Source organism: Paraburkholderia largidicola (assembly GCF_013426895.1).
Taxonomy (GTDB): Bacteria; Pseudomonadota; Gammaproteobacteria; order Burkholderiales; family Burkholderiaceae; genus Paraburkholderia; species Paraburkholderia largidicola.
In genome coordinates this window covers 743689-801359 of the sequence record NZ_AP023175.1, presented here as the reverse complement: position 1 = coordinate 801359, position 57671 = coordinate 743689, and the positions used below count along the sequence as shown (strand labels likewise).

General features: G+C 61.0%; 50 protein-coding genes (2 of these 50 only partly in view). 30 read left to right on the top strand and 20 right to left on the bottom strand.

Translation table 11 applies throughout. The features are described 5' to 3' along the window. The 3 genes from PPGU16_RS20245 to PPGU16_RS20235 all read left to right on the top strand — a co-directional run. Positions 1–287, top strand: partial view of a hydroxymethylglutaryl-CoA lyase gene (locus PPGU16_RS20245; RefSeq protein WP_180724556.1) — the 3' end only. Its footprint begins 664 nt before the window's first position; the window shows 287 of its 951 coding nt (coding positions 665–951); its start codon lies off the left edge, out of view; its stop codon occupies positions 285–287. Beyond that, on the top strand, positions 284–670 hold the full coding sequence (locus PPGU16_RS20240) for a PaaI family thioesterase (protein ID WP_180724555.1): 387 nt from the start codon (positions 284–286) through the stop codon (positions 668–670). The genes PPGU16_RS20245 and PPGU16_RS20240 overlap by 4 nt, the downstream gene beginning before the upstream one ends. Before the next feature lie 148 nt (positions 671–818). Further along, positions 819–1370 (top strand): MarR family winged helix-turn-helix transcriptional regulator, encoded by a 552-nt coding sequence (locus PPGU16_RS20235; RefSeq protein ID WP_180724554.1) that lies wholly within the window; start codon positions 819–821, stop codon positions 1368–1370. A gap of 52 nt (positions 1371–1422) precedes the next feature. Here PPGU16_RS20235 and PPGU16_RS20230 read toward each other — a convergent pair whose 3' ends face one another. Beyond that, entirely contained in the window at positions 1423–2913 is a 1491-nt protein-coding gene (locus PPGU16_RS20230) for an MmgE/PrpD family protein (RefSeq protein ID WP_180724553.1), read from the bottom strand. 281 nt (positions 2914–3194) lie between these two features. Here PPGU16_RS20230 and PPGU16_RS20225 point away from each other — a divergent pair, with 281 nt between their 5' ends. Next, positions 3195–3911: a GntR family transcriptional regulator gene (locus PPGU16_RS20225; protein WP_180724552.1), complete on the top strand. Its 717-nt coding sequence runs from the start codon at positions 3195–3197 to the stop codon at positions 3909–3911. A 178-nt stretch (positions 3912–4089) separates the two neighbouring features. After that, a complete protein-coding gene (acnB, locus tag PPGU16_RS20220) occupies positions 4090–6675 on the top strand; it encodes a bifunctional aconitate hydratase 2/2-methylisocitrate dehydratase (protein ID WP_180724551.1) in 2586 nt (861 codons plus the stop codon). A gap of 152 nt (positions 6676–6827) precedes the next feature. Here the strand turns inward: acnB and PPGU16_RS20215 are convergent, their stop codons facing one another. The 3 genes from PPGU16_RS20215 to PPGU16_RS20205 all read right to left on the bottom strand — a co-directional run bounded on the left by PPGU16_RS20215 (position 6828) and on the right by PPGU16_RS20205 (position 14067). Beyond that, positions 6828–12416 carry a trifunctional serine/threonine-protein kinase/ATP-binding protein/sensor histidine kinase gene (locus PPGU16_RS20215; protein WP_345961188.1) on the bottom strand — a complete coding sequence of 1863 codons (5589 nt, stop codon included), beginning with the start codon at positions 12414–12416 and terminating at the stop codon, positions 6828–6830. Positions 12417–12551: 135 nt separating this feature from the next. Next, positions 12552–13112 (bottom strand): response regulator, encoded by a 561-nt coding sequence (locus PPGU16_RS20210; protein WP_180724550.1) that lies wholly within the window; start codon positions 13110–13112, stop codon positions 12552–12554. A gap of 13 nt (positions 13113–13125) precedes the next feature. Next, positions 13126–14067 carry a LysR family transcriptional regulator gene (locus PPGU16_RS20205; protein ID WP_180724549.1) on the bottom strand — a complete coding sequence of 314 codons (942 nt, stop codon included), beginning with the start codon at positions 14065–14067 and terminating at the stop codon, positions 13126–13128. Between the two features lie 190 nt (positions 14068–14257). Between PPGU16_RS20205 and PPGU16_RS20200 the strand changes: the two genes are divergently transcribed. The 5 genes from PPGU16_RS20200 to PPGU16_RS20180 all read left to right on the top strand — a co-directional run bounded on the left by PPGU16_RS20200 (position 14258) and on the right by PPGU16_RS20180 (position 20578). Beyond that, positions 14258–15394 carry a 4-hydroxybutyrate dehydrogenase gene (locus tag PPGU16_RS20200; RefSeq protein ID WP_180724548.1) on the top strand — a complete coding sequence of 379 codons (1137 nt, stop codon included), beginning with the start codon at positions 14258–14260 and terminating at the stop codon, positions 15392–15394. Positions 15395–15510: 116 nt separating this feature from the next. Beyond that, the gene (locus PPGU16_RS20195) at positions 15511–16833 is read left to right on the top strand and encodes an MFS transporter (RefSeq protein WP_180724547.1); all 1323 of its coding nucleotides are present in this window, start codon (positions 15511–15513) and stop codon (positions 16831–16833) included. A 48-nt stretch (positions 16834–16881) separates the two neighbouring features. Next, positions 16882–18084: an alpha-hydroxy acid oxidase gene (locus PPGU16_RS20190; RefSeq protein WP_180724546.1), complete on the top strand. Its 1203-nt coding sequence runs from the start codon at positions 16882–16884 to the stop codon at positions 18082–18084. 15 nt (positions 18085–18099) lie between these two features. After that, positions 18100–18888, top strand: a complete 789-nt coding sequence (locus PPGU16_RS20185; protein WP_180724545.1) for an SDR family oxidoreductase — start codon at positions 18100–18102, stop codon at positions 18886–18888. A gap of 103 nt (positions 18889–18991) precedes the next feature. Beyond that, positions 18992–20578: an aldehyde dehydrogenase (NADP(+)) gene (locus PPGU16_RS20180; RefSeq protein WP_180724544.1), complete on the top strand. Its 1587-nt coding sequence runs from the start codon at positions 18992–18994 to the stop codon at positions 20576–20578. A gap of 76 nt (positions 20579–20654) precedes the next feature. On the opposite strand, the gene PPGU16_RS20175 is transcribed toward PPGU16_RS20180, so the two are convergent. From PPGU16_RS20175 to PPGU16_RS20165, 3 genes are all read right to left on the bottom strand, one after another. Beyond that, a complete protein-coding gene (locus PPGU16_RS20175) occupies positions 20655–20993 on the bottom strand; it encodes a BON domain-containing protein (RefSeq protein ID WP_180724543.1) in 339 nt (112 codons plus the stop codon). Between the two features lie 113 nt (positions 20994–21106). Next, complete coding sequence (locus PPGU16_RS20170) at positions 21107–21793, bottom strand: type 1 glutamine amidotransferase domain-containing protein (protein WP_180724542.1); 687 nt, start codon at positions 21791–21793, stop codon at positions 21107–21109. 80 nt (positions 21794–21873) lie between these two features. After that, positions 21874–22884 carry an SDR family NAD(P)-dependent oxidoreductase gene (locus tag PPGU16_RS20165; protein ID WP_197986848.1) on the bottom strand — a complete coding sequence of 337 codons (1011 nt, stop codon included), beginning with the start codon at positions 22882–22884 and terminating at the stop codon, positions 21874–21876. Between the two features lie 156 nt (positions 22885–23040). On the opposite strand from PPGU16_RS20165, the gene PPGU16_RS20160 reads away from it, so the two are divergent. The 5 genes from PPGU16_RS20160 (at position 23041) to PPGU16_RS20140 (ending at position 28246) form a co-directional block, all read left to right on the top strand. After that, positions 23041–23460 (top strand): GlcG/HbpS family heme-binding protein, encoded by a 420-nt coding sequence (locus tag PPGU16_RS20160; protein WP_180724541.1) that lies wholly within the window; start codon positions 23041–23043, stop codon positions 23458–23460. A gap of 120 nt (positions 23461–23580) precedes the next feature. After that, the gene (locus tag PPGU16_RS20155; RefSeq protein WP_180724540.1) at positions 23581–24636 is read left to right on the top strand and encodes an NAD(P)-dependent alcohol dehydrogenase; all 1056 of its coding nucleotides are present in this window, start codon (positions 23581–23583) and stop codon (positions 24634–24636) included. 218 nt (positions 24637–24854) lie between these two features. Further along, the gene (locus PPGU16_RS20150; RefSeq protein WP_180724539.1) at positions 24855–26594 is read left to right on the top strand and encodes an FAD-dependent oxidoreductase; all 1740 of its coding nucleotides are present in this window, start codon (positions 24855–24857) and stop codon (positions 26592–26594) included. A gap of 70 nt (positions 26595–26664) precedes the next feature. Then, positions 26665–26964, top strand: coding sequence for a putative quinol monooxygenase (locus PPGU16_RS20145; RefSeq protein ID WP_180724538.1), 300 nt, complete (start codon positions 26665–26667; stop codon positions 26962–26964). A 268-nt stretch (positions 26965–27232) separates the two neighbouring features. Then, positions 27233–28246: a helix-turn-helix transcriptional regulator gene (locus PPGU16_RS20140; protein ID WP_180724537.1), complete on the top strand. Its 1014-nt coding sequence runs from the start codon at positions 27233–27235 to the stop codon at positions 28244–28246. Between the two features lie 72 nt (positions 28247–28318). On the opposite strand, the gene PPGU16_RS20135 is transcribed toward PPGU16_RS20140, so the two are convergent. The 4 genes from PPGU16_RS20135 to PPGU16_RS20120 all read right to left on the bottom strand — a co-directional run bounded on the left by PPGU16_RS20135 (position 28319) and on the right by PPGU16_RS20120 (position 31735). After that, positions 28319–28462 carry a hypothetical protein gene (locus PPGU16_RS20135; RefSeq protein ID WP_180722662.1) on the bottom strand — a complete coding sequence of 48 codons (144 nt, stop codon included), beginning with the start codon at positions 28460–28462 and terminating at the stop codon, positions 28319–28321. 14 nt (positions 28463–28476) lie between these two features. Continuing rightward, on the bottom strand, positions 28477–29475 hold the full coding sequence (gene cydB / locus PPGU16_RS20130) for a cytochrome d ubiquinol oxidase subunit II (protein WP_180724536.1): 999 nt from the start codon (positions 29473–29475) through the stop codon (positions 28477–28479). Positions 29476–29519: 44 nt separating this feature from the next. Then, positions 29520–30914, bottom strand: a complete 1395-nt coding sequence (locus PPGU16_RS20125; protein ID WP_180724535.1) for a cytochrome ubiquinol oxidase subunit I — start codon at positions 30912–30914, stop codon at positions 29520–29522. 287 nt (positions 30915–31201) lie between these two features. Then, positions 31202–31735, bottom strand: coding sequence for a response regulator transcription factor (locus PPGU16_RS20120; RefSeq protein ID WP_243460641.1), 534 nt, complete (start codon positions 31733–31735; stop codon positions 31202–31204). Positions 31736–31870: 135 nt separating this feature from the next. Here PPGU16_RS20120 and PPGU16_RS20115 point away from each other — a divergent pair, with 135 nt between their 5' ends. The 5 genes from PPGU16_RS20115 (at position 31871) to PPGU16_RS20095 (ending at position 35795) form a co-directional block, all read left to right on the top strand. After that, a complete protein-coding gene (locus PPGU16_RS20115) occupies positions 31871–32548 on the top strand; it encodes a response regulator transcription factor (protein ID WP_180724534.1) in 678 nt (225 codons plus the stop codon). Between the two features lie 343 nt (positions 32549–32891). Continuing rightward, the gene (locus PPGU16_RS20110) at positions 32892–33383 is read left to right on the top strand and encodes a DUF3331 domain-containing protein (RefSeq protein ID WP_180724533.1); all 492 of its coding nucleotides are present in this window, start codon (positions 32892–32894) and stop codon (positions 33381–33383) included. Positions 33384–33428: 45 nt separating this feature from the next. Then, positions 33429–34445, top strand: coding sequence for an aldo/keto reductase (locus PPGU16_RS20105; protein WP_180724532.1), 1017 nt, complete (start codon positions 33429–33431; stop codon positions 34443–34445). 8 nt (positions 34446–34453) lie between these two features. After that, complete coding sequence (locus PPGU16_RS20100) at positions 34454–34873, top strand: SRPBCC family protein (protein ID WP_180724531.1); 420 nt, start codon at positions 34454–34456, stop codon at positions 34871–34873. A 136-nt stretch (positions 34874–35009) separates the two neighbouring features. Continuing rightward, complete coding sequence (locus PPGU16_RS20095) at positions 35010–35795, top strand: response regulator transcription factor (protein ID WP_180724530.1); 786 nt, start codon at positions 35010–35012, stop codon at positions 35793–35795. Positions 35796–35847: 52 nt separating this feature from the next. On the opposite strand, the gene PPGU16_RS20090 is transcribed toward PPGU16_RS20095, so the two are convergent. The 5 genes from PPGU16_RS20090 to PPGU16_RS20070 form a co-directional block, all read right to left on the bottom strand. Further along, positions 35848–37149, bottom strand: a complete 1302-nt coding sequence (locus PPGU16_RS20090; RefSeq protein ID WP_180724529.1) for a sensor histidine kinase — start codon at positions 37147–37149, stop codon at positions 35848–35850. 425 nt (positions 37150–37574) lie between these two features. Continuing rightward, positions 37575–37877, bottom strand: a complete 303-nt coding sequence (locus PPGU16_RS20085; protein WP_180724528.1) for a hypothetical protein — start codon at positions 37875–37877, stop codon at positions 37575–37577. A gap of 31 nt (positions 37878–37908) precedes the next feature. Further along, positions 37909–38265: a BON domain-containing protein gene (locus tag PPGU16_RS20080; protein ID WP_180724527.1), complete on the bottom strand. Its 357-nt coding sequence runs from the start codon at positions 38263–38265 to the stop codon at positions 37909–37911. A 125-nt stretch (positions 38266–38390) separates the two neighbouring features. Beyond that, the gene (locus tag PPGU16_RS20075) at positions 38391–38717 is read right to left on the bottom strand and encodes a DUF4148 domain-containing protein (RefSeq protein WP_180724526.1); all 327 of its coding nucleotides are present in this window, start codon (positions 38715–38717) and stop codon (positions 38391–38393) included. A 69-nt stretch (positions 38718–38786) separates the two neighbouring features. Further along, the gene (locus PPGU16_RS20070) at positions 38787–39083 is read right to left on the bottom strand and encodes a DUF4148 domain-containing protein (RefSeq protein ID WP_180724525.1); all 297 of its coding nucleotides are present in this window, start codon (positions 39081–39083) and stop codon (positions 38787–38789) included. A gap of 329 nt (positions 39084–39412) precedes the next feature. Here PPGU16_RS20070 and PPGU16_RS20065 point away from each other — a divergent pair, with 329 nt between their 5' ends. The 6 genes from PPGU16_RS20065 (at position 39413) to PPGU16_RS20040 (ending at position 51731) form a co-directional block, all read left to right on the top strand. After that, positions 39413–41563 (top strand): FUSC family protein, encoded by a 2151-nt coding sequence (locus PPGU16_RS20065; RefSeq protein ID WP_180724524.1) that lies wholly within the window; start codon positions 39413–39415, stop codon positions 41561–41563. After that, a complete protein-coding gene (locus PPGU16_RS20060; protein WP_180724523.1) occupies positions 41560–43056 on the top strand; it encodes an efflux transporter outer membrane subunit in 1497 nt (498 codons plus the stop codon). The genes PPGU16_RS20065 and PPGU16_RS20060 overlap by 4 nt, the downstream gene beginning before the upstream one ends. Beyond that, the gene (locus PPGU16_RS20055; protein ID WP_180724522.1) at positions 43046–43249 is read left to right on the top strand and encodes a DUF1656 domain-containing protein; all 204 of its coding nucleotides are present in this window, start codon (positions 43046–43048) and stop codon (positions 43247–43249) included. Before PPGU16_RS20060 ends, PPGU16_RS20055 begins: the two co-directional genes overlap by 11 nt. Before the next feature lie 46 nt (positions 43250–43295). Continuing rightward, the gene (locus PPGU16_RS20050) at positions 43296–44258 is read left to right on the top strand and encodes an HlyD family secretion protein (protein WP_180724521.1); all 963 of its coding nucleotides are present in this window, start codon (positions 43296–43298) and stop codon (positions 44256–44258) included. Between the two features lie 177 nt (positions 44259–44435). Next, entirely contained in the window at positions 44436–45869 is a 1434-nt protein-coding gene (locus PPGU16_RS20045; protein ID WP_180724520.1) for an aldehyde dehydrogenase family protein, read from the top strand. A gap of 324 nt (positions 45870–46193) precedes the next feature. Then, positions 46194–51731 (top strand): trifunctional serine/threonine-protein kinase/ATP-binding protein/sensor histidine kinase, encoded by a 5538-nt coding sequence (locus tag PPGU16_RS20040; protein WP_180724519.1) that lies wholly within the window; start codon positions 46194–46196, stop codon positions 51729–51731. A gap of 62 nt (positions 51732–51793) precedes the next feature. Here the strand turns inward: PPGU16_RS20040 and PPGU16_RS20035 are convergent, their stop codons facing one another. The 3 genes from PPGU16_RS20035 to PPGU16_RS20025 form a co-directional block, all read right to left on the bottom strand. Next, complete coding sequence (locus PPGU16_RS20035; RefSeq protein WP_180724518.1) at positions 51794–52900, bottom strand: NADH:flavin oxidoreductase/NADH oxidase; 1107 nt, start codon at positions 52898–52900, stop codon at positions 51794–51796. Between the two features lie 65 nt (positions 52901–52965). Further along, a complete protein-coding gene (locus PPGU16_RS20030) occupies positions 52966–53184 on the bottom strand; it encodes a hypothetical protein (protein ID WP_180724517.1) in 219 nt (72 codons plus the stop codon). Between the two features lie 240 nt (positions 53185–53424). Then, a complete protein-coding gene (locus tag PPGU16_RS20025; RefSeq protein ID WP_180724516.1) occupies positions 53425–54372 on the bottom strand; it encodes a LysR family transcriptional regulator in 948 nt (315 codons plus the stop codon). A gap of 100 nt (positions 54373–54472) precedes the next feature. Between PPGU16_RS20025 and PPGU16_RS20020 the strand changes: the two genes are divergently transcribed. Next, positions 54473–55495: an aldo/keto reductase gene (locus PPGU16_RS20020; RefSeq protein WP_180724515.1), complete on the top strand. Its 1023-nt coding sequence runs from the start codon at positions 54473–54475 to the stop codon at positions 55493–55495. 9 nt (positions 55496–55504) lie between these two features. Further along, positions 55505–55924: an SRPBCC family protein gene (locus tag PPGU16_RS20015; protein ID WP_180724514.1), complete on the top strand. Its 420-nt coding sequence runs from the start codon at positions 55505–55507 to the stop codon at positions 55922–55924. 145 nt (positions 55925–56069) lie between these two features. On the opposite strand, the gene PPGU16_RS20010 is transcribed toward PPGU16_RS20015, so the two are convergent. Next, positions 56070–56393, bottom strand: a complete 324-nt coding sequence (locus PPGU16_RS20010; protein WP_180724513.1) for a hypothetical protein — start codon at positions 56391–56393, stop codon at positions 56070–56072. Between the two features lie 26 nt (positions 56394–56419). Between PPGU16_RS20010 and PPGU16_RS20005 the strand changes: the two genes are divergently transcribed. Further along, positions 56420–57649, top strand: a complete 1230-nt coding sequence (locus PPGU16_RS20005) for an MFS transporter (protein WP_180724512.1) — start codon at positions 56420–56422, stop codon at positions 57647–57649. Next, on the top strand, positions 57646–57671 hold the 5' end (the start) of the coding sequence (locus PPGU16_RS20000) for a LysR family transcriptional regulator (RefSeq protein ID WP_180724511.1). The gene runs 919 nt beyond the window's last position; 26 of the gene's 945 nt are visible here — the first part of the coding sequence; its start codon is at positions 57646–57648; its stop codon lies beyond the right edge, outside the window. The genes PPGU16_RS20005 and PPGU16_RS20000 overlap by 4 nt, the downstream gene beginning before the upstream one ends.

Sequence of the window (57671 nt, the reverse complement as noted above, 5' to 3'; positions counted from 1 at the left end):
CCGCGTTCGAGGCAGGCGTGCGTCATTACGACGTGGCGTTCGGCGGCGTGGGCGGTCACCCCGCCAAGGTCAAGTACGGCGGTGGCGTGACGGGCAACGTGTGCACCGAAGATTTCGTGAACGTGCTGGAAACCATGGGTGTGGACACGGGCATCGACCTCGCCGCGATGATGGAAGCCTCCGGGGCTTGCGAAAACGCGCTGGGCCGCACGCTCGCGAGCCGGGTCGCGCGTACGGGTCTGAATCCGTTACTCACGCGCAGCGTCGCGCAGGCGAGCGCCACATGAGCACGCTCGCAATCGAATCGGAGTTTTGCCTCGATCAGGGTTTCGAACTGGTCGATCACGGCGAAGGCTGGACAACGCTCGCCTGCTACGTTCGGGCGCGTCATGCGAACCGCCATGGCAACGCGCACGGCGGCCTGCTCGCCGCGCTGCTCGATACGTCGATGGGAATGGCCGTGCGCACGAGTGGCCGCGTCGACAATCTCGGCACCGCCAGCCTCACCGTCAACTACCTGAAGCCCGCGCGCGGCCGCATTGCCGTGCATGCGCGGGTGCGCCGCTGCGGCCGTACGCTCGCGTTCTGCGAAGCCGAAGCGCGTAACGGCGATGACGACGTGGTCGCGACAGCGAGCGCGGTTTTTGCCGTTGCGCCTGGTGCCGTTTAACAACCGCGTGAGTCCGTCGATCTCCGAATCCCTCCGCGTCGTATCGGCCTCACACGGACGCGGACCAGGCAGGCCCTTCTGCTAAAATGCGTGACGTTGTCATGTAAGTTGCGCACAGCCGCGTTGAGCGAAGTCCGGCGGAGGAAATGTGGGAACGACGATTAAAAAAGGAAGAGGGCAGCCAGGTGAGAGCGCGGGCTCGCATGCCGAGAGTCAGGCTGCGTTGGGTGATTTGCGCGACCTGGTCTCGTTTCAGTTGCGCCAACTCTCGAACATCTACACCAAGGGTTCGTCGAGTGCGTATGAACTCCGGTTCGGTCTCACGATGAACGAATGGCGCTGTATCGCTCTGCTGCACGGCAAGCGAGGCATGTCGATGAACCGCCTCGCCGAACATGCGCAGTTCGATCGAGGGCTGGCGAGCCGCACGGTGCGCAGCCTCGAAGAGCGCGGCCTGCTCGCACGGGAAGCCGATGCGTCCGATGGCCGTGGCGTCATCATCACGCTGACCAAAAGCGGAAAGGCGCTCGTTTCGCAGGTGTTCCCGGTTGCCGAGGAGCGCAACGCACGCCTGCTTTCATGCCTGACGCGGGCGGAGCGGGACCTGTTGCCGGGCATACTGGAAAAGCTGACGCACCAGGCCCGCGCGATGCTCGATCAGGAGCGCGAGGAAGCGGAACTGCGATCCGCGAAGGATTGATTTCAGGCAAGGCGACGAACGCCCTGTTTCAGGCGTTCGACGTGTCGATCAGCTACTGCGGCAGCGCGGCCAATGCGATATCTCCCGCGCTGGCCAGTTGCTCGACGTGCCAGCACTTGTCGATCAAGGCGCGAGTTTGCGTTGGCGACAGAATGCCATCAGCGAGATCGGCAAACTTCTTTTCGAGTTGCTGATCGGTCATCGGCACCTCGGTGCTGCCGATCGCATGCTGAATGAACTTGTGCAGCTTGCGGCCATCCTTGAGCGTGATGGTCATGTCGACCTGCTCCGGCTTGATCGCGGGGTCGATGATTGCGTTCACCTTGTCGCGCAAGGCAACCGTCACCGGGTCGCGCACTTTCGCGTCGCTGAACTGCTTTTCGCCGCCCGCGCCGTCGATCACGGCAATCGCGACCGCATGATAGATGCTGAACTTGCCTTCGAGCCCGATCTGCGGCGTCTTCTTGCCCGTCAGTTCGATGACGAGCGGATGCACGCGAAGGTCGATATGGTCGATCTGGTCGGCCGTCAGATGATATTGATTGCGAAGCTGGATTGCCGCGTCGATGGAAGGATGAATGACGATGCCGCAGGCAAACGGCTTGTAGGTGTTCAGCGTCGATTCGTAATGCGTGCCCAGCCCTTCGGTGATTTCGCGGTAGTCCTGTTTGGTGCTGATGGTGTTCGCCCAACCCCGTTTCGCTTCGATCATGCCATCCGAACTGGTGTAGTCCTTTGCGGCCAGCAGGGCCGCGAAGATGCCGTTCGCAGCGGCGCGCCCCGGGTTGAAGCTCTTGTTCATCGAGCCAAACGATTCGCGCAAGCCGACCGGCTGCGACGCCGCGAGACCCAACGCCCACACCATCTGCTGAACGCTTAGCCCCATCAGCTTGCCCGTTGCCGCCGCCGAGCCGAATACGCCGCAGGTGCCCGTGATGTGCCAGCCGACATCGTAGTGATTGGGATACACCGCATTGCCGATCCGCAATTCCGTTTCGACGCCGAGCACGAGCGCATTCAGAAAGTCCTTGCCCGACACGGGATGGTATTGCGCGTACGCCAGAATGGCGGAGGCGACGGGCCCCGCCGGGTGAATGATCGTCTTCAGATGCGTGTCGTCGTAGTCGAAGATATGGCTGCTGACGCCGTTGATGAACGCCGCGTTCATGATGTCGAAGCGCTCGCTGCGGCCCAGCAGGTTGGCCTGCGGCGGCCCCGAGAACGGCGTGAGCGCGGCGACCGCGCGGTTCACCGTCTCGTCGTGCGAACCGCCGACAGCCACGCCGACCCAGTTCATCAAGGTTCGCACGCCTTCTTTGCGGGCGGCCGCGGGCAGATCCTGGTAGTCCGTCTTGACGATGTACTCCGCGAGGATGCGTGTGACTTTCGGCGGGCGTGCATTCGTGCTGCTGGCGGGCATAGGCGCGGAAGCCGTGTTGGCTGTATCGGGCGAGTCGGCGAATACTGCCTTGCTGGCGGCCGCCGATGCCAAAGCTCCAACGGCACTGGTTTTCAGAAAGCGTCGTCGGTCGATGACGGACATCGGATTGTCTCCTTCAGGTTTGTTATTCGGTGCGGCTGGCTACCGGGACATGCGTGTCTCTCCGGTCGTCGTGCCATGATCTGAAACGGGTAAAGTGTCGACACTTTGACTATTTTAATGACGGAAGACACGTTTTCGCAAGGTGCATAACACGTAGTGTGCACACTTTGAGGGTGGGCCGAGGCAAGCGCGGCAGCTTGCGGCACGCCGTCGAAACAAGGGCCGTTTGCTAGAATCGGCCGGAAACCGGGCCGGCGATCCCGGACGTAAGGGGAACTGCGGTGAATCAGAATGTCGACAGAAGCAAGCTCGAGGAAGAGGGTGAATCGTCGCGTGTCGGTGAGATCGTCGACTGGGTGGCGCGCGGCATCATCGAAGGGCGTCTTTCGCCGGGCGACGATCTGAACTCCGTCGATCTCGCGAAACGGTTCAACGTCAGCCGCACGCCGGTGCGCGAAGCGCTGTTCGCGTTGAGTCGCGAAGGACTGGTCGACTGGTCGCCGCGCAGACGTCCACGGGTGTCGGCTCTCAAGCTGGTGGACGTGCGCGAGATCTATCAGTTGCGCGCGATTCTTTACGCGCAGGTATCGACGGCCATCGCCGAACGCGCCACCGACGCGGACATCGAAGCGCTATGGCGTGCCCATGGCCATCTTGCAGAGGCCGCCTCGCAAGGCGACGTCGACGGCTATTTCTGGGCAAATGTCGCATTCCGCGACGAAGAACTTCGGGTGTGCGGCAACGGCATCTTCAAGGAAGTGCTGGATTCGATGCGCATGCGGACCAACCGTCTGCGCCGTTTGAGTACGTCGTTGCCGGGGCGTTTGCAGCGTTCGTGCTCCGACCATCAGCGCCTGTGCGAAGCCTATGCCGAGCGAGACGGCGTGCTGGCCGCGGCGCTGAACCGGTCGATCGTGTTCAGCGCGCTTCAGGCGATCGAACAGGCGTGGGAGTCGATGCCCGTCGGCGTAGATAGCAGCGCGGCTGAAGAGCGGTAGTCAACGTTCTTTCAAGTGCCGGGTTTTTCAGGGTTTTTGTCTCTCAACTCTTATATAAGACATAAGACATTTGACCTCATCAGGCATTGCAATTAAAATCGCGATCAAAGCAGTGCCCGGAACAGCTTCGACGCGCCTGACAAGTCCTCCCCTGAAACGCAATACCAGCAGGTCTCCCATGCTTGAAAACTTTCGTGCTCATGTAGCCGCGCGCGCCGCGCTCGGCATTCCTCCCCTGCCGCTGACGGCTCAGCAGACCGCCGAGCTGGTGGAACTGCTGACCAATCCGCCCGCCGGCGAAGAGCAGACCCTGCTCGAGCTGATCACCCACCGCGTGCCCGCGGGCGTGGACGAAGCGGCCCGCGTGAAGGCAGGCTTCCTGGCTGCCGTGGCCAAGGGCGAGACCGCCTGCGCGCTGATCTCGCGCGCTCGCGCCACCGAACTGCTCGGCACGATGCTGGGCGGCTACAACATCGCCCCGCTGATCGAACTGCTGTCCGACGCCGAAGTGGGCACCGTGGCCGCCGACGCGCTGAAGAAAACCCTGCTGATGTTCGACCAGTTCCACGACGTCAAGGAACTGGCCGACAAGGGCAATGCCAACGCGCGCGCCGTGCTGCAAAGCTGGGCCGACGCCGAATGGTTCACGAGCCGTCCGGAAGTGCCGGAAAGCCTGACCATCACCGTGTTCAAGGTGACGGGCGAAACCAACACCGACGACCTGTCGCCCGCTCCGGACGCCACCACCCGCCCGGACATCCCGATGCACGCGCTGGCGATGCTGAAGAACGCGCGCCCCGGCATCACGCCGGAAGAAGATGGCAAGCGCGGTCCCGTCAAGTTCATCGAGTCGCTGAAAGAAAAGGGCCACCTGGTCGCCTACGTCGGCGACGTGGTCGGCACGGGCTCGTCGCGCAAGTCGGCCACCAACTCGGTGCTGTGGTTCACGGGCGAAGACATCCCCTTCATCCCGAACAAGCGCTTCGGCGGCGTGTGCCTGGGCAGCAAGATCGCCCCGATCTTCTACAACACGATGGAAGACGCCGGCGCGCTGCCGATCGAACTCGACGTGTCGAAGATGGATATGGGCGACGTGGTCGAACTGCGTCCCTACGAAGGCAAGGCCCTGAAGAACGGCGAAGTGATCGCCGAGTTCCAGGTCAAGTCCGACGTGCTGTTCGACGAAGTGCGCGCCGGCGGCCGCATTCCGCTGATCATCGGTCGCGGACTGACGGCCAAGGCACGTGAAGCGCTGGGTCTGGCGCCGTCGACGCTGTTCCGCCTGCCGCAACAGCCGGCCGACAGCGGCAAGGGCTTCTCGCTCGCGCAGAAGATGGTCGGCCGCGCCTGCGGCCTGCCGGAAGGCCAGGGCGTCCGTCCGGGCGCCTACTGCGAACCGCGCATGACCTCGGTCGGCTCGCAGGACACCACCGGACCGATGACCCGCGACGAACTGAAGGACCTGGCGTGCCTCGGCTTCTCGGCCGACCTCGTCATGCAGTCGTTCTGCCACACGGCTGCGTATCCGAAGCCGGTGGACGTCAAGACGCACCAGACCCTGCCGAACTTCATCAGCAACCGTGGCGGCATCGCGCTGCGTCCGGGCGACGGCGTGATCCACTCGTGGCTGAACCGCATGCTGCTGCCCGACACCGTGGGCACGGGCGGCGACTCGCACACTCGTTTCCCGATCGGCATCAGCTTCCCGGCCGGTTCGGGCCTGGTGGCCTTCGCGGCTGCCACGGGCACGATGCCGCTGGACATGCCGGAATCGGTGCTGGTCCGCTTCAAGGGCAAGATGCAGCCGGGCGTGACGCTGCGTGATCTCGTCAACGCGATCCCGCTGTACGCCATCAAGCAAGGCATGCTGACGGTTGCGAAGCAGGGCAAGAAGAACATCTTCTCGGGCCGCATTCTCGAAATCGAAGGTCTGCCCGATCTGAAGGTCGAGCAGGCGTTCGAACTGTCGGATGCGTCCGCCGAGCGCTCGGCCGCTGGCTGCACGGTCCACCTGAACAAGGAACCGATCATCGAATACCTCAACAGCAACATCACGCTGCTGAAGTGGATGATCGCTCAGGGCTACCAGGACCCGCGCAGCCTGCAACGCCGTATCAAGGCGATGGAAGCGTGGCTGGCCGACCCGCAGCTGCTGCAACCGGATGCCGACGCCGAATACGCAGCCGTCATCGAGATCGACCTGGCCGACATCCACGAACCCATCGTGGCCTGCCCGAATGATCCGGACGACGTGAAGACGCTGTCGGACGTGGCAGGCGCCAAGATCGACGAAGTGTTCATCGGCTCGTGCATGACCAACATCGGTCACTTCCGTGCCGCGTCGAAGCTGCTGGAAGGCAAGCGCGACATCCCCGTCAAGCTGTGGGTGGCGCCGCCGACCAAGATGGACCAGAAGCAGCTGACGGAAGAAGGCCATTACGGCGTGTTCGGCACAGCCGGTGCCCGTACCGAAATGCCGGGCTGCTCGCTGTGCATGGGCAATCAGGCACAGGTGCGCGAAGGCGCGACGGTCATGTCGACGTCGACGCGTAACTTCCCGAACCGCCTGGGCAAGAACACGAACGTGTATCTCGGCTCGGCGGAACTGGCGGCGATCTGCTCGCGCCTGGGCAAGATCCCGAGCAAGGAAGAGTACATGGCCGACATGGGCGTGCTGAACGCCAACGGCGACGCGATCTACCAGTACATGAACTTCGACCAGATCGAAGACTTCAAGGAAGTCGCCGACACGGTGCAGATGTAAAAACATGCTGGCAGGCTGCGGCGTGATGTTCTCGTCGTAGCGCCACGGAATGGCGTCGCGGGCTGAGCCCGGCGGCGCCATTTTTTTTGCGGCGCCGGGTCGTTGCGGTGATAAAGGCCGCTATCGCGCGAGCGCGTCGTTAGCCGGGTCCGCTAGTCAGGTCCGCTAGCCGCCGGAAGCGTAAAGTGAAAACGCGCGCCGCCATGGATGGACGCGTTGTCCGCCGATATGCGTCCGCCGTGGGCCTCGATGATGGACCGGCAGATGGGCAGGCCCATCCCCATCCCGTTCTCCTTGGTCGTAAAGAAGCTCTCGAACAGGCTCCTGAGATAGGCGGGGATGATGCCGGGTCCGCTGTCTTCGATCGCGCAGTGCAATGTGGCCGCGTCTTGCGTGGCCACGCGGATCGTGATTTCACGCCGCTCGCTGTGCGCCTGCTCCATGGCCTGCATCGCGTTGACGGTGAGATTGACGATGACTTGCTGCAACTGGATGCGGTCAGCGAGAACCTGTGGCGGTCCGGCTGCGAACTGGCGTGTCACGGTGACACGCCGCGAGTGCGCTTCATAGCGCAAGAACACCAGCGCCTCGTCGATGAGTTCGTCGAGCGACACCAGCGTGCGCTCGGGCGCGCGACGCACCGCCATGCCACGAATGCGGCCAATGATGTCGATCGCATGCCGCGCATCGGCGATGATGCGCGTGCTCGTGGCGCGCGCTTCTTCCAGATTGGGCTCCGGCCGGTTGAGCCAGCCGAGACTCGCCTGACCGTTCATTACGATGGAAGCGAGCGGCTGTTTCAACTCGTGCGCGATCGACGCGGTCAGCTCGCCGAGCATCGAGATCCGCGCGGCGTGCGCAAAGTCCGCCTGCACGCGCTGAAGCATTTCCTGCGCGCGAATCCGCTCGGTCAGATCGACCAGACTGACCACGGTGATGCCTGGATCGTCATCACGCTGGGGCCGTGCAACCGTAAAGAGCACATCGATGACGCGTCCATCGAGCGTTGGAAACTTCGTTGTTTCCTGAAACAACTCTTCGCCGTTGAACCTGCTTTCCAGCGCATGATGGAATGTCGACGGATTCTCTCGCCATACCCACGTCATCGGCCCAAGCAACTCGCTGCGGTCGCGTGCGCCGAACATTTGCACGGCATGTTTGTTCGCGTCTTCGAGGATCAGTGAATCGGACACGCGTGCGAGCCATTCGGGGTGCTCATGGATATACGCCGAAATATCCTGCACGCCTTGCGCCCGCACTTGCGCCAGCATGTCATTCACTACCCGCGACTCAGTCCGCCAGAGGCCAACGGGCGTTTCGCTGAACAGGTCGCGATAGCGGTGCTCGCTGCGCTGAAGGTCCGCATAGAGCCGCGCGTTCTCCAGCGAAATCGCGGCTTGCGACGCGAGCAGCCGCAGCACGGCAATACGCGCCGGCGTGAACACATGCGGCGTCATCGTGTTTTCCACGTACAGCACGCCGATCAGCTGTGCCTGCTTGATCAGCGGCAGACAGAGAATCGATCTGCATTCGCGGCGCCGGATGTACTCATCCGTCGAGAACGGACTCTGGTGCGTGGCATCGTCCAGCAGCAGACTTTCCCCCGTGCGGACGACGTATCTCAGGATCGATTCGGGAAGTTCCGCGGGCGCGACACGCGTGTGCGGAATGCGAACCTCGACCTTGTCGCGCAGCGTCGTGGCTTCAGCCTCGATCCACAGGTCGTCGCCTTGCGGCAGAACCAGCACGCCCCGGTCCGCGCCGGCGTGCTCGAGCGCGAGCACCATCAGCGCGTGAATCAGTTCGCTCAGGCCGATCTCACTGAACATCGCCTGCGACACCTTGACGACCGTGGCGAGATCCAGTTGCTCGACGGAAGTTGCGATGGTGCTCTCGGAGCGCGACGAGACGTCCTGGCGCAACTGCGCGTAGGTCTGGTCCAGTTGCCGGACCTTGCCATCGGCGCCCCAGCTTGCATAGCAGGACCGCGCGTTTCGCAGGTAGGTGTCGGCGATGGTCTCGAAGCCGCGCTCCGCATAGAACCGCGCCGCGAGTTCGTTGGCGAGAGCCTGATTGTGGATGAAACCGTGCTCGCGGCTGGACCGGATGGCTTCCTCGTAGAGGTACATCGCGTCGGCGTGGCGGCCGTCGATACGCGCGACCTCTGCCAGCACCAGCGCCTGGCGGTTGCGAAAGTTCTCGGGGCAGTTGCTGGTCCATAGCTCGAACTTGCTGAATTTCGATTCGAGGATTTGCCTGTATTCCTGCTGTTCGACAGCGGATGCCGTCGGATAGAGCGCCGTCAGCGTGAGCGCGTGGATGAAATGGCAGGTCGCCTCGATCGGCATGCTCATGGCGGCAGGCAGCACGGGCTCTGCGCGCGCTGCACAGGCGAATGCCTCCGCGTACTCGCCGTTCAGGAAGGCGAGGATCTGCTTCATGATGTGATAGAAGACGATGCCGCAACCGAATGTCGCCGCCGTGATGATGGCGAAACTGGCCGCTTCGTCGAACGTGCTGTCGCCGAGTTCGAGCAGATGCTTCGAGCGGCCCTGCAGACTGGCGACGAACTGTTGTTCGAGCCGTATCGTTTCGTACACCGCGTCGTTGTGGCTCTGTCGTGCGAACGCCGCGTATTTCGCCGATAGCGCCTGCACCTCGTCGAGGACGTCGCCTTTCTCGATGATCTGCCAGACCGTTTCGAAGGCGAGAAAGCCGCCATAGACGAAGTCGCCCACTTCGAGGCACGCAACGAAGGCGCGTTCGAGAATCGGCATGCCCGTCGCGAAGTGATGGCGCCAGAAGTTGACGTGATCGCCGTGCAAATGAAGCAGCGTTCCGCGCAGACGCGGGTTATCGAGTTTGTCGTTCAGCCGCAGCGAGAGTTCGGAGAACTGGAACGCGGATTCGATATCCTTCACGACGGAGACCAGCATCAGCGAGTAGACGCCGTACGCAAAACTCGATTGATCGGTGTTGCCGTGGCGCATCGACAGATTGACGGCCATCAGCGTGACGAGCGGATAGAACACGGGACGGCCGATATACGCGCACGGCACGGCGTCGACGAGCAGGTTGATGATGGCCTGCATCGTGGGATCGGCGGCCATCGGTGCATCGATCAACTCGATGATGGCGCGGCCCGCCAGATTGACGGGCACGGCGCGCAGCTCGGTCTCGACAGCGATCTGCACTTCTTCATCGGACTCTGGAAGCGTGAGGCCGAAGTCGCGCAGCGCGCCGAGCGCGACGGCGAAGCCCTCGTAGTACTTGCTCGCTACCTGATACAGCTTGATGCGCAGGCTGTACACCTTGGCCCGATCGAGTTTGCAATGTGCGCGCTGCAGGATCATGTCGAACAGCGCGTCCGCGTCGGCGAAGTTCCCCATCAGATATTCGCACTCGGAGAGTTCGAGATAGAGATCGAAGGTCGGCTGGTAACGAAGCTGCCATGCTTCCGGTGACAGCAGCGCAGCCGCTTGCGCAAAGTGGTTGCGAGCGGCGGAATAGGCGGTTGAATGCTTGGCGCGCTTGCCCGCCGTCACGTTCAGTTCGACCACCCGCTGTCGCTCGTCGTCCATCGTGATGAGCGGGATACCGCGATTGAGGTGGTTCACGATGTCGAAGATGGTTTCCTCGACCTGATCGGCTGGCGTGCGTGAAGCGAGCAGGCGGCCGATCCTCAGGTGTGCGGCGGCGCGCTCGCCTTCGGGGATCAGTGCGTAGGCAGCCTCGTGCACGCGGTCATGGGCGAACTTATAGGCGCTATCCACGCGGAACACGAGTCCCGCCCGCACGGCGTCCCACAATTGCGCGTGGATTGTCTCCTCAGGCTCGCCCTGAACCAGCGTGAGCGTCGCGATCCCGGCGACATTGCCGAGACAGGCCAATTGCCGCATCGCGTCCTGCGTCGTCCCGGACTGACGGCCGAGTTTCGCGGCCATCAGATCGGCGACGTTCTCGGTAAAGCCTTTGGCGCGAATGCGCGGCAGGTCCCAGGTCCAGCTGGCTGTACTGCCGTCGAAGGCGAGCAGCTTCTCGTCCGTCAGCGCTGTCAGAAACTGAATCGCAAAGAAGGGATTGCCGCCCGTCTTCTGATGCACGAGTTGCGCAAGCGGTTGAGCCGTCGCGCGGTCGCAGTGCAGCGAATCGGCAACCAGCTCACCGATGTTCTCAGGCATGAGCGGTGCGAGCACCGTTTCTTCGATACGCCCGCCGGCGTTGCGGATCAGCCCTAGCATTCGTGTGAGCGGATGCGTGGGACCGACTTCGTTGTCGCGATACGCTCCGACCAGCAACAGATGCTGCACCTCGGGATGCGTCACGAGGTGCTCGATCAATTCGAGCGTCGCGATGTCCAGCCACTGCAAGTCGTCGACGAACAATGCGAGAGGATGCTCCCGCCTGGCGAACACGCCGAGGAAGCGTCGGAACACGAGCTGAAAGCGGCTTTGCGCATCGCGCGGCAGAAGCGCGGGCACGGCTGGCTGCTCGCCGATGATGAGCGCCAGCTCGGGAATGAGGTTGACCATCAGCTCGCCATTCGTGCCCAGCGCGTCCATCAACTCACGCCGCCACTGGCCGACCTCTTCGTCGCTCTTGCCGAGCAGTTCGCGCACGAGCGACTGAAAGGCTTGCGCCAACGTCATATAGGGTATGTCGCGCTTGTACTGATCCACCTTGCCGGCCGCGAACAGACCGCGCGGCGGTACCAGCACCTTGTGCAACTCGTTGACGACGGACGACTTGCCGATGCCCGCATACCCCGAGACGAGCACGACTTCCGTCGTGCCGCTCGCTACGACGCGATCGAAGGCTTCGACGAGCGCCGTAATCTGGTCTTCGCGCCCGTAGAGTTTTTCGGGGATCAGGAGCCGATCGGACGCGTCGTGCGCACCGGGCGAAAACGGTTCGATCCGGTGGTTCGCCTGCCACGCATCGAGGCACGCCCTGAGGTCGGCTTCGACACCTGCGGCCGTCTGGTAGCGATTCTCGGCCGTTTTCGACAGCAGCTTCAGCACGATGCTCCCAACGGGCCGAGGGATGCCGCCGACCCGCTCACCCGGCGGCGGCGGGCGTCGTGCGATATGACAATGGATCCATTCCATCGGGTCCGATGCCGTGAATGGCAGCGTCCCGGTGAGCATCTCGTACAGCGTGACGCCAAGCGAATAGAGATCGCTGCGCGCGTCGATCGACCGGTTCATCCGGCCCGTCTGCTCGGGCGCCATATAGGCAAACGTACCCGCGATGATTTCCGGCGGCGCGGGCGGTTGACGTTCCTGTGGTAACTGCGACGCGATGCCGAACCCCGTCAGCCGCACGTTGTCGTGAATGTCGACGAGCACATTGGCAGGTTTGATGTCTTTGTGAATGAGGCCGCGCCGGTGAACCTGGCCGACTGCGCTCGCGAGATTGAGGGCGAGACGCAGAAAGCGCGTCATTTCGAGCGGCCTTCCCAGTGCGCGATCGAGGGGCTCGTAGCCGTTATCGTCGAGCACCAGCGTGGGCAGCGCATTGTGGCGGCCGAGCGCGAGCGGTTGAGCGGCCCAGCGGGAATCGAGCAGCGCCGCCAGTTCATATTCATGTTCGAGGCGCGTAATGCTGCGAAAGGCAGGGCGCGCGGCGACCAGCGTGAGCACCGAGACAGGATTGCCCGGTTGCCTGGCACGGTACAACGAGAAATCTTCATCGTCGCGCAGCCACTCCAGCTCGTATCCGGTGAGATCCATGTAATCCATGTTGTCTCGCTGCGAACCTGGTTCCACGGTGATGTTGCGTGATGCTGACTTCGCGATCATGTCGCCATGAAGCTGCGCCGTGCGTTTTCGCAAATCGATGCTTGTGACTACCGGGCGACGCATTGCACACGCGGCTCAAGGTGTGCCGATCAATTTCTGGACCCAGTTCAATATGACTTGCGATTCAACCGGCTTCTCCAGATAGGCGAGGGCGCCGTTGGCCAGCACCAGGGCTTCGTCTCGTGCGTTCGGAAAGCCAGTAATGAACAGGGTAGGCGGCGCGCATCCCTGCGAGATCAGATGCGCGTGCATCTCGATGCCCGTCATCTCCGACATGGTCACATCTGAAATCAGGCACCCCGTTCGGGACACGGCGCCGGACGAAAGATAGGCGGCGGCGGATTCGAAAGACAGCACCGACCATCCCAGCGACCGTATGAGATTTTCGGTGGCCTTGCGGACCGATTCGTCGTCTTCGACTATGGAAACGAGCGCGCCAGGAGTCACGTGATCCCCCTGAGTCACCTCACGGGCGAATACGCGGCACCCTTGTGAGTTATCAATTGGCTTTCGATACTCAGGGTAATCCGTGCGGAAAGCACGCGACAACCATACCTTGGTATAAAAACCATTGTGCGAGGCGACGAAGCGCGAGTCAGAAAGGTGAGGAGCGGCAAGCGTGCGCGGTTGCCGCATGCAGATGGCCGTGTCATCCGGCCGCCGTCGTGCTTCTGGAAATCATTAGCTGATCCATGAGCAGGCGCGCGCCGGGCGAGAGGGGCGCGCCTTTTCGTGTCACCAGTTCATAGGGTTCGCTGCGCGAAGCGAGCTTGAGTGGAAGACTGCGCGTCATGCCGTGACGCGAGAAGAACTGCGCGACATCGATCGAGACCAGCGCGACAAGCGAAGGATTGTTCTGCAGCAGCGTCAGCGTGGCGAAAATCGAAGTCGTTTCCAGCAGGTGAAGCGGAAAGCGAATTTCAGCGTCGCGGAACTCGCGTTCCAGTAGCAGCCGCATCGGCATGTTCGCGCGATACACCACCCACCGATATTCGGCGAGTTCCTTCAACGTGACTTTCTTCGCGCGGCCAACGGGATGATGGATATTCGCAATCACGGCCAGCGTCTCGTCCTGCAACTGAACGCTTTCGTACAACTGCGGCGTCTGACTGATCGTGGTGCGGCAGATGGCGAGATCGAGTCTGCCCGCATCGATCTGGCTCAACAGCGTAGCGCTCGTGTCTTCGACGATCTCCACGGACATTTCCGGATGCCGCTCGACGAGCGCGGAGATCGCGTCGGTCAATAACGGCACGGCGCCCATGATCACGCCGACCGCGACACGGCCTCCATGCCCCCTCAGGATGCCGACGATCTCCTCGCGCAGATGAGCGAGATCCGTGTGAATGAGCCTTGCGTACCGGATCACGCAGTGACCGACCTCGTTCGGTTCGAGCCCCCGGTTCGTGCGATTGAACAATGCCGTGCCAAAGGTGGTTTCGATTTCCTGCAGCGCCTTGCTCGCGCCCGGCTGCGTCAGCGCCACCTGTTTGGCCGCTTGCAGCAGCGAGCCGTGATCGCCTAGCGCAATCAGCAGCCGCAATTGCTTGAGATGCAGCCGCGAAACGATGGAGTTCAGTGATGGCGTCATCTGGGTTGAGGAAAAGTTATATCAGTATCAAATGTTCTCAATTTCGCCATGTCGCCTGGCTACCTATACTGAGCCTCAACAGAACTGTTAATTCAGGCGAAAACAGGGTAAATGCGGATAGGCAAACCGGCGTCCCGCAGTACCGATTCGTTCCTCGCAACCGTTTCAACTATAACTGAAGCTCATTTCCATGTCTCTGATCAACTACATCACGCAGATTCAGTTCGAGTCTGGCGCTGTTCGCTTGCTGAAAGAGGAATGCGAACGCATCGGTATTCGTCGTCCTCTCGTCGTGACGGACAAAGGCGTCGCAGCGGCGGGCATCGTCGATATCGTTCTCGATGCGCTGGCCGATACGCCCGTTACCGTGTTCGACGGGACGCCGCCCAATCCCAATGAGGCTGCCGTGCGCGAGGCGGTCGCAGCGTACCGGCAGGGCGCATGCGACGGCATTGTCGCGGTTGGCGGCGGTTCGTCGATCGATCTTGCAAAGGGTGTCGCCGTCTGTGCGACGCATGATGGTCCGCTGCAAAGCTTTGCCGTGATCGAAGGCGGTGCCGCGCGCATCACGGCGAAGACGGCACCCGTCATCGCCGTGCCGACGACAGCGGGCACGGGCAGCGAAGTGGGCCGTGGCGCGATCCTCATTCTTGACGACGGGCGCAAGGTCGGGGTGATTTCGCCTTATGTGGTGCCGAAGGTGGCGATCTGCGATCCCGAACTGACACTGGGTTTGCCGCCTGTATTGACGGCCGCCACGGGCATGGACGCCATTGCGCATTGCCTCGAAACCTTCATGGCGCCCGCGTTCAATCCACCTGCGGACGGCATTGCCCTCGACGGCTTGTGGCGAGGATGGCAGCACATCGAACGCGCGACGCGTCACCCCGACGACCGGGTTGCGCGCATGAACATGATGAGCGCGTCGATGCAAGGGGCACTGGCTTTCCAGAAAGGTCTGGGCTGCGTGCACAGCCTGAGCCATTCGCTTGGCGGCATCAACCCGCGCCTGCATCACGGCACGCTGAACGCGATCTTCCTGCCCGCCGTCATCGAGTTCAACAAGGAGTCGGCTTCGGTGCGCGACGAGAACAAGCTGGAGCGGATGGCGAAAGCGATGGGCGTGGGCAGTGGCTCGGAAGTCGCCTACGCGTTGCGCGCGATGACGAAACGTCTCGGCTTGCCGACGGGCCTCGCGGAACTGGGCGTCACTCGCGAGATGTTCCCGCAGATCATCAAGGGCGCGCTCAAGGACCACAGCCACAAGACGAACCCGCGCGTGGCATCCGAGGACGACTACCACGCGATGCTGGAGGCGTCGCTGTAACGCGTCAAGAACCCTGCACGAGGGCTTGATGGCAACGCATGACCTCGCGCGTGGCGGATTTCAGTAACGGATATGCCGCACAGACGGCAACCAGCAAAACTAACGGAGACATGTCCATGCAGGCAAGCAAAAAGCTTCGGCGGATTCAACGCATATCAATCCTTTTCCTCACGCTAGCCGGTTGCATCAACTACCTCGATCGAAGTGCGCTGTCGGTGGCGAACAGCATGATTCGCGGCGAGATGGGACTGACGGCATCGCAAATGGGTCTGCTGCTTTCGGCGTTTTCGCTCGCCTACGCGTTTTGCCAGTTGCCCGTCGGCGTCTTGCTCGACAGGCTCGGTGCGCGCCTGATGCTCGGCGCAGGCATGCTGGCGTGGTCGATCGCGCAATTGTGCGCGGGCTTCGTCGGCAACATCCAGCAATTCTTCGTGGCGCGCGTGTGTCTGGGTATCGGTGAAGCGCCGCAATTTCCCGCTGGCGCGAAAGTGATCGGCGAGTGGTTCGCCGTGCGCGATCGCGGCACGCCGACGGGCATCTTCGTGGCATCGAGCACGATCGGGCCGGCGCTCGCGCCACCCATATTGACGGGCCTGATGCTGGCCCTGGGCTGGCGCAACATGTTCATCGCGACGGGCGTGCTGGGCGTGCTGGTTGCGCTTGGCTGGTATGTCGCGTACCGCAATCGTAACGACGTCCAGCTGACGCGCGAAGAAGACGCATACCTGGATCAGGACAGCGCCGGACAGGCAAATGCGAAGCCGCTCAGCGGCGTGCAGTGGCGCAATCTGTTCAGCCAGCGCACGACGTGGGGCATGCTGTTCGGATTCATGGGCGTGATCTACATGGTGTGGCTGTATCTGACCTGGCTGCCTGCGTACCTCGAACACGAGCGCGGCATGAGCGTTGCGCGCACTGGCTGGGTCGTGTCGATTCCGTACTTCGTGGGGACGATCGGTATGCTGGGCAGCGGCTATATCGCCGACAAGCTTTATCGTCGGGGCATGGCGCCGATCACCAGCCGCAAGTGGCCGATTATTGTCGGGCTGGTTGGTGCTGCCGTGTTTACGGTTCCGGCTGCGTTGACGCCTTCCGCCTGGCTCGCGATCGTCTACATCTCGCTCGCCATGTTCTTCATCAACCTGGCTTCCGGCGGCGCCTGGTCGCTCGTCAGCATCGCGGCGCCGAGGCATGTTGTCGCGTCGCTGGGCGGCATTCAGAACTTTGGCGGCTTTCTCGCGGGGTCGGCTGCGCCCGTCATCACGGGCGTCGTGGTGGATCGCACGCATTCTTTCGTGAATGCCCTGATTGTCAGCGCCGTTGTCGCGCTGTTCTCCGCGTTTGCTTATCTTTTGATGGTGCGTCGTCCCATCGTGGTCGAGGAAAGCTCGCAGGGTCTTCCCTCCGCGACGCTCGCTTCGGCTCACCACGCCGAATGATGCGTGCGTTCGGGCCGATTTCGTTCATTGCCAGTATCCGGAATTCACATGCCGCACATCACCTGCGTTGAAGATTTGCGCCTGCTTGCAAAAAGGCGCGTGCCCAAGGCGTTCTACGATTATGTCGACAGCGGTTCGTATTCGGAGTCCACGTACCGTGACAACACCGCTGCATTCCAGCACCTGAAGTTGCAGCAGCGCGTTGCGGTCAATGTCGAGCGCCGCAGTACCGCCAGCACGATGATCGGCCAGCCGGTCGCGATGCCAGTCGCGATTGCGCCGACCGGTCTCGCCGGCATGCAATGGGCCAACGGCGAAGTGCTTGGTGCGCGCGCGGCGGAGCGCTTTGGTGTGCCGTTCACGCTGTCCACGGTCAGCATCTGTTCGATCGAAGAGGTCGCGCGCAACACGACCGCGCCATTCTGGTTCCAGCTTTACGTGATGCGCGACCGTGGCTTCAACGCGTCGCTCATCGAGCGCGCGAAGCTGGCGGGATGCTCGGCGCTGGTCGTCACACTGGACTTGCAGATCAATGGTCAACGGCACAAGGACATCAAGAACGGTATGACCGTTCCGCCGCGCCTGACGATGAGCAACATTCTCGACTTTGCGTCGAAGCCGGGTTGGATGCTGCGCGCCCTGTCCGGTGCGAAGACCTTCGGCAACCTCGCCGGGCATATCAAAGGCGGTAACGATGTGATTGCGATCAGCAAATGGGTCGCTTCGCAATTCGACCCGACGCTCAGTTGGGACGACATCGCCGAGATCAAGCGTTTGTGGGGCGGCAAGCTGATCCTGAAAGGCATTCTGAACGCGGAGGATGCGCGCATTGCGGCCTCCGTCGGTGCGGACGCAATCGTCGTGAGCAATCACGGCGGGCGCCAGCTGGATGGCGCGCCCTCCACCGTCGATGCGTTGCCCGCCATCGTCGACGCTACAGGCGACGCAGTGGAAGTCTGGATGGACGGCGGCATTCGCAGCGGCCAGGACGTCATGAAGGCGCTTGCATCAGGCGCAAAAGGCACGATGGTGGGCCGCGCGTTCATGTATGCGCTGGGCGCAATGGGCGAGGCGGGCGTCGAGCGGATGCTGCAGATACTGCACAGCGAACTGGACGTGAGCATGGCGCTCTGCGGCGTGCGCGAAGTGAGTGAAATTGGCCCTCACACGCTTTTTCAGCGCGCTTCGAACCGGCCGGCGACAACGCATGCGCGTGAGTCGTTCGAACACGCTATTCCCGAAATGATCTGATTGGAGAGCACAAGAATGGATCTGGATATTCAAGGCCGCTGGGCGCTTGTTTGCGCAGCGAGCAAAGGCCTCGGCAAAGGATGTGCGCAGGCGCTCGTGCGTGAAGGCGCGAACGTGGTGATTACGGCTCGCGGCCGCGAAGCGCTGGAAGCGACCGCGCAGGAGTTGCGGCAAATCAATCCCGGCGTGCAGGTGATTCCCGTTGCGGGCGATATCACCACACACGACGGGCGTGCGCAGGCGCTGGCCGCCGCGCCGCGCTTCGATATCCTCGTGAACAATGCGGGCGGGCCGCCCCCGGGCGACTTCCGTTCGTGGTCGCGCGACGACTGGATCGCGGCATTGGACGCGAACATGCTGACGGCTATCGAGCTGATCAAGGCGACCGTCGACGGGATGGCGGAGCAGGGCTTTGGACGGATCGTGAACATCACGTCGGGCGCAGTGAAAGCACCCATCGACGTTCTCGGTTTGTCGAACGGCGCGCGCTCGGGGCTCACGGGCTTCATTGCCGGCATCGCGAGACAGAAGCGCATTGCCGAACGCAACGTGACGATCAATAACATGCTGCCGGGGCTGTTCGAAACGGACCGGTTGCGTCAATCGACGGATGCTGCCGCGAAAGCGCAAGGCAAACGCTACGACGATGCGCTGGAGGCCAAGCGCCTGACCATTCCCGCAGGACGCTTCGGTACGGCGGAGGAATTCGGCGCATTCTGCGCATTCATCTGCAGCGCAAAGGCGGGCTATCTGACCGGCCAGAACATCCTGCTGGACGGTGGCGCGTACCCGGGCACGATGTGAGCCTGCGACGCTTCGTCAGAGCCGGACGCGTCGTGACGGTGTCGCGGCGCGCTCATTCACATTCCGGCGTGTGAAAGTCCGCACGCTAATTCAAGGAACCGACATGAATATCGCAGGCAATCTTCTGATTGGTCACTCGATGGTGCGTGGCAATCAAGGCACGTCGTACGCCATCGATGCCGCTACGGGCGAGCAAATGGAGCCCGCATTCGGCGGCGCTAGCCAGCAACATCTGGATGCCACTTGCGCACTGGCGTGGCAAGCGTTCGATATCTACCGTGAGACGTCGCTCGAACCGCGGGCACAGTTTCTCGAAAGGATCGCCAGCAACATTCTCGATCTCGGCGATGAACTGATCGAGCGATGCGTGCGGGAGTCGGGTCTGCCGCGGGCGCGCATCGAAGGCGAACGTGCCCGCACAGTTGGCCAGTTGCGGATGTTCGCCGACGTCGTGCGGGACGGCGATTTCGTCGGCGCACGCATCGATCCGCCGCAACCCGACAGGAAGCCGCTGCCTCGTGTCGATTTGCGGCTGCGCCATATCGCGCTCGGACCGGTTGCCGTGTTCGGCGCGAGCAATTTCCCGTTGGCGTTTTCGGTTGCCGGCGGCGACACGGCTTCGGCACTCGCAGCCGGTTGTCCCGTGATCGTCAAGGCGCATTCGGCGCATCCCGGCACGTCGGAACTCGTCGGCATGGCGGTCCAGCAGGCCGTCAAGGACTGCGGCATGCCCGAAGGCACGTTCTCCCTGCTGTTCGGCAGCGGCCGCGAGATCGGCCAGGGGCTCGTGCGCGATGCGCGTATCAAGGCGGTGGGCTTCACAGGGTCGCGAGGCGCGGGAACCGAACTGATCGCCATCGCGGCCGAGCGGCCCGAGCCGATCCCTGTATACGCGGAAATGAGCAGCATCAACCCTGTCCTGCTGTTTCCTCACGCAATGCAAAGTCGCGGCGATGCGATTGCACGTGCGTTCGTGCAGTCGCTCACATTGGGCGCCGGGCAATTCTGCACCAACCCTGGCCTCGTGCTCGCCGTGGACGGCCCCGCGCTCGACGGGTTCATTCGTGCAGCAGCGGCGGCGCTCGGCGACGTGCAGGCCGCAACCATGCTGACGCCGGGCATTCACATGACGTTCGAACGGGCTGTCGCCACGTTCGCCGGGCATCCGGATGTCGTCACCGAGGCTCGGGGCGCTGCGCCGACATCGCAAAGCCAGGGTCAAGGCGCGCTTTTCTCGACCACGGACGTTGCGTTCCGTGAACACGAAGCATTGAAGGAAGAAATCTTCGGATCGTCTTCGCTGGTCGTTCGCTGCCGCGATCTGCAATCGATGCTGGAACTGGTCGAGTCGCTGGAGGGGCAGCTCACGTCGGCTTTACATATCGACGAGGAAGATCATGAAGCGGTGCGCCGCTTCTTGCCCGCTCTCGAACGACGTACGGGCCGGATACTGGTGAATGGTTTCGGCACAGGCGTGGAGGTCGGACATGCGATGGTGCACGGCGGCCCGTATCCGGCCACAGCAGATGGGCGTTCGACTTCCGTCGGCAGCCTGGCGATTCAACGCTTCTTGCGGCCCGTCAGTTACCAGGACTTGCCGGAATCGTTGTTGCCGGAGGCCCTGAAAACGTCGAATCCGCTTGCGATCAACCGGCGCATCGACGGCAAGATTTCGCTGGCGCAGCGATAAACGCGGCGCGCGATCGACCGCGCATCGCATGTGCCGATGCGCGGTCGGTTTCTACCGTCGTTTTCAGGCTGGCAGCCTAGCCGTTGCCACCATGAAAGAGCGAGAGCTTGTTATTCACGGATGTCACGCCTTGCACGGTCTTCGTGACCTCTTCGGCCTGCTGGATCTGCTCACCGGTTTTCACCGTGCCGCTCAATGTCACGGCGCCGCCTCGCGCACGGACGAATACGCCCGACACGTCGAAACCTTGCGCCTTGGCGAGCGCGCGGCGCACTGCCTTGCCGAGTGCGCGATCGGCCGGTGTCGCCTTCTTCGATGCATGCGTGGCTTGCGAGTCATCCGTTTGTGCATGGGATGCGACGGGTACGCTCATCGCAATGCCTACCAATAATGCACACAGCAGTCGCTTGTTCATTCTGGCCTCATTTCAAGGTTGAGTGGGGCGTGACGCGGTGTCTAATATTGCACACTTTTTCGCGAAGTGCGCGCCTGACAACGACGCCACGACAGATCGCAGCCACGCACGCGTTATTTCCCTTTGTTCAATTTCGCCAACAGCGCCTTTGCAGCGGGTCCTGAAGACGCCGGATTCTGTCCGGTAAGCAGCAGCCCGTCTTCACGCAGATACGGTTGCCAGTCAGGCCCCTTGCTATAGATGGCGCCTTTGGCCTTCAATTCATCCTCGACCAGAAACGGAACGACCTTCGTCAGTCCGACTCCTTCTTCCTCGCCGTTGGTGAATCCTGTCACCTGTTTGCCTTTGACGAGCGGCGTCCCGTCGGCTGCCTTCGCATGACGAAGGACGCCGGGAGCATGGCAAACGAGCGAGACGGGCTTGCCGGCGGCAATCGTACTTTCTATCAGGGCGATCGAGTCGGTATCTTCAGCAAGATCCCACATCGGGCCGTGTCCGCCAGGGTAAAACACGGCGTCGAATGTATCGTGCACGATGCCTTTGAGCACGGCGGTGCTTGCCAGATCGGCCATCGCATTGCTGTCCGCCTCGAAACGGCGGGTTTGATCGGTTTGATTCGCGGGCTCGTTACTCTTGGGATCGATCGGCGGCTTGCCGCCCTTGGGCGAAGCCAGCGTGATCTGCACGCCGGCATCCTTGAAAACATAGTAGGGTGCGGCCAGTTCTTCCAGCCAGAAACCCGTCTTGCGGCCGGTGTTGCCTAGTTCGTCGTGCGAGGTCAATACCATCAGGATCTTCATGTGATTCTCCTTGGTGTGCAGGTACGAGCATTGAATACCCAATACATGGGCCAATCGTTGCGGTCCGGAATACGGCCGCGTCAGACGGGGATATCCGCAGCCGCGTTGGGATAACGCGGATACCAGTTGTTCTTTACGCCCAGTGTGCGAACGTCATATTCGACATCGCCGTCATACCGCGGCGCGTATCTGGCGAATGCCGCCTCGATCTCCCGCCAGCGCGCCTTGATCCGGACAAGGTTGAACGCGTGCGAAACGATGTAGAACTCGCCGGCTTGAATCTGCTTCATCACGACTTCAGCATACGCGTCCGTGTCCATGCCTTCCTGGGTTTCTTTTGCGAGGTCGGAGCGCACGAGCCCCGGGCAAATGAGCGCAACGTCGATGTGCTTTGGCAATTCCTCTCGCAATGCAACTGTCATCGCGAGTACGCCATGCTTGCTGACGACGTATCCCGCGCCTTCGGGAATTGCATTGAAGAAGGCGTTCTCCGAGCCGACGTTGTAGATCGCCGCTGGTGTTTCCTGTTTCAGAAAGCGTTTGCCGAACACGGACACCCCATTCCACACGCCGAAAAGATTGACCGCGAGCACGGCGTGCACGTCTTCGGGTCTGGCGTCGATGACGGTCGACGGTATGGGGCCGACACCGGCGTTGTTGACGATCACGTCGACATGACCGAATTTCTCCCAGGCGAAATCGGCCAACGCCTCGACCTGTTTCCGATCGGTCACGTTGCATTCGAAAGTCTCTATCCTGGTTGCGACTTTAGACAGCGCCTCTGCGGCATGCGCTAGCCGTTCTTGCTGAATGCCTGCGATCAGGAGCTGCGCGCCTCGCTTCGCGAATTGCCCGGCGAGTGCGAATCCGATGCCAGTGGCGCCGCCTGTGATGACGACGACCTTGCCATTGAAATCCTGCATAGCATGTTCCTTACGATGGAGAAGGAGAGGCCTTTCATTCTGCTCCGTGAATCGAGGTCCTCTCTTTCGAGAAGCATCGTTAGTTACCAGTTCGCACAGTTGATCCAGAAGAACTGCATTCGGGAAGCAGGTAGCGCCGCAAGGACGCACTCGACGTCGTGTTCGCACGATCTTCCAATCCGCACGTGCACCCGACGTGGTTCTTTCGATTCCGTTAGCGTCGTGACTAAGCGAGGTGTCATGCGCAAGGGCGGGACGGGAGAGCGTCGTCCGAGGCTCCTGATCAGGCAGGTCGAATCACGATCACATTGCGACGAGGATGAAATGCCACGTACGTACAACAGTTTGACGCTCGAGGATGCGAAACACATGCTGTCCGCGGCGGAAGCGAAGGCAACGAGTCTCGGCATTGCGTACAACATCGCAGTGGTCGACGCGGGCGGTCATCTATTGGCGTTTATTCGCCAGGACGACGCGCTTATCGGCAGCATTGACCTGGCGATCGACAAGGCAGTGACCGCAAGGATCTTCGACAAACCGACGTCGGACCTGGCGGCGCTTGCGCAATCGGGCAAGCCGCTCTTCGGTATTCAGGAGAGCAATGCGGGAAAAGTCGTGATCTTCGGCGGCGGTATTCCCGTGGTGATCGATGGAAAGATCATCGGCGCGGTGGGCGCCAGTGCGGGGACCGTCGAGCAGGACATCGACGTGGCCGAAGCCGCGCTCGCCGCGCTCGCCCGCTGAATTGCGATTCGTGACGAGCCATTCGAATTCTGGATCAGGGCGCTTGCGAGCGAGTGGACGACCTTCAATCACGCCTCGCAAGTGGTTGAGTGACGTAGCAACACCGGAAAGGAAACGCATATGAAAGCAGCGCGCATGCATGAATATGGGAAGCCTCTCGTTCTCGAAGACATCCCGGTTCCGGACACCAAACCGGATGAAATCCTCGTCGAGGTCAAGGCATGTGGAATGTGCCGCTCCGATGTCCAGTTGATCGACGGGTATTTCCGCAAGTACGCCGATATCCCGACGCCTATCACGCTCGGACACGAGATAACGGGTGTGATCAGCAAGATTGGCGACATCGTTCCCGAGGCGGCCGGGTTCAAGCAGGGCGATCATGTAGTCGTTGCACCTGGCTGGGGCGATGGTATCTGCCGTCATTGCCAGATCGGCAATACGCACATTTGCCCTAACGTACGGTGGCCGGGGTTTGGACCCGTTGGCGGTTTCGCGGAGTTTCTGCCTGTGCCGGCGCGCTATCTGATCAAGGTCGATCAACGCCTTCCCTTTGAAACGCTCGCGCCGCTGACGGATGCGGGCCTCACGCCCTATCGCGGCATCAAGAAGCTGCGCGATGCGGGTGCCTTGGGACCTGACCGCGTGATGGGCGTGTTCGGTATCGGTGGGCTTGGGGGCTATGCGGTGCAGTACGCCAAGATACTCGGCGCGGGCGCAAAGATCGTGGCACTGGCGCGCAATCCCAACAAGCTCGCCGTCGCGAAGGAGTACGGAGCGGACTACATCATCAACATCAAGGGGAAGACGTCGGGCGATATCGCCAAAGAACTGAGCCAGGCCACGGGACGAAACGATATCGACGCGGCCATCGATTGCGCGGGTGCCCCCGAGATGGTACAACTCGCGATGAGCCTGCTGTCCATCAGCGGTCACTATGCGGACGTCGGTCTGGTGGGCGATCGCATCGATATACCGCTATTTCCCCGGGTTTCCCGCGAGCAGACCTTGCACGGCTCGTTCTGGGGCAACAATACCGACCTGAGCGAAGTGATGGCGCTTGCCGCGGAAGACAAGATCCAGCACACCGTTGAAACTTTTTCCTTCGACAAACTCAACGAGTACATCGACCGGTTGAGAGTGGGCGAAGTGGTCGGCAGAGCGGTGATGAAGTTCTGATCGCGGTCGCGCGGCATCGTCGTTTTTCGGTGTTCGAGGAGAGCGGCTATGGGAGAGCGCTTTCGCATCGGCCTGCGTGAGTTCGTCAATGCGCAGGCCGTCTGCGTGATGGCCGTTCCGTGATTCGCCCGGTTTCTGGAGACGCGCACGTGGACAACGATCAAGACTCAAAGAGTGGACTGCCGCGTTCAACCGGAGGCCTGCCATGGGGCGACGTCATGCGCGATCTATCGGGACCGCAGCCAGAAGAGTTGCGCGACCCGAACTTCCATTACGTCAATCCGGTTGAATCCGACGGCACAGCCTCGGTGCTGTCGAGCGGAACGGAACAGATGTTCCCGTATTTGCCGGAACGGGAAGTCGAAAGGACGCGCCCATTCGGCAAAGAGACGCAGTGGGCGGCGGGACAGGTGATGTTCACGATGGGGCACCCGGCTCCCGGCCTCGTCGTCATGCTGAAGGGTTTCGTGCGGGTGATACGGCGTGATGCGATGGGCCGCGTGCACCGCATCTTCGAGTATCGGGCGGGCCAGTTCCTCGGCGAAATCGCGCAACTGTTCGGCCATCCTTGTCTGGGCGATGGCATCGTCGTCGAAGATACGACTGCAATCGTGATCCAGTCTCTGGATCTGCGCAGACTGCTGGTGATGGAAGCGGAACTCGGCGAGAAGATCATGCGCGCGCTGATCTTGCGCCGGCTCGGACTCATCGAACGTGGTAGCGGTCCTGTGCTGATCGGAGATTCGAGCGATGCGCGTCTCATCTCATTGCAGGATCTGCTGCGACGCAATTCGTATCCTTATACGCTGATCGATGCACGCGAAGATCCCGATACGGTTGAGTTGCTGCAACGCATTTCAGCAACCAAGGCTGACTTTCCGATTGTGGTCTGCCCGGACGGGACGGTGCTGCGCGCGCCGGACGAGAACCGTGTGGCGACGGCGCTTGGCTGGTTGCCGGACTTCGATCCGGATCATGTCTACGACACCGTCATCGTCGGCGCTGGCCCTGCCGGTCTCGCCGCGGCGGTGTATGCCGCATCCGAAGGGCTGTCGGTTGCGATCTTCGATAGCTGGGGGCCGGGCGGCCAGGCCGGCACGAGCGCGAGAATCGAAAACTATCTGGGTTTTCCGGCGGGCATTTCTGGTCAGGCGCTAACGGGGCGCGCGTTCATGCAGGCGCAGAAGTTCGGCGTGCATATCTCGATTCCCACGCGCATCAACACGCTCTGTTGCGACTGCATGCCGCTCGAGGTCGAACTCGAAGGCGGGCGGCGTGTCGCTTCGCATACGGTCGTGATTGCGTCCGGTGCGGCTTATGTGCGCCCATCGATCGCCGGCCTCGAACGGTTGACCGGCCGCGGCGTATTCTTCGGCACGTCCCCCGTCGAGGCGAAGCTGTGCAGAGGGCTGGAAGTGGTGCTGGTCGGCGGCGGGAACTCTGCCGGACAGGGCGTCGTGTATCTCGCGTCGCACGCCGAACACGTGCATCTGCTGATACGTGGGCACCGTCTCGAAGAACATATGTCCCAGTACCTGATCGACCGGATCACGGGACTCGCCAATGTGACGCTGTACACGGAAACCGAGGTCGTGTCGTTGACGGACGATTCCGCGGGCTTGTCGGAAGTGAACTGCAAAGGGCCGCGCGGTCCGCTCTCATTCAGCGTAAGACATCTCTTTCTGTTCACGGGTGCTCAACCCAATACGCGCTGGCTCGAGGATTGCAGCGTAACAACCGATGCGAAAGGCTTTGTGCTCACGGGTGCAGAGGCACGCCCAGGGTACGATGATGGAACCCACACGCTCGAAACCAGCGTGAACGGCGTGTTTGCAATCGGCGAGGTGCGCTACGGCTCCATCAAGCGCGTGTCGGCGGCTGTCGGCGAAGGAGCGGCCGTGGTCGCGCAGATTCACGGCGTGCTGGGCGAACGCAGGGCGCGCGCCAAAGCCAACTGAAGTTCTGGCCGATCCCGTTCGAAGAAGTCTGGGAATGAATGTTCATGATCCGTTTAAAGGAGTCGGTTAAGTGACCTCAAATGTCAAGATCGTCGCTATTCTCACGGCGAAGGCGGGGCGCGAAGTCGAGCTGGATAAATTGCTGCGCGGCATGACGTCGCCTTCGCGTGCGGAACCCGGCAACCTGCGCTATGACCTGTGGCAGGACGTGGATAATCCAGGCCGGTTCGTGCTCGATGAACTCTATAAAAATACCGATGCCGTGGCCTCGCATCGCGCGACGCCCCATTTCCAGAACTACCTCTCCCAGATCAACGATCTCGCAGAACGCACTGCGGTCGTGGTGCATTCGGTCGATGTATCGGATTGATCCGCGATAGTCGTGGCGGCGAGTGGCGCGTCGTCAATGAGCGCACGGGCGCCGCGCCTCCTACCTATACCTTGGTTTAGGGTGCGGAAGGTTCTGCTGCGCCACTCGATACTGCCGTAGACTACCCGCCCCGATGCCGGAGCGCTATCGTGTAACCGTGTCCCGGCGGTCAGCCAGCACGCTGCGGACGCACACGCGAGACACTCCGGGCCGCTACGGCATGGAGTACCTTGACGCTAACCTGCGGGCGAGAGTAGGGGGAAAGTCCATGCACGAATCAGTTGCCATCGATCGCTGCGGCGAGTCGACGACATTCGCTTCGTATTCGTTCCCGGTTGCAGAGAATCCGTTAGACGAGTCGGGTGACGAACGCGCAAGCGCCGCGCCGCAAGCGGGATTTCAATTGCGCAACGGGACCGATGCAAACCCGGTCTGGTTTTCGGTATCGAGGTGGACGAGCGAAGCGCCGAGAGTATGGAGCACCCATGTCGACCATGAACGCATGCTGGTGGCCCTGTGCTTGCGTCAATCGTTGGTGATGGTGTCGTCCAACGGAAACCAGGTTTATGACGGCGTCATCGATCGGGGCGCGGCGCTGATCGTGCCGCCGGGCTCGGAGCTTCGCGGCACGTGCCACACGCCCGCCGATTTTCTCTACGTCTATGTACCGTCGCACTGGCTGGCAGCGTGGCTCGACGACGACGCGGGCGAATCGAACGTCACCTCGCTGTTGACGGCCGCGCCACTGCACATCCGGGACACGGTCGTCATCAAGCTCACGGCCACGCTGTTGCGCGCGCTGCACGGCAAAGCATTGACCAGTTCGATGTACGCGGACGGGATCACGGTTTCCATCCTCGCGCGATTGCTGGAAATTGTCGTTGCTCGCGCATCGGTCAAGCCGGCGCGCGGATCGTCGGTATCGCCGCTCGAGGCCTGGCGGGTCAAGATAGCGATCGACTTTATCGATCAGAGAATCGACGTGGGCCTGACGCTGGCGGAGTTGGGCGCCGCCGTCGGGTTATCGCCGATGCATTTCGCCGCACGTTTTCGCGCGGCAACGGGGACGTCACCCCATACGTTCATCTTGCGTCGGCGCATCGAGCACGCCCAGACGCTGCTTGCCACGACGACCTCGACCGTCGCGGATATCGCGTTCAGCGTCGGGTTTCGCACGCAAGCTCATTTCACGACCGTTTTCCGGCGGCACGTCGACGATACGCCGCACCGCTGGCGTGCGAAACATGGGGCGATCGAAAGCACGATGTCCCGGGGCGCATGACATTGCGCGTTCTTTCGAAAGCACCATGAAAACAGCCTTTTGCGATTCGGGATCGCAAAAGGCTGTCGCTGTTCAATGATGCATCGACGCGGCGACAAGAAAATGAAATGGCATTGCGAGCAGCATCGTGCCTCCAAAGCCGACTAGCCAGAGTATGACGAACCACATCATGCGCTTGCCAAATGTCGACTGAGGATCGGATGGAGTCTTTGACATGGCTGAATACTCCATTAATGATATTGGCTCCCCGCTTCGACTTTGCCGCGGAAGATCCAGTAGCCCGCCGTCGTATACACAATGATGATGGGAATGATGATCACGGCGCCGACCAGAGCGAACAGCTGGCTGGAACGAGGCGAGGCCGCGTCCCAGAGCGTGACGCTATTGGGAATCGCGTAAGGCCAGATGCTGACCAGCAGACCGATATACCCGAGCAAGATGAGTACGAGGCTCAAGATGAACGGAGTGGTTTCATGGCGGCGCCTGACTGCGTGGAACATCGCCAGCGCAGTGATCGCTACGAGAACAGGGATGGGATACAGCCTGTAGCGGAACGACGAGCTGAACCATCGTGAGGCGATTTGCGCGTCGGTCAGCGGCGTCCAGACGCTGACGGCAAGGATGAAGCCGAGCAAGGCGAACGTGAGCGGCCAGACGAGTGCACGCAGGCGTTCCTGCAGGTCTCCGTCTATCTTCATCACCAGATAGGTCGCGCCCTGCAGCGCGTAAGTCACCATCAGACCCATTCCCGTGAAGAAGCTGAAAGGCGTGACCCAGAAGAACGGGTCGCCGGAGAATATGCCGTCTTTCACGGGGATGCCCTGAAGGTACGCACCCAGAATCACGCCCTGGAAAAATGCAGCGCCTGCCGATCCGCAGATGAACGAAAGGCTCCAAAGGTTCTTCGTTCGATTCGCCTTGCCGCGGATTTCAAACGATACGCCGCGAAATATCAGGCAGACCAGCATGAAGATGATGGGCAGATAAAGTCCCGACAAGGCAACCGAATAGACCATCGGGAAGGCGGCGAATAACGCGGCGCCGCCTAGCACCAGCCAGGTTTCGTTGCCGTCCCAGACGGGCGCAATGCTGTGCATCATCATGTCTCTCTCGCTGTCTGCCGGGAAGAACGGAAAGATCATTCCGACGCCGAGATCGAACCCATCGAGGACGATGTACATAAACAGACCGAGGGCGATGATGGCGGCCCAGATCACGGTGACATCCATGGCAATGCTCCCGAAGCTGCGAATAGTGTTGTGTGCCGGATCGGCTATTCGGTTGCGGCGGCAAGCGGACGCCGCCCACTCGCATTCGCAGATTCCTCATGCGTGGGAGGCGACGCGGGGTGTTCCGCCGTGCCCGGTCCAGCCTGAATGAGCTTGAGGATGTAATAGATGCCGGTGCCGAACACCAGGAAGTACACCATGATGAAAATCAGCAGCGACACGCCCGCGCTTTGCGATGTCACGGGCGATACCGCGTCTTTGGTGCGCAGCACGCCGTAGACGACCCACGGTTGCCGTCCCGCCTCCGTTGTAATCCATCCCGCAATGAGAGAAATGAGGCCCGTCGGCCCCATGACTACCGTGAGCCACTGATACGCGCGAAATTCGAAGAGCTTTGCACCGCGCCGCGACAGTGCGCCGGCGATCGCAGTGAGGATCATCAGGATGCCGAGTCCCGCCATGATGCGGAAGGTCCAGAAGATCAGCGACGAATTGGGACGGTCCTCTTTAGGAAATTCCTTGAGTCCGCGAATTTCACCATCCCAGCTATGCGTGAGAATCAGGCTGCCAAGGTGGGGAACCTTGATTGCGTAGCGCGTCACTTCCGCCTGCATGTCGGGAAAGCCGATCAGGTTGAGCGACGTGCCGCCTTTTTCCGTTTCCCATAGCCCTTCGATCGCGGCGATTTTGGCGGGCTGATAGTGGCGTGTATTCAGGCCATGCTGATCGCCGACGAACGCCTGGATCGGCGCGAGAAACAGCAGCAGCCACAGCGCCATCGAGTACATCGTTTTCACTTCGGGATCGCGCCGGCCACGCAGCAGATGCCATCCTCCCGTCGCGGCGACGATCAGGGCAGCCACGATAAATGCGGCAATCGTCATATGCGCGAGGCGGTACGGAAACGACGGGTTGAAGATGACGGCCAGCCAGTCGACGGGCACCACATGTCCCTTCTCGACGATGAACCCTTGTGGCGTTTGCATCCAGCTGTTGGACGCGAGAATCCAGAACGTCGAGATCAGTGTGCCGACCGCGACGAGCAGCGTCGCGGCGAAATGCCCTTTCGGTCCGACTTTCTCCCAGCCGAATAGCATGATGCCGAGAAATCCCGCTTCGAGAAAGAAAGCTGTCATCACCTCGTAAGTAAGGAGTGGACCGGTGATCGGCCCGGCGAATCGCGAAAAGCCAGACCAGTTGGTGCCGAACTGATACGCCATCACGACGCCGGACACCACGCCCATCCCGAAGCCGACCGCGAAGATTTTCGCCCAGTAAACGCACAACGACTTGTAGTGCGGCTTGCCTGTTTTCAGATAGCAGGCTTCGAGGACGGCGAGAAAGCTCGCGAGTCCGATACTGAGCGCCGGAAAGATGATATGAAAGGACACCGTGAAGGCAAACTGCAGCCGTGACAGATCGAGCGCATTGGCATCCATCGTGATCACCTTTAGAGCGGCGCACGGGCCTGAGGGTGGCTCCGCCGCCTGGTTCTCCGTAGGACGGGAGTGAGCCGCGCAATAGCGGCGCCGCTGGTCCGTCGTCTCGATGCCGCAACACTAACGCGATCCTGTCAGCGAGGGAAATAGTACCCCGGTATGCTGGGAATCCCGCGCGGCGTCACTACCCTATACTCAGGTATAAATCTTTGCCAGCAAGCTCCCGCGCACACGGTTGCGCAGCGTCGGGCGGCGCGAGCACGCATGTTGCATGCGGCATCTTCGGACTACGGCGCGCCGATCGCCAGTTGGACTTGTGCCAGCATCGTATTCGCATCGACGGGCTTTTCGAGGTAGGCGAGCGCGCCATTGGCAAGGACGATGGCTTCGTCCTGAGCGTTCGGGTACCCCGTGATGAAGATGGTAGGCGGCGCGCAACCCTGCGAGATCAGCAGCGCGTGCATCTCGATGCCGGACATGCCCGGCATGGTCACGTCCGATATCAGGCATGTCGTTCGATACACGGCGCCTGAAGCGATAAACGAGTCAGCGGAATCAAAAGCAAGCACGTCCCATCCCATCGACCGGATGAGATTTTCGGTTGCCTTTCGAACCAGTTCGTCGTCTTCTACTATGGAAACGAGCACGGCAGGATTCACGGGATTCCTCGGACTGACCCCACAGGCGAACCCGCGGCAACGCTGTGGGGTGTTTGATTTTCTGAATTCAGAATAATCTGCCGGGAAAAGGCCGATAACCATACCTTGGTATAAAAATGCGGTCCGTGGCGGGTCGGCGCGCCGCGAGCGGGTGCGACCCATGTCGAGCTTCGGATACGGGCAGCCGCTACAATAAGGGCGATATGCAGGGCTGCGCGACTGAACGCGGCCACCCAGCAGGCCGAGGACGAGGCGGCGCCCTCCGACAATGGTCTGGACTCGTTGAGGGGAAGTCGGATGACCACCACGATGCGGTCGACGCCGGTACGCGACGACGGTTCACTCCCGCCGTCGGCGGTGTATATCATCGACGACGATGAGGATATGAGGCAATCGCTCGGTAGCCTCCTTCGCTCGGTTGGGCATCGCGTGGAAGTGTTCAGTTCGCCGGCCGAATTTCTCGACTTCACGCGGGAGAACATTCCCAGTTGCCTGATTCTCGACGTCAGACTACGCGGCGAAAGCGGGCTGGCTTTCCAGCAGTCGATTGCGAAGATTGCGCCGCACATTCCCATTCTGTTCATCACCGGCTATGCCGACGTCGAGATGTCCGTCAAAGCGATGAAAGCGGGCGCAATGGATTTCTTCTCCAAGCCGTTCCGTGAACAGGACATGCTCGATGCGGTCGCACAGGCGCTGCGGCGTGACGCGGAGCGCCTCTCGGTGGAGTCGTCCACGGCCGAGTTGCGCGGGCGGTACCAGTCGTTGACGCCGAAAGAGCGCGAGGTGCTGGAGTTCGTGCTCGCGGGGCTGCTCAACAAGCAGATCGCCGACGAAATGCACGTCAGCGAAATCACCGTCAAGCTGCATCGTGGACAGTTGATGCGCAAGATGGGTGTGCGTTCCATTGTCGATCTGGTTCGCCACGCCCAGGTTCTCGGTGTCAGTCCCCGCCCGCACACACGTCGCGCCTGACTGACCTGTCCGCGCTTTTTTTCGCGGTTCGCACACTTCACCTCGCGTCGCGTTCGCGCCGAACGCAATCCGCTCACGACCTCGAATGACCGCGCGTCGCTGCATGACGCGGGCCGCGCCGCGCGCAGTGCTGACGCCGCGCCCATCTGTGGCCCGACCCACCCTAAACAAAGGTTTAAGGTCTCACAGTTTCGATGATGAGCCGCAACCCTTTGTAGGGCTGGTCCGTCGCGTTGCGCGCGGCTATCTTGAGTTGGCCGCATCTGCTCCCGCCGATTGCAGACCCTGAAATCGCGGACGGAGTACCCGGTGCGGACATGGCAAGTGTCGAAAGGAGGCGTAAATGCTGCTAGAAGCAAACCTCGACGATCCGTGGACTCGAACGATCAATCTGCTGTCTTTGCCCGCGGGTTCGCAATTCGCTTTTGAAGAGTTGTTTGATCCTGCTGTGACGCGCAGGGCTCCCGCCGACGTCAGTGGGCCCGCATGGGAGCCCGCGGTGCGTGTCATCGATCGTCCCAGCCCGCTGAGCGTCACGCTCGATTGGCGGGACGCAACGAAGTGCTGTTATCGCGAGCAACTCTGGGTGGCCGCGCGCGCTCGCGTGGCGGGCCGCTGCGCGATGAGCGGCGAACCGATCGCACCCGGCGACGAGATCTTCCGGCCGCGCCCTGCGCGACCCGCACCGCGCAACGTCAACGCGATGATTCTCGCCTCGGCCATTGAAGCTTGCGCTGCGGGCTTGCCTCGCTCCGACGAACTGCGTTGCAAGATCTGTCCGGAAGCGCTCGCGTTCATGCACGTCCGCGAGCCCGTTCTGGACGATGCCCGCTAGGCGTGCGCGGCAGGACGTTGGGTCACCCCAATTTCAGGAGTTACTATGAGTATCCGAAGCAGTTTGCTGAATGGTCCATTGGGCTTTGGCGGTGCGCCTTTGGGCAATATGTTCACCAATATTCCCGAGGAAGTCGCCTTGCAAACGGTCGAGGCGGCATGGCAAGAGGGCGTGCGCTACTTCGACACGGCGCCGTTTTATGGTGCAGGGCTATCGGAGCTGCGCGTAGGCGAAGCATTGTCCCGGCATCCACGCGACGAGTACGTGCTCAGCACGAAAGTTGGCCGGATCATTCTGGACGAGGTCGAAACGGGCGGACGCGATTTCGGCGAGAAGGGCGGACTGTTCGAATTCGGCAGGCCGAATCGCATCGTGTACGACTACTCGGAGAGCGGCACGCTCAAGTCGATCGAAGATAGTCTCAAGCGGCTCAAGGTCGATCGGCTGGACTTCGTTTGGGTCCACGATATTGCGCAGGACTTTCATGGCGACGCATGGCTCGCGCAGTTCGAGATCGCGCGAACGGGTGCTTTTCGTGCACTGGCGCGACTGCTCGACGAGAAAGTGATCAAAGGCTGGGGGTTGGGCGTCAATCGCGTCGAGCCGATCGAGCTGACGCTCGGACTGTCCGAGTCGCAGCCCAATGGCATGCTGGTGGCCGGCCGCTATTCGTTGCTCGATCACGAGGTGGCGCTGGAGCGCCTGATGCCTGCAGCGGAAAAGAAGAAAGTGGACATCGTCGTCGGCGGCCCATACAGCTCGGGTGTGCTGGCGGGTGGGAGCCATTTCGAGTACCAGAAGGCGTCGCCCGACATTCTCGCGAAGGTCGGCAAGATCAAGGCGCTGACGCAACGCTTCGAGATTCCGATCAAGGCCGCCGCCTTGCAGTTCGTGCTGGCGCATCCGGCCACTGCGGCCGTCATTCCGGGCGCAAGCCGTCCCGAGCGTATCGCGGAGGATGTCGCCGCGTTGCGCGTGAACATCCCGGGCGGTTTCTGGGAGGAGATGCGCGAGCAAGGACTCGTGTCGCCGCGCGCGCCGCTGCCGATCGACCGCAAATAGGAGGCGTCATGGCCACAGCATCTTCAAGCATGAATCTGCCGCTGCCGGCCGATCAGGTCTGGCAGTTGATAGGCGGATTCGGCTCTCTGCCGGACTGGCTGCCGTATATTCCAAAGAGCGAATTGCTTGATGGAGGGCGTGTGCGGGAACTTGCCAATCCCGATGGCGACCCGATCGTCGAGCGGCTCATCAGCTTCGACAACGCGGCGCGACGCTATAGCTACGCGATCCTGAAAGCGCCGTTTCCCGTCACGGATTACCTTTCCACACTCCAGGTCGTGGACGCGGGCAACAATACCAGCCGCGTCGAATGGTCGGGCCAGTTCACACCCGCTGGCGTGAGCGATCAGGAAGCGTCGAAGCTGTTTCAGGGCATCTACGACGACGGGCTCAAGGCGCTGGCAGCCCGGCTGGAAAGCGGTAAATAAGTGACGCCCCGGCGTGGTGCTCAAGCATCACGCGACGTAACGCGCTGCCGGTGCGGCGTACATCGAACGCGATGTTCTGCCGCACCGGTGCGGGTCGCGGCGGCACCACTTTGGCCCGCCCCGATTCCTCACACCTATGCCGCAAGCGTTATATCGACCGGGCCGCCGCTTCAGGTTAATTAAATGGCCATACCGCAAGAGGACGCCTATATTAGATGGGTCCTTTTCGCAGGAAAGAACGGTGAACGGTAATCTGGCTGAGCCACGTAACACTGAACCGGCCACAGTGTTTGTCGTCGACGACGACGAAGACGTGCGAGATTCGCTGGGGCAACTGTTGAAGTCCGTGGGCATGAAGACCAGCGTGTTTGCTCACGGTGAAGCGCTGATCGACATGCTGAAAGATGGTCCCGTCAGCAACGGTCCTGCATGCATCGTGCTCGATGTTCGCCTGAAGGGTCTGAGTGGCCTGATGGTGCAACAGGAACTCACGCAACGCGGCATCTCTCACCCCATTATTTTCATCACGGGACACGGTGACATCGTGATGACCGTCAAAGCGATGAAAGCAGGCGCGGTGGATTTTCTGACCAAGCCCTTGCGCGACCAGGACCTGCTGGACGCGATCGCGGAGGCGGTTCAACAGGACCGTTCACGGCTTGCGGACGCATCGGCGCTACAGGACCTCCAGGAACGGTGGGTCGAACTGACGCCACGACAGAAACAGGTCATGCATCGTATCGCGTGCGGCAAACCGAATCGCCAGATTGCCGACGAACTTGGCGTAAGCGAAATCACGGTGAAGATCTATCGCGGTGAGGGAATGAAGCGGCTCGGCGTAAAAACGTCCGGCGAGTTTCTGCAAAAGGCGAAACTTCTTGGGCTGGCGACCGAAAGCGCCGCGAGTCGGGAGGCGACGTAAGCAATCGCTCGGACTACGCATAGGCCACGATCGTCATTTGCTCAACCGGCCCTCAATCCGCGTCGTTGTTCTGCAGTGCCTGATCCAGCGTAAATGAAAAGCGGACGCCAAAGGGCGTGAGCGGCTCGACCCGCATGGCGGAGCCGTGCGCCTCGATGATCCGTTTGCAGATGGGGAGCCCGATGCCTATGCTTCTCGGCTTGGTCGTGACGAAAGGGCGAAACAGCTGGTCCTCCGAGCCAGGTTCGATGCCACGCCCCGAATCGGCGACGGAGATGACGACGGTTCTGCCTTCGTGCCGTGCGGAAGAAACGCTGATGATTCGTGGCCGCTGAGTGATCGAGGTCAGTGCATCGAGTGCATTCGCAATAAGACTGTCGACGACCTGCTGGATCTGCACGCGATTGCCCATCACGTGGCACTGCACACTCATACCGGCCAGTTCAATCTGTACGTCGAGTTCATCGATGCGCGAGCGGGCGAGCAGAACGACTTCACGAATCGCGGCATGAACGTCGAATTCTTCGAACAAAGTCTTCGACTGCGAGATCGCTGCGCGAAGCCTGTCGATTGTCACTTTCGCCCGTGTCGTGCAGCTTTGAACCTTGTTGAGACTGATCGTCGCTTCTTCGAGGTTCGGTACATCCCGCTTCAACCATCGCAGTGCCGCGCCCGACGATGCATCGATAGCACTCAGCGGCTGACTGAGTTCGTGAGCGATCGATCCGACCAGTTCCTCGATGGCTGTCGCTCGGGTCGCTTCGGATAACGCGAACTGCGCTTGACGAAGTCGGCCCTCGGCGAAAAAGCGCCGTCGCTCTTCATCGTAAAGTGCCTGAGAGAGACGTGCGTTTTCGAGCGCGATGGCCATCTGGGATGCAAGCAGTTCGATGAGTGCGCGCTTTCTCGTGGGAAACGCCTTGTTGGCCCGATCGTTCTCGAGATATAGCACTGCGACCAGACGGCGTTTGTGGAATAGCGGCAGGCAGAACGCCGAGCATGGGACGCGGGCTTCACTATCGCGTCGTGCGAACCTCTCAGCGGTTTCGTTCGCCGTATCGAGTGTCAATGAGCGGCCGGCTTGCGCGACTGCCTGCGCGATCAAACCAGTTATCGGCTCGTCTTCGATCGTCGACCCGATTTCGACAACGACGTCCTGACGCGATGTCGCGCGTACGCGTGTACGAAGGGTACCTTGATCTGACAGCATCAATTGCCCGGCCGTTGCGCCCGTGCATTTGAGCGCTACCCGAACGATGGTTTCCAGCACACGGTCGAGTACGACCTCTTCGGAGAACGCGTTGGATAGAGCAGCGATAGCCTCGATGTTGCTATCCTCGTCGTCAGTCGACATGTCGCCGCGCTCCCGGTGCCGGAATAAAAGAGAAGCGCGGCGCACGCGACTAAAGACTGATTGGGCGCTGCTTCTGATAAAGCGTCAACCTGCTTTGAGTTCTTTGCTTGAGGAATTATAGAACGCTTACGGCAACTGGATTTGAATGAAACAGCGGTCGAATTGATTTGAATGGTTATGAGTTGCTTCAGATCACGAAGCATGATTCGTTTAGATGTGGTCGTGGATACGGTCGTATCGTGCTTATTGAAAAGATTTCGTTCGATTGAATACACGCGTGTTTTTCAACGAGATGGGAAATCGGTAGCTTCTTTTGTGACGAAGAACAGGCGATCGGCATCCGTCCTTTGGGCGGGCCCCGCAAGCGCATCGCGCCTGCGTGTGTTCACCGCACGTCGGGAGGATGCCGGTCGGAATCGACGCTATCAGTGATGACGAAATGTCCAGGTGCGTGACGTCAGTGCTGCTTCGCCGACGCCCGACTGAGATGATGATGGGTTGACGCCGCCGACATCGGTCGAACTTGGGATTTCGCCAGCGTTACGTACATTTCTCAGGGTCTGGGCATTTTCACCACGCTGCGAAGGCGGCGCACCGATATCGGGACGATAGAACGGAGCCGGCCCATATCCGCTCGCGCAGGCGGGCGATATGAATGAAACATTCGCGGTAGCGAGGAGGGCGGCAAGAAGTGTGGCGAGAAGCGCGCCGACAAGGATGTGTCTCATGATAATCCTCCATTGCTGCGCCTGCCGCGCGCTAGTTGCCCGCTTCGCGTATGTGCAGATTGTTGGTGACGCCTGTCACGCCGGCAACCTTGGCCGCCGTCGCAGCCGCAAGCTGGATTTGCTGGTCATCGGGCGCGTCGCCTTCCAGCGTGACCTTGCCGCTACGCGCCAGAATCACGATGCCGGACGAGTCGAGATGTTTGGTGGCGGTCAGCGCATGCCGGACTTTTCCTTCGAGCTGGTGATTCTGTTTTCTCACCGTCTTCTTGCTCGATGGTGTCGTGGTCACGCCCGACGCTGACGTATCGGTCTGGCCGTATGCGGGGACGATGCCTCCAATGAATGCGGCAACGATTGCAGCGGTAAGCAAATTTTTACGCGAAGACATGCATCTCTCCTTGCCTGTGAGCTGGTTACCGGGCAGCACACGTGCGTGTAGTGCCAGCCAGTCGTTGCATTGTCCCGTTGGCGATGTTGTCCTGTCTTGTCGAATCGCACGTCGCGTTGCATGCGTCAACGGGTCATAGAGGTCGTGGCATCGGGATACTCGCTGGCGGCGGAGGGCTCCGCGGTATCAGAACCTGAGGCCTCCGCACGTTTCTTTTCAGCAAGCCGTTGCTCTGCCGCTTCGATGTCGTACGGAAAACGCAAACTGGACGCTTGCGCCGGCCGATACCCCAGGTCTTCCAGGTCGTAGAGGTGTTGCAGTACCTGCGCGCGCGTCACGGGGCCGTTCGAAGTCTGCGCAAATGCGGGCAGGGGCAATGCCAGAGCCAGCGCCAACGCAGAGGCGCTTGCCACTAAGACGTCGAAATGGCGCGGCGCCAGTTTTTTCTTCATTTCCATTTCCAGATGCAACCGAAGAACGACGTGAGCTTGTGTAGAACCATCCATCGGCTCGCGCACGGATCACTCTCGAGGAGTGCGGCTTCCCGACAGGGCAGAACCGGACGTCACGCCACCTTCTGCACTGTTGGCCCCGCTTCGTGACGCGAGGTTTCGTTGCGTGACGCGTGCTTCCGCGGCCTGGATCTCTGCCGGGTAGTTCGCGGCCTCACTGCGAGCGCGGTAGTAGCCAGCTTGCTCGAGTTCCCGCAATTCCGCTTTCACCTGTGCACGCGAAACGGTACCGTTCGATTGCGCAAAAGACGCGACGGGACTCGCGAGCAATGTCGTAACGAGTGCTGCATGCAAGAGATTTTTCATGAAGGCGACCTCCGGTAGTCTGATGATGGCGGGTGCATATTGACGGCCTTATCGCGCAGTCTAGGATGCCGAATCAATATGATTAGCGGGATCCTGGCGAAAAGAGACTTGCTTTTTTGATCGCAATCGCGGGAGGCGAGGCAGGGGAGACAGACAGTCGACTGTATCCACACAGCACGCGCGACGAATGTCAGTTTGCCAATGCAATCACCCGTTCGTTGTCGAAAGAGTGTCTTTGTCTTCGCCGGTAATATGAACGTCACGGTGGCTTGCGTCGAACAGCGGGCAGCATCGGCTGTCTACGGACCGATTGGTCGAGGCGAACGGACATGATTGCGGATCTGCGCGGTCTTTACGAAGAGTTCGTTGTCTATCGAAACGAGGATGCACCACGTCTTCTGCATGCGTTCAAGGCTGCGCTGGCAGTGGTACTCAGCATGCTGATCAGCATGCGCCTCGAACTGCGCTCTCCCGGCACCGCGATGGTCTCGGCCGTTATCGTGATGCTGCAACAGCAAAGCGGCATGGTGATCGCGAGGGGCTTTTACCGGACACTGGGGATCATTTGCGGGAGTCTTGCGGGGCTTACACTCGTCGGCATGTTCGCCCAGCAGCCGCCGTTGTTTCTCGGCGGCCTCGCGATATGGGTTGGGTTGTTCGTTGCCGGATCGTCGTATTACAAGAATTATCAGTCATACGGTTTTGTGTTGTCGGGATACGCGGCCTGCATCACGACCGTGCCTGAATGGGCCACGCCTTACGATGTCGTCGACAACGTCATCTACACGATAAGCGAAGTGATGATCGGCGTTGCCACGGGCGGCCTGATCAGCGCATTGATCTTTCCGCAGAAGGTGGTGCCCGCCTTGATGAAATGGCGCGAAACGGCGCTGGCGTCGTTGTTATCCGCACTGCGCTCCGCAGCATCGGGAAAAACGTTGGACGAGCCGGTCGAAAGCTATTTGAAGTTGATACGCGAAAGCGTAGCAATTGAAGGATTGCGCACGGCTGCCGTATTCGAAGATCCCGCAATGCGCCTGCGCAACGACGCGCTCGTACTGCTCGACGAGACCTTCCTCGATGCTGTCACGCGCATCTACGCAGTGAATCGTGCAAGGCAGATTACGAAAGACATCGATCACGACGTGAAGGCGGAGACCGACGCGTTGTTCGACAAGCTGGTGACAATAGCAGCGGATGTCGAAGAGGGCGGCTTGCAGACGATGCAGCGTGTGGATCGCCTGAATAACCAGTTGGGCGTATTGGAAGCATGGTTGCGCGCTCACGAGTGTAGTTCGACATGCGGGAAGCAGTACAGCGACGCCGGTGCACGTATCGTGGAGATGGTAGGCGCGGAAGTGTATCTGGCCGTTTCGTCACTGCACGATTTCTGCGGTGCCTGCAGCATCGTATTCAACCCGCCGAAGATTCAGTTGACCCAGCCGATCGTGCAGGCCATAGCGTTCATGCGCAGCGCCCCATTGCGCTCGAGCGGGATCACGGCGATCGTGTCCGGACTGCGCGCCGCGACATCCGTCAGCATAGTCGCCGCAGCGTGGATCGCTTCCGGGTGGACCAATGGCTATATTGCCGTTGTATCGGCAGGGATAACGAGTGGATTCTTTTCGCTCAATCCGACGCCGATACCCGCGAGCTGGCAGAACTTCACGGGATGCCTGTTCGCCTGCATGGCGGGCTTCATCCTGAACTTCATCGTGATGCCCGGCCTGGGCGATGTCACGCTGCTGGCACTGTGCATCGGAACAGTGATCTTCTTCGGCAGCTACGCCAATACCTTCCCGAGCATTGCCGGCTTGGGCGCGGGCTTCAACGTGTACTTCTGTTACGCGCTGACGCCGATGAATGTCGCCGTGTACAACCCGCCTGCCTACCTCGACCGCAGCTTCGCGCTGCTGATCGGCATTGGCGTGTCGGCAGCCGCGTTCTCGCTCGTCATTCCTCGCGAAGGCCAGTGGCTCGCAAGGCAAACGGCCGCGCGCATCCGCGACATTCTGGTGCGTGCCGCAACGGACGACGTCGACGCGGAGGAACCGGCAAGCGTGGGAGTGGCGATGCGCGATCTCATCGTGCGTATCGTGACGGTGCCGAACGTGTCGAAAGCGTATCGCGCGAGGACAACGACATGGGCATTCGGGCAGCTGTGGATTGCCAATACGTTGTCGCAATTGCGCACATTGGCTGACGCTCATGCGGACGCATTGCCGCCCGCGTGGAGTGACGTGCAGCGCGAGTGGTTGAAAGCGATCGGGCAACTCGCGCAAAGCGGAAAGACCGACGCGGCCGAGGCGGCGTATCGCGCTATAGAACACGCGCTGCAGGTTCTCAGAACGCACTCAAGGCAGCTCTCGTCCGAGAAAGCGGACGCATTGTTCGAGATGCGCGCGCGGCTTTACTCGACGGGTGCCGCATTGACAGACCAGTTGCCGGTCGCATCCGCTGTCAAGGCGACAGCGTCATGAGAGCGCGCGCCGGACAAGCCGTCGACGTGCTTCGCCTGTCGGTGGCGTCATGCATAACCGTTACGCTTCTGGGCGGTTGCATCAGCGGCGCCGGCATCAAGCCCGAAGCATCTTTCGTCGACCCGGCGACCATCGACTCTGGCAAAGCGTTGCGCGAGGCCGGGCGGGACGCGAACTGGCCCACCAGCGAGTGGTGGAAGGCATGGCGCGACCCGCAACTGGACCGACTCGTGGCACGCGCGGTAGCGGGCAACCCGACACTCGCGATCGTGCGCTCCCGGGTCACGGCTGCGATATGGGAGGCGCGTGCGTTGCGTGCAGATCTGTTTCCCGATGTCGAAGGCACGGCCGCGCTCGCACGCACCCGATTCCCGCGCTATGCGACGCCGTCTCCCCCTGGCGGCACGACCGTCTGGGACAACTCGGCGGCAGTGGCGCTGTCCTACGATCTGGATCTCTGGGGAAGGAACCGCGCCGTCGAGAAGGGCGCGCTCGATGCCGTGCGCGCGTCGGCGGCCGACGCCCAGTTCGCCAAGGTCGAGCTTCAGGTGGCGGTCGCGCGAACCTATACGCAACTGGCGCTTCAGTACGTTCTTCTCGACATTTATCAGTCGGTCAACGAAGAAGAGCGGCGCAACCTGGACGTCGCGACGCAGCGGCGCAAGGCAGGTATCGCCGGAGATATCGACGCGAGTCAGGCAAGGGCGCAGTATCAGGCGGGTATGACGGACATCGTTCGCACGCGCTATCAGATCGCAGCGGCCAGGTTGCAGATCGCCTATCTGGTCGGCGAAGGGCCGGGCTTTGGCGATACGCTGACGCGTCCCGCTTTGCCTCGGGACGTCGGCGTTGCGTTGCCCTCGTCATTGCCTGCCGAAATCCTCGGTCATCGCGCGGACGTCGTCGCGCAACGCTGGCGAGCAGCGGAGGCAGCGAAAAAGGTCGAGGCGGCGCACGCGGACTTCTACCCGAACATCAACCTCGTGGCGAGCGCATCGCTTGCGTCCGTGGCGCCGTTTGGCGGTTTCTTCAACTTTCTGAATAGCGATGCAATCGGTCACAGCGTCGGACTGGCGGGATCGCTGCCCATCTTCGACGCGGGACGCCGACGTGGGCGTTATGGCGTTGCGACGGCCGAATACGACGATGCCGTGTTGAAGTACAACGACACCGTGTTATCCGCGATGCAAAGCGTTGCGCAGCAGGTGACGCTTCTGCAGTCGCTAGAGGAACAACAGGGGGCGGCGCAGGCCGCACTGCAGTCCGCAAAGCGGGCCTACGATCTTGCCGACCTCGGCTATCGAGGGGGCATCACCGAATATCTCGACGTACTGGTCGCCCAGAAAGTCATGCTGCAACAGGAGCGGGATGTCGCATTGATACGCGCGCAGCGTGTCGACACCTGGGTCTTGCTGATGAGAGATCTGGGCGGCGGCGTGGACGTCGACGCGAGGGATTCCGGCATCAGTAAAGGGGAAGACCATGCCCGTTGAAGTCGAGCTATTCGGATTCTTCGCACCGACGCTGCTGCTCGTGTTGATGGCGACTGCAGCCGTGTTCGTCGTGCTGGATCTGCTGCTCGCCAGGGCCGGTGCGTACCGTTACGCGTGGCATCCCGGACTTTTCAGAGTCGCGCTGTTCGCCGTGCTGTTCTGCGGCGCGGCGCTCGTCATTCACGAGACGTGATGGCGAGTCGCGAATCGGAACCTGTATCGATCCAACGGGGCGGCAAATGAACAGGCAGTATCTCATTCGGATTGCCATCACCGTGATCACGCTACTCGCGGCGCTGGGACTCATCCACGCGATCTGGGAGCGCTATATGTTCTCGCCCTGGACACGCGACGGCCGCGTTCGCGCGAATGTGATCAACCTGTCTACCGATGTATCGGGACTCGTCAAGGAAGTGCGCGTCAAGGACAACGAGTGGGTGCATAAAGGCGAAGTGCTCTACGTGCTCGATCCCGACCGCTTCAAATATGCGGTGGATCAGGCAGAAGCCGATATCGCGCGGGCAAAGGCCCAGTTGCAGCAGGCCGAGTCGATGATGAACGCCAGTCTGTTCGAAGCGAGAATGCGCAAGGACCAGTCTGCGCGGCGCGCAAAGCTGTCCGGCGACGTCGTATCGGAGGAAATCCGCTCGGACTATGCATTGCAGGCTCAGCAATCGCAGTCGGCGCTGGATGCGGCACGCGCGGCTTACACGGCGGCGCGGGCGAGCATGAAAGCGGCGCAGGTGCGCCGCGAGACCGCGCATCTCGATCTGGTGCGAAGCGAAGTGCGCGCGCCCACGGATGGCTTCATCACCAACCTGAATCTCTATCCCGGGGATTTCGCCAATGCGGGTATCGCACGCATGGCGATGATCGATTCGAACTCGTTCTGGGTCTATGGCTATTTCGAGGAGACGAAGATACAGGGCGTGCATGTCGGCGACCGCGCGACCGTACGGCTACTCGGCGCGAATGTCGATATCGGTGGCCATGTCGACAGTATCGCGAGCGGTATCGTGGATCGCGACAATCCTACGGGCACGAATGAATTGCTCGCCAATGTCGATCCGATTTTCACGTGGGTCCGTCTTGCCCAGCGCGTGCCCGTGCGCATTCATCTGGATAGCGTGCCGCGCGGCATCCATCTCGCGATGGGGATGACCTGCACCATCACGCTGACTTCGAAACACGCGGGAAGTTGACTCGTTCAGGTAGCGCGCCACGGGGGAGCGGGACGTGCCTCGTGGCTATCGAACATAGTCAGTCTGATCCGGAAAGACGTCCGTAGGGACGCCGACTATTCTCGGCCTGTAATTCGATGGTTCCACCGGACATCTGAATCTATGCCCGCGCCGTGGTCAACACAAGGAGAGCGTGCCATGTTGCAGAAGAGTTATCCCTACTACATCGCCAATGAAGCTGTCGCTGCGAACACGGATCTCGAAGTCACCGATAAATTCAGCGGCGAGGTCGCGACCCGCGTCGCGCTCGCGGATGCGAAAGCGATCGACAAGGCGATCGCCCTGGCTGTCGATTCGATGCCCGCGATGCGCGCGTTCCCGCCTTTCAAGCGGCAAGCCGTGCTCGAACACTGCGTGAGGCGCTTTGGCGAGCGTTTCGAGGAAATGGCGATGGCGTTGTGCATCGAAGCGGGCAAGCCGATCAAGGATGCGCGCGGCGAAGTCAGCCGTCTGATCGATACGTTCAAGGTCGCGGCGGAAGAGTCGGTGCGCATTGGCGGGGAGATTCTCAATCTCGAGATCTCGCAGCGCGCAAAGGGCTATCACGCGTATGTGAAGCGCGTGCCGATCGGGCCGTGCTCGTTTATATCGCCGTTCAATTTTCCGCTGAACCTCGCCGCTCACAAGGTCGCACCCGCGCTCGCTGCCGGCGTGCCTTTCGTGCTGAAGCCCGCGAGTCGCACGCCTATCGGCGCATTGATCATCGGCGAAGTGCTCGCGGAGACCGATCTGCCGAAGGGCGGCTTCTCGATTCTCCCTGCACATCGCGACGGCGCCGATCTGTTCACCACCGACGATCGCTTCAAGCTGATGTCGTTCACGGGATCGCCCGCTGTCGGCTGGGATCTGAAAGCGCGGGCTGGCAAGAAGAAAGTGGTTCTCGAACTGGGTGGCAATGCGGCCGTGGTTGTCGATGGCGATCAGGGCGACAAGCTCGACTATGTGGTCGATCGTCTCGCATTCGGCGCGTTCTATCAGTCGGGACAAAGCTGTATCGGCGTGCAGCGGATTCTCGTGCATGCATCGGTCTATGATGCGCTGCGCGAGAAGCTGATCGTCAAGACGAAGTCGTTGAAGATGGGCGATCCCAAGGACGAGAGCACCTTCGTCGGGCCCATGATCTCCGAATCGGAATCGCGGCGTCTCGCGGGGTGGATGGAAAGCGCGGTGAAGGCGGGCGCGAAGATCATTGCGGGCGGGAAGGTCGAGGGTGCGATGTTCGAGGCGACGCTGCTGGAGAATGTCGGGCGCGATACCGACCTGTATCGTAAGGAGGCGTTTGGTCCGATTGCGATTCTCGAGAAATTCGATGATTTCGACCGTGCGCTGGTGACTGTCAATGACAGTGATTTTGGTCTGCAGGCGGGTATTTTTACGGATTCGCTCGCGCATGCGCATCGTGCCTGGGATGAACTCGATGTGGGTGGCGTGGTAATTAATGACGTGTCGTCGTTTCGGGTTGATAACATGCCTTACGGCGGTGTGAAGGATTCGGGTATTGGGAGGGAAGGGGTTCGCTACGCGATTGAGGATATGACGGAGTTGCGGTTGATGGTGATGAGGGAGGGGTGAGGGGGGGCTGCGACGCTGATTCGGGGGTTTTTGGGGGCTTTGCGGTGGCATCCGCGTGATGTTATTGGTTTGCTAGCGTTGCCCCTGTGCGGGGCAACGCTAGCAAACCAGAAGCAAACCGCGGATGCCAGCGAAAACACAAACCGCGGATGCCAGCGCAAATAACAACCAAACCAACAGCAAAAAACCTCCTCGCGCTCGCGAAATTGCCCGCCCACGCGATCCCTCAGTTGCACGTTCCCTACGACGAAGGTAACGTCGCTATATAAATCCCGCCAACGGCGACCTCACCGACGGGAAAGAGAGATCTCTGCGGAGTGCTTGTTGAACCTCTTCACGTCCTTCTCTGACACGGCGCCTGTCGAACCCTTTCAGGTCGCATGGGAGGACGGCGCATACGTGGCGTGCAGGGGCAAGCGTCGCGTCGACGGCGGCGCCGACGAGTCCGTCCTTATCGTGCGCCTCGCGAGGGCGCATCCTCAACCTGAGTCCATCGATCGTCTCGCGCACGAATATGCGCTCGCGGAAAAGCTCGATCCCGCGGCAGCGATTCGTCCCATCCAGTTGCTGCGCCAGAACGGACAATCCACGCTACTACTGGAGGACTGGGACGGCGAGCCGCTTGAAAAACTCCCTGTGCCCTTCGACTCCGTCGTTTTTCTCCGCTTTGCCATCAATATCGCCTCGGCGCTGGGAAAGATTCATTCGCGTGGCATCGTTCACAGAAACATCAATTCGACCCATGTACTCGTCAACCGATCGACGGGCGCGGCGCGTCTGACGGGCTTCGGTATCGCTTCGTTGCTGCAGCGCGAGCGTCAGTCGCCCGAACCGCCGGAATTTATTGCCGGGACGCTCGCCTATATGGCGCCCGAACAGACGGGGCGAATGAACCGATCGATCGATTTGCGCTGCGACCTCTATTCGCTGGGCGTCGTCTTCTATCGGATGTTGACGGCGCGCTTGCCCTTCAGCGCAACGGACCCGATGGAACTGGTGCACTGTCATATCGCGCGGCGAGCGCCTGCTCCGATAGAACTGATGCCGACGCTCGCGCCGCCGATCTCCGCGATCGTCATGAAACTGCTCGCAAAGACCGCGGAAGACCGGTATCAGACGGCGGCCGGGGTCGTCCACGACCTGCGACGGTGCCTGGCGCATTGGGATGCGTATGGGCAGATCAGCGACTTTAGCTTGGGCCTGTACGACCTTTCGGATCGTCTGCTGATACCCGAGAAGCTGTATGGCCGCGATGCCGAGCTGCAAACACTGCTCACGACGTTCGATCGCGTCACGCGGGGCGAAGCGGGTGGGCTGTTACTCGTGGCAGGCTACTCGGGCATCGGCAAGTCGGCCGTCGTGAACGAGCTTCACAAGGCATTGGTGCCGCGTGGCGGATTTTTTCTGGCCGGCAAGTTCGATCAGTACAAGCGCGATATTCCCTACGCGACACTCGCGATGGCGTTTCAGGCCGGCATTCGCATGCTGCTGACGAAACCCGAGAGCGAGCTGGCAAACTGGCGAAACGCGTTCCGCGAAGCATTGGGTCCAAATGGGCGCCTGATCGTCGATCTGGTGCCTGATCTGTCGATGGTGATCGGTGAGCAGCCGCCCGTTCCCGCGCTGTCGCCGCAAGATGCGCAGCGACGTTTTCATCTGGTCTTCAGGCATTTCATTTCGGTCTTCGCGCGCGCGGAACATCCGCTCGCGCTATTCCTCGACGATCTGCAGTGGCTCGATGCGGCGACGCTCGACTTCCTCGAAGACCTGATGGTTCAGGGCGATGTGCGTCACCTGCTGGTGATCGGCGCGTATCGCGACAACGAGGTCGATGCCGCGCACCCGCTCGCGCGCACCCTGGAGAACATCCGCGCGTCGAACACTCCCGTCGAAGCGATCTCGCTCACGCCGCTTGCCAGTGAGCACCTCCAGCAACTCGTCGTCGATGCACTCCATTGTCCTTCGACGAGAGCGTTACCGCTCGCCCGCATGCTGCATCAGAAGACGGGCGGCAATCCATTCTTTGCGCTTCAGTTCTTTTCTTCGCTCGCAGACGAAGGGCTGGTCAGGTTCGATCACGCGGCTGGCCAATGGTCATGGGATATCAGCCATATCTATGCCAAAGGCTACACGGAGAACGTGGTCGAACTGATGATCGGCAAGCTGAACCGCTTGCCTGTCGCCACCCAGATCGCGTTGCAGCGTTTTGCGTGCGTCGGGAACGTTTCCGTGCTGGCGTTTCTCGAGATGATCTCCGAGTTGCCGCGCGAAAGCGTCCACGACGCGCTTTCCTACGCGGTGCGGGACGGGCTCGTGCTTCACACGGGAGGCACCTATCGGTTTCTGCACGACCGTGTGCAGGAAGCGGCCTATGCGCTCATCAGCGAGGATGCGCGTGCCGGCACGCATCTGCGGATTGCACGGCTGCTGTTGTCGAACACGCCGTCCGCGCAACAGGAAGAAGCGCTCTTCGATATCGTCAGCCAGTTCAATCGCGCCACGCACCTCATTACGGATCGCGCGGAGCGCGAGCGGGTGGCGATGCTGAATCTCTCGGCCGGCAGGCGCGCAAAGGCGTCGACGGCCTACGCTTCCGCGCTCGCTTATCTGCGTGCGGGCCGTTCGCTGCTGACGGACGACGATTGGACCGGAAACTACGAACTGATCTTTTCGATCGAGTATCTGCTGGCTGAGTGCGAATTGCTGTGCACCAGGATGCAGGAAGCGGAGTCGCGGCTGTCGGCATTGGATCAGCATGCCCGGACGAGCCACCACGTTGCGCTCGTGACGCGCCTGCGGATTACGCTGTATACGACGCTCGATCAAAGCGGGCGCAGCGTGGATATCTGCCTCGAGTATCTGCGGCGCGGCGGCACCGACTGGTCGCCGAATCCCGACCGGCAAACGGTGCAGAGCGAGTATGCGCGCGTCGGTGCATTGCTCGGTCAACGCGAGATCGAAGATCTGATTGATCTGCCGTTGCTGAGCGATCCGGAGGTTCTGGATACGCTCGACATTCTGACGGAGATCGTGACGCCGGCGTTCTTTACGGATCAGAACCTGTGCGCGCTGGTGCTGTGCCGGATGATCAATCTCAGTCTCGAACATGGCAATTGCGATGCATCGTGCTATGCGTATGTGTGGTTTGCCACCTACGCGGGCCCGCTATTCGATCAGTACGATGAAGGCTATCGTTTTGGCCGGCTTGGCTATGGGCTCGTCGAGCATCGAAATCTGACGCGGTTCAAGGCGCGGACCTACACGTCGTTTGGCAATATTGTCGTGCCCTGGGCAAGACACGTACTGGAAGGACGTGAGCCGATCCGGCGCGCCTTCAGGATCGCAAGCGAAAGCGGGGATATCACCTACACGCTATATACGTGCTGCGATTTGATCCAGAACCTGGTCTCCGTCGGCGACGCGCTCGATGACGTGCAGTCCGAAGTCGAGATGGCCGTGTCGATTGCGGACCGCATTTGCTTCGGGCTCGTCAGCGACATGCTGGCCACCTATCGTGGCCTTGTCCAGACCTTGCGCGGACTGACTCCGCGCTTCGGCTGTTTCGACGATGCCCAGTTCAACGAGGCGGAATTCGAGTCTCATTTCTCCGGGTCGACGACGCTAGCTTTGCCGGAGTTCGATTATTGGGTGCGTAAGCTGCAGGCGAGGTATCTGGCGGGTGAATTTGCCGAAGCGCTCGCAGCCAAGATCCGCGCAGAGCGCATGATATGGATCGCGACGTCGCAGTTCGAAACAGCGGAGTTTCACTTTTATGGCGCGCTCAGTCACGCGGCGTGCTGGAATGCGGCTGATGCGGCGAACCGGCGCGTTCATATGCATGCGTTGATTGCACATCGCAAGCAACTCGATATCTGGGCGTTTCACTGTCCTGCGAACTTCGAGAATCGCGCAGCGCTGGTGGGTGCCGAGATATCGCGCATCGAAGGAAATATCGCCGAAGCGGAACGTCTTTACGATCAGGCCGTCCGCTCGGCGCGCAGGAGCGGCTTCGTTCACAACGAAGCGATTGCCTGTGAAGTGACGGCGCGTTTCTACGCGGCACGCGAGCTTGCCGAGATAGCTGACATGTATTTGAGGAACGCACGTCACGCGTTCGCACGGTGGGGTGCGAAAGGCAAAGTCCGGCAGATAGACGACCTGTATCCGGACCTGTCCCAGCGAAACGACGGGCCCGTGTTGGAGAGCAGCATCGAAGCGTCCGTCGAACATCTGGATCTGGCAACCGTACTGAAGGTTTCGCAGGCTGTATCGAGTGAGATCGTGCTCGACAACCTGATTCAGACGCTCATGCGCACGGCCATATCGCACGCCGGGGCACAGCGCGGTGTGCTGATCGCCGAGAGCGGAGGGGAATTGCGGATCGAGGCCGAGGCGATCACGATAGGCAATGCGATCACGGTCAGTCTGGGCAAAGCGCTGCTGCAAGCCGACCGTGTGCCTGTAACGGTCGCTCATTATGTCCTTCGCACCGGCGAGAACGTGATCCTGAACGATGCGTCGCGACCCCATGAGTTCGTTGCCGATCGCTATTTCCAGGCGCATCGCTCGCGCTCCGTGGCCTGTATGCCGCTCGTGTACCAGGGCAAGACGATCGCTTTGCTTTATCTCGAGAACAGTTTGACGTCACATGTCTTCACCGTCAGACGCGTGGCCGCGCTCAAGCTGCTGGCTGCGCAGGCCGCGATTTCGATTGAGAACTCGCGGCTGTATCGGGACGTGGCAGAGCGTGAGGCAAAGATCCGGCGGCTCGTCGATGCGAATATCGTCGGGGTTTTCATCTGGGATATGCTGGGGCCGATATACGAAGCCAACGACGCGTTCTTGCGCATCATCGGTTACAGCAGAGAAGACCTCGCAGCCGGAAAAATCCGTTGCACCGAGATCACACCTGACGAGTGGCACGATCAGGACGTACAGGCCATCGCAGAGCTACGCAAGCATGGCGCGCTTCAACCGCTGGAAAAAGAATATCTGCGCGCCGACGGAACACGTGTCGCCGTGCTGCTGGGCGCGGCGATTTTCGGCAGCACGCCGGATCAGGTCGTCGCGTTCGTCGTCGATCTCACCGAGCGCAAGCGGGCCGAGGCGAATGCACGCGAAAACGAGCGACGCTACCACGAGATAGAGATAGAGCTCACGCATGCGAACCGTGTGTCGACGCTCGGCCAGTTGACGGCGTCGATCAGCCACGAAATCAGGCAACCGATTGCGTCGGCTGTGTTCAACGCTCAGGCGGCGACGCATTGGCTGGACGCGAGTCCGCCGAATCTGGAGGAGGTGCGGGCGGCATTGACGCGCGTCGTCAACAACGGCACGCGGGCAAACGACGTTATCCGGCGATTGCGTGATCTCGTCAAGAAGACGCCGGCGCGGCGGGAGCTTCTCGCCGTCAACGACGCGATTCGAGAAGTCATTGGGCTCACGCGCGGCGAGGCATCCAGGCAACGGGTTTCCATTTGCGCGGACCTGGAGCGGGACTTGCCGGACGTGGAGGGCGACCGCGTTCAGTTGCAGCAGGTCATCATGAACCTGATGATGAATGCCGTGGATGCGATGAGCGATTCCGACGACGACATGCGCGAGTTGACGATCACGACCTGTGCCTGTGGTCCACGCTGCGTCCGGATTACCGTGAGCGATACGGGGCCGGGGATAGACAGCGCGAATGTCGAGCGGCTCTTCGAGCCGTTCTTTACCACCAAAGCCTATGGCATGGGTATGGGCCTCTCCATTTGCCGCTCCATTGTCGAGGCCCATGGCGGCACGTTGCACGCCTTCGCAAACGAGCCGCATGGCGCAGTCTTCCAGTTCGAACTGTCGGGCGCCGATGACGAGCCATGAAGCGTGCGCCACATGTCCCCGCTCGAACAGCGGGACATGCGGCACGCTGCGCGTTCGGACCGTCATTCGCTTTCGAACAGATCCTTGAACCGTCTGGGCTGCGAACGCAGATAGGGGTTGGGCGCACGCACATGTGCGCCGAGTTGCGCTGCGGCGTGCCACGGCCAGCGCGGGTCGTAGAGGATGGCGCGCGCGATCGCGATGAGATCGGCGTCCCCTGTTCCGACGATGGCTTCGGCCTGCTCGAACTCCGTGATGAGCCCCACTGCGACCACGGGCATGTGGACGGCCTGCTTGACGGCGCGCGCGAGCGGCACCTGATAGTTGGGGCCGACAGGAATCTGCTGTGCCGGATGCAACCCGCCGCTGGTAATGTGAATGGCATCGCAGCCGAGTTTCTCGACCGCTTGCGCGAACGCGATGGTCTGTTCGATGTCCCATCCGTCGTCGACCCAATCCGTACCTGATATCCGGACCGTGACGGGCTTGTCGGCAGGGAATGCATCGCGCACCGCTTCGAATACTTCGAGCGGAAAGCGGATGCGGTTTTCGAGCGAGCCGCCATATTCGTCTTCGCGTCGATTCGACAGCGGCGAGATGAATTGATGCAGCAGATAACCGTGGCCCACATGCAACTGGATCATGTCGATACCAATCTTGTGTGCGCGGCGCGCAGCGGCGACGAACGCCTTACGGATGCGGCTCAATCCATCGCGATCCAGCGCGACGGGTGCCAGGTAGCCCTCGTCATACGGCACGGCTGACGGGGCTTCAGTTTGCCAGCCCAATGGCGAATCCGGAGGAAACTGTCCGCTCTTTTTCCACGGCACTTCGGTCGATGCCTTGCGTCCCGCGTGGCTCAGCTGAATCGCAACCGGCACGTCCGAACAGTGTCGTATCGCATCGAGTGTGCGACGCATCGCGGCTTCCGTCGCATCGTCATAGAGTCCCACGTCCGCGTAGGTGATGCGGCCCTCGGGGAGGACTGCCGTCGCCTCGATGGTCAGCAGCGCAGCGCCTGAGATGGCCAGATGACCCAGATGGACAAGGTGCCAGTCGTTCATGCAGCCATCGCGCGCCGAGTACTGGCACATCGGCGCGATGACGATCCGGTTGCCAAGTTCGAGCTTACCCAACCTGAGCGGTGCGAAAAGAGCGGGCTTCGCCAAGATGATCTCCTTACGATGCTCGATTCAACGTTCATGAACGAACGCAGATGCGACACGTCACCCTGTCAACTGCCGAAGAACAGCGTGCAAAAGCTGACAGGTCCAACGCAAGTATCGGGTCGTTTCGAGGACATGTCGCGTGGAAAATGCTGTTTCTGGCTTTGATCCGGCTGATCGACCTGGGATGGCGAAGATGCCTGGCCAGCCGTTTGTGCAGGCGCCTGCGCGAAGGCAAGCGTCGATATCAGCGAGCATGCGAGAAGAAGGGGTTTCAGCGGCTTCATATCGACCTCCAGTGAGGGGGAAACAATCCTGTCCACACGCCGGCTGTGAGCCTCCATTCGAAAAGGCGCCCGCGCGTCAGTCGCGGGCGCAAAGGACAGAGTGATCTGTCCGAGGAGACACTGCAGTGAGGGCGCGCCTTACCTGAGTCGATATTGAGGCCGCTGCTTGTTTACTGCTTTTCTGATCCAAGGGAATTTGTCATTTCGCCCCATGACGTATGAAAAAAACGCGTGAACGGCTCACGTGAGTGCCGGGTTTTTTGCGCGCTTCGTCTGAGTCGGCACGCTTGCCATCATCGCGCCGGTACTCAGCAGGGACGTGCGGAAATGCTCGACGAGAGGTCGCAAGTTGACCCGATGCCATACGGCCCACAGTGCGCTGCGATAGGTGAACCACGAAAGTTCGTGCAGCATGACGCCGTCCGGCGCCTGATGACGCAGGCTCTGCTGGACCATCGTCAGGCCGAGTCCGGCAGCGACGAGACCCAATGCCGCTAGCGGCTCGGTTGCTTCGAGCGCGATGTTGGGCGTGAATCCCGCTCTCGCGCACGCCGCAACGAAGTTGTCGTGACGAAGCGCGCCTTCCTTGTGCATCACGCCGATCCACTTTTGCGCCGCGAGGTCCTCGGGCGTGAACTTCTTCTTTCTGGCGAGCGGATGCCCGTCGGGAACCGCTAGCAGCATCGGATCGTTGAGGATTTGCGCGCAGTCGAGTTCGGGGTCGTCGTCGGCGGGCGGTTCGCAAACGAGCGCAATGTCGAGGCTGCGCTGACGCACCCCGACGACCTGCTCGGCCGACTGATAGTTGTAGAGCGCAATGTGGACGTCAGGCCGGTTTTGCTGCAGCGCGCGCAACGCAGTGGGTAATACGCCCGAATGCATCGCGTTTTCCAGGTATCCGATACACAGGCCGCCTTCGTCGCCGCGCCCAAGACGACGTGCGAGCGACTCGAGCCGGTTCGCGTGCGTCAGAAAGGCTTTGGTTTCTTCGAGGAACGTGCGGCCGTCCGTGGTCAGGCGAATGCGCTGCTGCGAACGCTCGAATAGCGTCAAGCCGAGCTTTTCTTCCAGTTGCGCAATCTGGCGACTGAGCGGCGACTGCGAAATATGCAGACGTTCGGCAGCCCTTCCGACATGTTCGTCTTCAGCGACCGCCACGAAATAGTGCAGTTGGCGGATGTCTAACATTTAAGACCTCACAGGACTCAGATGTTTCATATTATGTCTTGGACAGACTTAACTTGCCACCCTAGACTTCGCTCATGCACTCAACTGATGGAGCAAAGTAATGAGCATCAAGGATAAATTGCCCGCTGGCACCTTGCTGGGTTTTGGCGCTGCGCCGCTCGGCAACATGTTCCGCAACATTCCCGACGACGAAGCGCTCGCGACGGTCGAAGCCGCATGGCAGCAGGGGGTGCGGTATTTCGACACAGCGCCTTTCTATGGCGCGGGCCTGTCGGAAATCCGCCTCGGCGAAGCATTGGCCCGACACAAGCGCGACGAATACGTGCTGAGCACGAAAGTGGGCCGGGTGATTCTCGATGAGATCGAAGACGTGAGCGCACGTGATCTCGGCGAGAAGGGCGGTGTGTTTGCGTTCGGACGTCCCAACAAGATCGTCAACGACTACTCGGCGGACGCGACCCTGCGCTCCGTCGAGGACAGCCTCAAGCGTCTGAAGACAGATCATCTGGACATTGTCTGGGTGCACGACGTCGCACAGGACTTCTACGGCGACGAATGGCTGTCCGTGTTCGAAACGGCGCGTAAAGGCGCGTTCCGCGCGCTGACCCGTCTGCGTGAAGAGGGCGTGATCAAGGCATGGGGTCTCGGCGTGAACCGGGTCGAGCCTTGCGAACTCACGCTCGATCTGACGGAAGCCCAGCCCGATGGTTTTCTGCTGGCGGGACGTTACTCGCTGCTCGATCACGAGCGCGCGTTGCAGCGTTTGATGCCGGCAGCCGCGGCGCGCAAGGTCGAGATCGTCGCGGGTGGTCCGTATAGCTCGGGTGTGCTGGCGGGCGGTCCGAACTTCGAGTATCAGAAGGCATCGCCGGAGATACTCGCCAAGGTCGAACGTATCAAGGCGATCGCCGCGCGTCACAACGTGAGCGTGAAGGCGGCCGCGTTGCAATTCGTGCTCGCTAATCCCGCCGTTGCCGCGGTGATTCCTGGTGCTAGCCGTCCCGAGCGGATCGCCGAAGATCATGCCGCCGTGACGGAGATCATTCCGGCCCAGTTCTGGCACGACCTGCGTGAACAGGCTCTCGTTGCCCCGAACGCACCGCTTCCCGTCGACAACGTTTAAGGACCCACCATGGCACGCGCCCAAGCATCCATCGAGATTCACGCTTCACCTGAGGCCGTGTGGCAACTGATCGGCGGCTTCGATTCGTTGCCCGACTGGCTGCCTTTTATTCCGTCGAGCGAAACGGACGAAGGCGGGCGCGTGCGGCGTCTTTCCACGCCCGCCGGCGACGCGATCGTCGAACGACTGGAAGCGTTCGATAACAGCGCACGTAGCTACACGTATTCGATTCTGCAAGCGCCGTTTCCTGTGACCGGTTATCGCTCGACGCTGCGTGTGCAAACGATCAGCGCGGAAAGTTCGCGAGTCGAGTGGTTTGGAGAATTTACTCCCGCTGGCGTAAGCGATGAAGAAGCGTCGGCGCTTTTCGAAGGCATCTATCGCGATGGTCTGAAGGCACTCTCGGCTTCGTTCGATAACAGGCGCTGAACTCGAATCCGGGCGACTCGACCGCAATCGCACGACGTATGCGACGCTGGCGGCTATACCGATGTATAGCGTCGTTACGTCGATGCGATTCATTCATACACCACCGTAGAATGGTTTCGATTGTGCGTGGTCACTATGCTTGGTGTCATGGCGAGTTTTTTGTTGAAACCCCTTTGCGTGTCATGTCGACGCCGATTTCTACAGGGAGGATGCCGCCATGAATTCCACGCTCCATAACTGGATCATCGTCTGCAGCAATGCCTACGTCGAATATACCTTCGTCTCGTGGCTGGGTAAGAACGTCTATCGACGAACGGTTGATTATCGCGATGTGTGCCTGCAATAGGAAACGCTCACGCACGTGCGACGTTCTTGTCGCTGTCTGGCACAGCGCATTTGCGCGATCGAACGGTTTGCCGGTTTGATTGGCGCCCAACACGATTACATGAACCTGAATATCGTAAGGCACTGATGCTGCTGAATCCGGAACAAGACATGCACGAGAAAGCCTATGAAGCACAGTGCGACGCGGTTGTCGTTCACTGCACCAAAGAATCCGAATCCCGCAGGCGTGGTCTGACGCTTTTCGCATTGGCGCTCGGCAGCTTTTGTATCGGTACGTCCGAGTTCGCGAGCATGGGCATTTTGCAACTGTTCGCGTCGAGCCTTGGACTGAGCATCCCGGAAGCGACTCATGCAATCACCGCATACGCGTTCGGCGTGGTGACAGGCGCGCCACTCGTCACGCTGATGGCGAGCCGTCTCAACAGACGTACGTTGCTGTTGTTTCTCATCGGTCTGTTCGTTGTCGGCAATCTGCTGTCGGCGGCTGCAATGAATCTGGGGATGTTCGTCGTCGCACGCTTCATCAGCGGCATGCCGCAGGGTGCTTACTTTGGAGCAGGGGCGGTGGTGGCTTCGTACATCGTCGGGGAAGGCAGTGCTGGGAAAGCGTTCGCGATGGTCATGACGGGATTGACGATCGCGACCATCGTGGGATCACCGCTCGCGACTTTCCTCGGGCAAAACCTCGGCTGGCGGGAAACGTATCTGGCCGTCTCGATACTCGCGATGTTCGCGCTTGCGGCCCTATGGGCGTGGATTCCGCGCAGCAACGCGCTCGACGGTGGTTCACTCGGGCGAGAACTGGGCGCGCTGCGAAAGCCGCGCGTGTGGGTGACGATGATCGTTGCCGCGCTGGGCGTAGCCAGCATCTTCGCGGTGTACACGTTTATCGGCCCGTTTGTGACGGACGTCGCGTCGTTGAATGCATCGCTTATTCCGCTGGCGCTCGCGCTGTTTGGAATCGGGATGACCATCGGCAATCTGATTGGCGGCCGTCTTGCGGACTCGCATCCAGCACTCGGATTGAATCTCGGCTTTGGTTGCGCACTCGTCGTGCTCGCGGTGCTTGCGATGTTCGGCATGCACGACTGGGTACTGATGACGATGCTCTTCGGAGTCGGCATGACGATGATGACGGCGATTCCGACCATTCAGGTGCGACTCACACACTTTGCGCCGGAAGCGCCGACCTTGATGGGCGCAATGAATCTGGCTTCATTGAATGTGGCAAATGCAATCGGCGCGGCGGCAGGCGGACTCGCCATCGGCGCTGGCTGGGGGCTGTTATCGGCGGTGTGGGCGGGCTTCGCGCTGACACTCACCGGTCTGGTCGTCTTCGTTCTGACTTTGCAGAGAGCGCAGCAGCCTGCGACGGCATGAAGACGACGCTCGATGAGATGTT

What these genes read in the sequence shown, in the direction of transcription:
- acnB (WP_180724551.1), top strand. Translation starts at nt 4,090, where the DNA reads ATGCTTGAAAACTTTCGTGCTCATGTAGCCGCGCGCGCCGCGCTCGGC.
- PPGU16_RS20155 (WP_180724540.1), top strand. Translation starts at nt 23,581, where the DNA reads ATGAAAGCAGCGCGCATGCATGAATATGGGAAGCCTCTCGTTCTCGAA.
- PPGU16_RS20090 (WP_180724529.1), bottom strand. Translation starts at nt 37,149, where the DNA reads ATGTCGACTGACGACGAGGATAGCAACATCGAGGCTATCGCTGCTCTA.
- PPGU16_RS20210 (WP_180724550.1), bottom strand. Translation starts at nt 13,112, where the DNA reads ATGCGGCAACCGCGCACGCTTGCCGCTCCTCACCTTTCTGACTCGCGC.
- PPGU16_RS20050 (WP_180724521.1), top strand. Translation starts at nt 43,296, where the DNA reads ATGAACAGGCAGTATCTCATTCGGATTGCCATCACCGTGATCACGCTA.
- PPGU16_RS20230 (WP_180724553.1), bottom strand. Translation starts at nt 2,913, where the DNA reads ATGTCCGTCATCGACCGACGACGCTTTCTGAAAACCAGTGCCGTTGGA.
- PPGU16_RS20025 (WP_180724516.1), bottom strand. Translation starts at nt 54,372, where the DNA reads ATGTTAGACATCCGCCAACTGCACTATTTCGTGGCGGTCGCTGAAGAC.
- PPGU16_RS20095 (WP_180724530.1), top strand. Translation starts at nt 35,010, where the DNA reads ATGCCGCAAGCGTTATATCGACCGGGCCGCCGCTTCAGGTTAATTAAA.
- PPGU16_RS20120 (WP_243460641.1), bottom strand. Translation starts at nt 31,735, where the DNA reads ATGGGTCGCACCCGCTCGCGGCGCGCCGACCCGCCACGGACCGCATTT.
- PPGU16_RS20170 (WP_180724542.1), bottom strand. Translation starts at nt 21,793, where the DNA reads ATGAAGATCCTGATGGTATTGACCTCGCACGACGAACTAGGCAACACC.
- PPGU16_RS20125 (WP_180724535.1), bottom strand. Translation starts at nt 30,914, where the DNA reads ATGGATGCCAATGCGCTCGATCTGTCACGGCTGCAGTTTGCCTTCACG.
- PPGU16_RS20070 (WP_180724525.1), bottom strand. Translation starts at nt 39,083, where the DNA reads ATGAAAAATCTCTTGCATGCAGCACTCGTTACGACATTGCTCGCGAGT.
- PPGU16_RS20180 (WP_180724544.1), top strand. Translation starts at nt 18,992, where the DNA reads ATGAATATCGCAGGCAATCTTCTGATTGGTCACTCGATGGTGCGTGGC.
- PPGU16_RS20205 (WP_180724549.1), bottom strand. Translation starts at nt 14,067, where the DNA reads ATGACGCCATCACTGAACTCCATCGTTTCGCGGCTGCATCTCAAGCAA.
- PPGU16_RS20080 (WP_180724527.1), bottom strand. Translation starts at nt 38,265, where the DNA reads ATGTCTTCGCGTAAAAATTTGCTTACCGCTGCAATCGTTGCCGCATTC.
- PPGU16_RS20135 (WP_180722662.1), bottom strand. Translation starts at nt 28,462, where the DNA reads ATGTCAAAGACTCCATCCGATCCTCAGTCGACATTTGGCAAGCGCATG.
- PPGU16_RS20100 (WP_180724531.1), top strand. Translation starts at nt 34,454, where the DNA reads ATGGCCACAGCATCTTCAAGCATGAATCTGCCGCTGCCGGCCGATCAG.
- PPGU16_RS20240 (WP_180724555.1), top strand. Translation starts at nt 284, where the DNA reads ATGAGCACGCTCGCAATCGAATCGGAGTTTTGCCTCGATCAGGGTTTC.
- PPGU16_RS20005 (WP_180724512.1), top strand. Translation starts at nt 56,420, where the DNA reads ATGCACGAGAAAGCCTATGAAGCACAGTGCGACGCGGTTGTCGTTCAC.
- PPGU16_RS20030 (WP_180724517.1), bottom strand. Translation starts at nt 53,184, where the DNA reads ATGAAGCCGCTGAAACCCCTTCTTCTCGCATGCTCGCTGATATCGACG.
- PPGU16_RS20115 (WP_180724534.1), top strand. Translation starts at nt 31,871, where the DNA reads ATGACCACCACGATGCGGTCGACGCCGGTACGCGACGACGGTTCACTC.
- PPGU16_RS20060 (WP_180724523.1), top strand. Translation starts at nt 41,560, where the DNA reads ATGAGAGCGCGCGCCGGACAAGCCGTCGACGTGCTTCGCCTGTCGGTG.
- PPGU16_RS20105 (WP_180724532.1), top strand. Translation starts at nt 33,429, where the DNA reads ATGAGTATCCGAAGCAGTTTGCTGAATGGTCCATTGGGCTTTGGCGGT.
- PPGU16_RS20140 (WP_180724537.1), top strand. Translation starts at nt 27,233, where the DNA reads ATGCACGAATCAGTTGCCATCGATCGCTGCGGCGAGTCGACGACATTC.
- PPGU16_RS20015 (WP_180724514.1), top strand. Translation starts at nt 55,505, where the DNA reads ATGGCACGCGCCCAAGCATCCATCGAGATTCACGCTTCACCTGAGGCC.
- PPGU16_RS20195 (WP_180724547.1), top strand. Translation starts at nt 15,511, where the DNA reads ATGCAGGCAAGCAAAAAGCTTCGGCGGATTCAACGCATATCAATCCTT.
- PPGU16_RS20215 (WP_345961188.1), bottom strand. Translation starts at nt 12,416, where the DNA reads ATGGATTACATGGATCTCACCGGATACGAGCTGGAGTGGCTGCGCGAC.
- PPGU16_RS20160 (WP_180724541.1), top strand. Translation starts at nt 23,041, where the DNA reads ATGCCACGTACGTACAACAGTTTGACGCTCGAGGATGCGAAACACATG.
- PPGU16_RS20185 (WP_180724545.1), top strand. Translation starts at nt 18,100, where the DNA reads ATGGATCTGGATATTCAAGGCCGCTGGGCGCTTGTTTGCGCAGCGAGC.
- PPGU16_RS20020 (WP_180724515.1), top strand. Translation starts at nt 54,473, where the DNA reads ATGAGCATCAAGGATAAATTGCCCGCTGGCACCTTGCTGGGTTTTGGC.
- PPGU16_RS20150 (WP_180724539.1), top strand. Translation starts at nt 24,855, where the DNA reads ATGCGCGATCTATCGGGACCGCAGCCAGAAGAGTTGCGCGACCCGAAC.
- PPGU16_RS20055 (WP_180724522.1), top strand. Translation starts at nt 43,046, where the DNA reads ATGCCCGTTGAAGTCGAGCTATTCGGATTCTTCGCACCGACGCTGCTG.
- PPGU16_RS20045 (WP_180724520.1), top strand. Translation starts at nt 44,436, where the DNA reads ATGTTGCAGAAGAGTTATCCCTACTACATCGCCAATGAAGCTGTCGCT.
- PPGU16_RS20200 (WP_180724548.1), top strand. Translation starts at nt 14,258, where the DNA reads ATGTCTCTGATCAACTACATCACGCAGATTCAGTTCGAGTCTGGCGCT.
- PPGU16_RS20190 (WP_180724546.1), top strand. Translation starts at nt 16,882, where the DNA reads ATGCCGCACATCACCTGCGTTGAAGATTTGCGCCTGCTTGCAAAAAGG.
- PPGU16_RS20065 (WP_180724524.1), top strand. Translation starts at nt 39,413, where the DNA reads ATGATTGCGGATCTGCGCGGTCTTTACGAAGAGTTCGTTGTCTATCGA.
- PPGU16_RS20075 (WP_180724526.1), bottom strand. Translation starts at nt 38,717, where the DNA reads ATGAAGAAAAAACTGGCGCCGCGCCATTTCGACGTCTTAGTGGCAAGC.
- PPGU16_RS20110 (WP_180724533.1), top strand. Translation starts at nt 32,892, where the DNA reads ATGCTGCTAGAAGCAAACCTCGACGATCCGTGGACTCGAACGATCAAT.
- PPGU16_RS20175 (WP_180724543.1), bottom strand. Translation starts at nt 20,993, where the DNA reads ATGAACAAGCGACTGCTGTGTGCATTATTGGTAGGCATTGCGATGAGC.
- cydB (WP_180724536.1), bottom strand. Translation starts at nt 29,475, where the DNA reads ATGGATGTCACCGTGATCTGGGCCGCCATCATCGCCCTCGGTCTGTTT.
- PPGU16_RS20085 (WP_180724528.1), bottom strand. Translation starts at nt 37,877, where the DNA reads ATGAGACACATCCTTGTCGGCGCGCTTCTCGCCACACTTCTTGCCGCC.